The sequence below is a fragment of the Aeromicrobium sp. genome (assembly GCF_032084975.1).
Classification (GTDB): Bacteria; Actinomycetota; Actinomycetes; order Propionibacteriales; family Nocardioidaceae; genus Aeromicrobium.
On sequence record NZ_DAMDLR010000016.1, the window covers coordinates 1 to 56439 of the forward strand.

Sequence of the window (56439 nt, forward strand, 5' to 3'; positions counted from 1 at the left end):
GGTCCACGACCGTCTTGGGCGCCGCGTTCGGCAGGCCCGTCGCGAGCAGCTCCTCGCGGTGACCGGCCAGCGAGCGCTGCACCCGTGCGGCCTGCGCCACGGCGCGGCGCCAGTCCTCGGCCGTCGGGACGCGTTGGTCGCCGAGGGTCTGGCCGTGGTCACGGGTGAGCATCCAGCCCTCGTCGGGCTCGATCGCCAGCGGCGCCTGGACGGAGCCGGGCGCGAGACGGGCCAACGCCTCCTGCAGCGCGGCCTCGAACGCCATCGACGGGCAGGGCGCCTTGAACCACACGAGACCGTGGTCGGTCGGCACGGTGATCTGCGTCGACCAGGGCCGGATGCGCAGCTGGTCGGCCTTCCCCGTGACCGTGATGCCGTTTCCCGCCAGCGCCTCGCCGATCCAGGCCTCGGCCCGCGCGCGCCACTGCGACCCGGCCACGCGCGTGGAGAAGGGCTCTTGCGCCATGGGCACACAGTAGGGGCGCCGACCGGTCGGCGCGCGTTCCTGCTCGACGCGCGAGTTCGCCCGTGCTTCCTATGCTTGCGCCATGGGAATGAAGGACCGCATCGCCAGGGAGGCCGGGACGCGCGCCGTCCCCGCCGTCGCATCCGGGTACGTCCGCACGGTCCTCGACAAGGCGATCGACGGCGTCGGTCCGCTCAAGCCCGTCATCGAGACGGCCGGTGCGAAGCTGGCGGCGCACGGCGGTGACGTCGAGAAGGCCGTGGCCGCGCTGGTGCGCAGCCACACCAGCCTGGCCGGCCTGCAGGGCTTCGTCACCAACCTCGGCGGGATCGCGCTGGCACCGGCCACCGTGCCGGCCAACGTCGTGGGCGTCACGATCGTCCAGTGCCACCTGGTCGCGAGCATCGCGCACCTGCGCGGCTACGACCTCGAGGACCCGCGCGTGCGCAACGCGGTCCTGGCGGTGATGCTCGGCGAGGACACCGTGACCGAGATGGTCAGGAAGAAGCGCCTGCCGTCCTCGCCGATGGCACTCGCGACCTCGCCGGTCCACGACCCCGTGCTCGACGACACGATCGCGAAAGAGGTAACGGGCGAGCTCGTGGGCCGCACGATCGGTCGCCGGGCGCTCATGCTGGCCGGCAAGAAGATCCCGCTGCTGGGCGGTGCCGTCGGCGCCGGCGCCGACGGCTTCGGCACCTGGCAGGTCGGGCGCTACGCGCAGTCCGAGCTTCGCGACCGTCGCCTGCGGACTCGCTGAGTCGGCCCGCCCGCCTGTTCGACTCAGCCCAGCGCCCGGACGACGGCCGAGGGACTCTCGCGACCGAGGATTCCCGCCATCCAGCGGCTCGTGCTCACCAGCGCCTCCAGGTCGACGCCGTGCTCGATGCCGAGCCCGGTCAGCATCCAGACCAGGTCCTCGGTGGCCAGGTTCCCGGTCGCGCTCTCGGCGTAGGGGCAGCCTCCGAGTCCGCCCGCGGAGGCGTCGAAGGTCGTGATCCCGCACCGCAGCGCCGCCAGCGCGTTGGCGAGCGCCTGTCCGTACGTGTCGTGGAAGTGCATCGCCAGCCGGTCGACCGGGACTCCGGCGCCGGCGAACCCCTGGACGAGCCGGGCGACGTGGGCCGCGGTCCCGACGCCGATCGTGTCGCCGATCGACAGCTGGGTCGCCCCCATCTCGAGCAGGCGGCTTCCGACCCGGACGACCTGGGTGGGGTCGACCGCACCCTCCCACGGATCGCCGAAGCACATCGAGACGTACGCGCGCACGTCCATCCCCGCGGCGAGCGCCCGCTCGACGACGGGGGCGAACATCGTGAACTGGTCCTCGACCGTGCTGTTGAGGTTCTTGGCCGCGAACGTCTCGGTGGCGCTGGCGAAGATCGCGATGTGCCGCACCCCGGACTCGAGGGCCCGGTCGAGTCCGCGCTCGTTCGGCACCAGCACCGGCAGGGGCGTCGGACCGTCGATCGGCAGCCGGGCCACCACCTCGGCGGCGTCGGCCAGCTGGGGCACCCACTTCGGGTGGACGAAGCTGGTGGCCTCGACGATCGGCAGTCCCGCCGAGACGAGCCGGCCGATGAACTCGACCTTGGCGTCGACCGGGACGAGGCCGGCCTCGTTCTGCAGGCCGTCGCGGGGGCCGACCTCGAAGATCGTGACCCGCTCGGGCAGGCTCGGGTCGCGCTCGACCATCGGCAGCACGCTCATCAGTCCTCCGGGGCCTCGACGTGGAACAGCAGCTCACCCATCTTGACCTGCGCTCCCGCGCTGGCCGCGACCTGCGTGACGACACCGTCGTGCGGGGCCACCAGGGCGAGCTCCATCTTCATGGCCTCGACGGCGCCGAGCCGATCGCCCGCGACGACCTGCTGGCCCTCGGTGACCTCGACGGCGATGACGGTGCCCGGCATGGGGGCCGTGACCTCGGCGTCGCCCGCGTGCAGGACGCGCGGCCGCCTGGTGCCGTCGGGCCGCTCGAAGACCCACGGCTGACCCTCGACGGCGACCCATGCACGGACGCCGTCCGTCGTCCCGGGACCGGGTGGGAACGCGGTGGAGCCGGCCACCTCGTGCCTTTCGCCCGCCTCGTCGACGACGGGCAGGACCACGGGGGCCGCGTCGCCGGCGAGACGCCAGCCGTCGCCGGCTTCGGGCCACAGCATCGTGGCGGCGTACTCGACGGCGGCCCGCGGGACGGGCGGCGCGGCGAGCAGGTCGTCGGGGTGCGCGTCGAGGTAGCCGGTGTCGACCCGGCCCTCGCGGAAGTCGGCGGAGTCGACGAGCCGGCGCAGGAAGCCCGTGTTGGTCGTCAGGCCGAACAGCGCGGTCTCGTCGAGCGCCTCCGTCATGGCGGCGATCGCGGCGTCCCGGTCCTCACCCGTGGCGACGACCTTGGCCAGCATCGGGTCGAAGGAGGACGTGACCCGCGTGCCGTCCTCGACCACGGTCTCGACGCGGGCATCGGGCCACCAGGCCTCGCGCACGACGCCCGCCTGCGGGAGGAATCCCGCGTACGGGTCCTCGGCGTAGACCCGGACCTCGATTGCGTGGCCCGTGCACGTGACTTCGTCCTGGGCCAGCGGCAACGGCTCTCCGGCGGCGACGGCCAGCTGCCAGTGCACCAGGTCGGTCGCGGTGACCTCCTCGGTCACGGGGTGCTCGACCTGCAGGCGCGTGTTCATCTCGAGGAAGTACGCGTCGCGTCCCTTGACGAGGTACTCGACCGTCCCGGCGCCGACGTAGCCGACCTCGCGGCACAGGTCGACCGCGGCGGCCAGGATGCGGTCGCGCACCTCGGGATCGAGTCCCGGCGCCGGTGCTTCCTCGACGACCTTCTGGTGACGGCGCTGTGCCGAGCAGTCCCGCTCGAAGAGGTGGACGACGTGGCCGTGACGGTCGCCGAAGACCTGGACCTCGACGTGGCGACCGCCCTCGACGTAGCTCTCGACCAGCAGGGTGTCGTCGCCGAAGGACGAGCGCGCCTCGCGCGCCGCCGTGGCCAGCGCGGACTCGAGGTCCTCGGCGCGGCGCACGACGTGCATGCCCTTGCCGCCGCCACCGGCGGCGGCCTTGACCAGCATGGGGTAGGCATCGGCCGGCACGCTCTCGGGATCGAAGCGCGGGGTCACCGGGACGCCGGCGCGCTCGGCGACCTCGCGAGCCCGGTCCTTGCGCCCCATCAGCTCGATGACGTCGGCGTCGGGCCCGACGAACACGAGACCCGCGTCGGCCACCGCGCGGGCGAACGGCGCGTTCTCGGACAGGAAGCCGTAGCCGGGGTGGATCGCGGCCGCGCCCGTGGCCTGGGCGGCGGCGACGATCGCCGCGCCGTCGAGATGGGACGGGATCTCGATGACGTCGTCCGCATGGGACAGGTGGGCGGTGTCGCCGGCCACGTGGACGGCGATGCCGCGGATCCCGAGCTCGCGGCAGGCTCGCAGGACGCGGGCGGCGATCTCGCCACGGTTGGCGACGAGGACGGATTCGAGGGCCATGTCAGTCACATCCGGAAGATGCCGAAGCTCGGCGTGGGAACGGGGGCGTGGGAGGCGGCCGAGAGGCCGAGCGCCAGCACGCGGCGGGTGTCGACCGGATCGATGATCCCGTCGTCCCACAGGCGAGCGGTGGAGTAGTAGGCCGAGCCCTGGGTCTCGTACTGGTCGCGGATCGGGGCCTTGAAGTCCTCCTCGGCCTCGGGCGACTCGAAGTCGCCGCGGACGGTCGCCAGGACCGAGGCGGCCTGCTCGCCGCCCATCACCGAGATCTTGGCGTTGGGCCACATCCACAGGAAGCGCGGGTCGTACGCGCGGCCGCACATGCCGTAGTTCCCCGCACCGAACGAGCCGCCGATGACGACCGTGAACTTGGGCACGACGCTCGAGGCGACCGCGGTCACGAGCTTGGCGCCGTCCTTGGCGATGCCGCCGTTCTCGTACTCCTTGCCGACCATGAAGCCGGTGATGTTCTGCAGGAACACGAGGGGGATCCCGCGCTGGTTGGCCAGCTCGAGGAAGTGCGCGCCCTTGAGTGCGGACTCGCTGAACAGGATGCCGTTGTTCGCGATGATCGCGACGGGCCAGCCGTCGATGTGCGCGAACCCGCACACCAGCGTCTCGCCGTAGAGCGGCTTGAACTCGTGCAGCCGCGAGTCGTCGACGATCCGGCCGATCACCTCGCGGACGTCGTACGGCGTGCGCGAGTCGACGGGCACGACGTCGTACAGCTCGTCGGGATCCTCGCGCGGCGGCAGCGCCGGGCGGCGCGTGATCGAGGGCTGGGTGGGGCGGGCGAACGTGCCGACGATCGACCGCACCAACTGCAGCGCGTGGTCGTCGTCCTCGGCCAGGTGGTCGACGACGCCCGAGACCTTGGCGTGGACCTCGCCGCCGCCGAGCTCCTCGGCGGTGACGACCTCGCCGGTGGCGGCCTTCACCAGCGGGGGACCACCCAGGAAGATCGTGCCCTGGTCCCGCACGATGACCGTCTCGTCGCTCATCGCGGGGACGTACGCGCCACCCGCGGTGCACGAGCCCATGACGGCCGCGACCTGCGGGATGCCCCGCGCGGACATCTGCGCCTGGTGGAAGAAGATCCGGCCGAAGTGGTCGCGGTCGGGGAAGACCTCGTCCTGCATCGGCAGGAACGCGCCGCCGGAGTCGACCAGGTAGAGGCACGGCAGGTGGTTGTCCGCGGCGATCGTCTGGGCGCGCAGGTGCTTCTTGACCGTGAGCGGGTAGTAGGTGCCGCCCTTGACGGTGGCATCGTTGGCGACGATCACGCACTCGCGGCCCGACACCCGGCCGATGCCGGCGATCATGCCCGCGCTGGGAACGGCGTACGGGTCGGGGCCGTACATGTCGTACGCGGCGAGCGCGCCGATCTCCAGGAAGGGCGATCCCGGGTCCAGCAGGCGGTCGACCCGGTCGCGCGGCAGCAGCTTGCCGCGAGCGACGTGCCGGTCGCGGGCCTTCTGGGACCCACCCTGTCGCGCGGTCGCCGTACGCTCTCGCAGCTCGGCGACGAGCTCTCGCATGTTCACGGCTCGTAGGTTAACACTCATTAACCTACCCTGCTATGCTCTCGCCGTGAGCCGCCGTGACCAGATCCTCCAGACGGCCGCCGGTCTCTTCGCCGAGCGCGGCTTCCACGGGGTCTCGGTCAACGACATCGGCGAGGCCTGCGGCATCTCGGGTCCCGCGCTCTACAAGCACTTCGCCGGCAAGGACGACCTGCTGGCCCAGTCCCTGACCTCGATCAGCGAGCGACTCCTGTCCGAGGGACGACGGCGGCGCTCGGAGGCCGGCGACGACGACACGGCCCTCGACGCGCTGGTCGCGTGGCACGTCGAGTTCGCGCTGACCCACCCGGCGCTGATCGTGATCCAGGACCGCGAGTGGTCCAACCTGTCGGAGTCGGCGCAGCAGGCCGTCCGCGAGCTGCAGCTGGCCTACGTCGACGAGTGGGTGTCGGCCCTGCAGGCCCTGCGCCCGGGGCTCGACCGGGCCACCGCGCGGGCCGCCGCCCAGGCCGTCTTCGGCCTCATCAACTCGACGCCGCACTCGGCCCGCATCAGCGCGGACGCGATGGCGCACCTCCTCAGGGCGATGGCGCGATCGGCACTGGAGTCCGCCGGCGCGTGACGGTCGCGATCGCGACCCCGGCCATCATGACGATGCCGCCGACCCACTCCAACGGGGCCGGGACCTCGCCGAGGGCGAGCCACGAGGCCAGCACCCCCACCGGGGGCACGAGCAGGATGTAGGGGACGACACTGGCGGCCGGGTGGCGCGCCATCAGGCCGTTGAAGATCGTGTAGCCCACCAGTGAGGACAGCACGACCGTGTAGAGCGTGCTGACCCAGGCCTGCCAGCCGAAGGCGTCGAGTGCCGCGCCGATCTCGGCGGGACCCTCCACCGCGACCGACAGGGCCAGGCACGGCACCGGCACGACGACGGCGGACCAGACCACGAGGGAGAGCCCGGACGAGACCTTCGCCGCGCGGGCGACCACGTTGCCGATCCCCCACGAGAGCGCGGCGGCGACGGTCACCAGCAGCGGGACGATCGGCGCGTCGAGCCCGAAGCCCCACGCCACGATCGCGAGCCCGGCGGTCCCGATGCCGGCACCCCACCACTGTCGCGCGGACGCGTGCTCGCGCAGGACGAGCCGCGCGAGCACGATCGTGAAGATCACCTGCGCCTGGAGCACGAGAGCCGCCAGCCCGGCGGGCATCCCGATGTCCATCGCGAGGTAGAGGAACGCGAACTGGCCCAGGCTCATGAACGCGCCGACCGCGACGACCGCCTGCCAGGATGCCTGCGGCCGCGGCACGAAGAGCACGAGCGGGAACGCCACGAGGGTGAACCGAATCGCGAGGAACAGGAACGGCGGCACGTCCTGCAGGCCGGCGTGGATCGCCACGAAGTTGCAGCCCCAGAGCACGGCCACGAGGACGGCCAGCAGACTGTCGCGACGGGTCACCGCCTCATCCTGCCAGCGTCCGGGGACCCTCGGGTCCCAGCCGACCGCCAACCTTCGCCGAGATCCCGCCGGTGGTGCGGGAGGGCGGTGACTCAGCGTCCGTTTCGCGCCGGGAACGGACGCCTGCTCACCGCTCCCCGCCCGCCACCGGTCACAGCGGCAACGAGATGACGGGCGGGACGGTGGCGCCGGCCTGCAGGAGGCGCAGCAGGTCGAGCTCGTGCGGGACCACCGGGTCGGGCAGGGCGTCGAGGGCGAACCAGCGCATCGCCGTCGCCTTGTCGGCCTCGCGCAGCGACGGCTCGTCGGACCACTGCGTGGCCTCGAAGAAGAAGTCGACGCGCTGCTCGACGGCGGGCCCGCCGCGCTCGAACCGGTGCAGCGTCGTCAGTGGCCGCAGGGCGGCGGGGTCGATCGTGACGCCGGCCTCCTCGTGGGCCTCGCGGACCGCGGCCTCGTGCGCCGACTCGCCGGGGTCGACGTGGCCGGCCAGCACCGCCCAGTACCCGTCGCGGTAGCCCGTGCCGGCACGCTGCTGCAGCAGCACCTCGTCCCCTCGCCGCAGCACGACGTAGGCGGCGGCGATCAGCGAGGTGCGCTCGCCAAGGTGGTCCTCGGGTGAGTAGCGATCGGTCACGCGGCCAGTCTGGCAGCCGCCCTCAGAGCCGGCAGCGCTCGGCGTAGAAGTCCTCGAGGGAGGCGCGTACGTCCTCGTCCAGGTCGAGTGTGAAGTAGGCGTGCTCGATCCCGGCGGTGCGCACGCGCGCACCGAAGCGGGTGCCGACCTTGTCCTCGGCGACGACGTGCGGGTCGCACCGGCCCATCGTCACGTCGAGCAGGAGCCGCTGGGGGCGCGACAGGTCCAGCTCGACCTCCGTCGGGGTGCGCGACCCGAAGTCGAACCGCATCGTGGGCGCGAGGCCGAGCAGCACGACGTCCGACCGATCGCCCGTCGGAGTCAACCGGACCTCGGCCGTCCAGCGGTTCCGCGTGATCGTCGGCGGGCCGATCGACAGGTCCACGGCCTCGTCGAAGGCGCGTTGGCCGCAGTCGCCGTCGACCAGGTCGCGCAGCACCCCATGGGGGTCCGTCACGGGAACGGTCGAGCGCCGCTCCTCACCGTCGTACTCGTACGTGAAGTCGGCGTCGATCGTGAGGTCCGCCCCGTCGGGGCACCCGCCCGTGGGCGGGTCGACGTCGATCCCGGTGCCGAAGCCCGCCCCCACGTCCTCGGTCCCGGACCACCGGACGGGCTCGGACCAGCGGTTCGACATCAGGCGCATCCGCGTCAGCGACACCTCGCGATCGGTGCCGTTCGTGATCGCGACGGCGATGTCACGCGTGAGTCGCTTCCCGCGGTACTGCATGACGTTCGCGGTCAGGCCGTCCGGCGGCGGGGTCCGCTCGGGCGCACCCGAGCATCCCGCCACCACGAGCAGGAGGACCAGGAGCGCGATCCGGCCACGCATGGCCCGAGTCTAGGAGCCTCAGGCGTGGCGCAGGGCGCGTCGCGACACCCACGCGGCCGCGAGAGCGATGAAGATCGCCGCCCCCGCCGTGAACTGGACCCCGAGGTCGAAGGCCGACGTGGCGGAGGCATGGATCCAGCCCTCGACCGGGGCCGAGAACCGCTGGGCGAACTCCATCGTGCTGCCGAGGGTCTCGAACGCGTTCTCCTGCTCGCCGAACCGCGCCACGGACGGCACGGTCAGGTGCGACCGGAACGTCGCCGTGAGCACGCTGCCGAGCACGGCAGTGCCGAGGACGGCGCCGATCTCGTAGGCGGTCTCGGAGATGGCCGACGCCGCGCCCGCCTTCTGCGGCGGCACACTCGACAGGATGAGGTCGTTGGTGATGGTCTCGGCGAACCCGATGCCGATCCCCAGAATCGTGAAGGCCACCGCGACCGACACGACCGTCGGGTGCCCGGTGAACGCCGCGATGGCGTAGCCGCTGGCCGACAGCATGAAGCTCAGCGGCACGAGGGTGCGGGGCGGGACGCGGTCGACGATGCGGACCGCGGCGAAGCCGGCCACCATCGTGGCGACCGAGCCCGGCACCAGCACGAGCGCGGACTCCAGCGGCGAGAGGCCCAGCACGAGCTGCAGCAGCTGCGCGCCGAAGTAGAGGAAGCCGGCGAGCGCCATGAGGCTCAGGGCGTTCGCGACCAGGGCGCCACTGAAGACGGGGTTGCGGAACAGGGTCAGGTCGAGCATGGGCGAGGCGCTGCGCTGCTGGCGGCGGATGAACAGCCATCCCGCACCGACGCCCAGGCCGAGCGCCGCGAGGGTCGTCTCGTCCAGACCCGACGTGGCGCCGTGCTTGATCGCGAAGACCAGCGGCACCATCGCGAGCAGGGACAGCACGATCGACACCGGGTCGAACGGGCCCGGCTGGGGATCGCGCGACTCCGGCACCACGGCGAGGGCGGCCGGGACGAAGACGACGATGATCGGGACGTTGATGAGGAAGACCGAGCCCCACCAGAAGTGCTCGAGCAGGTAGCCGCCCATGACGGGACCCAGGACGGCACCGCCGGAGAACATCGCGGCCCACGCCGCGATCGCCGTCCGGCGGTCGCGGGCGTCCTCGAAGATGTTGCGGATCAGCGAGAGCGTCGACGGCATCAGGGCGGCGCCGAAGAAGCCGAGCAGCGCGCGACCTGCGATGAGCATCTCGGGAGTCGTGCTGAACGCGGCCAGCGCGGAGGCCACCCCGAAGCCGACCGATCCCCACACCAGCATCCGGCGACGGCCCACCCGATCGCCGAGGCTGCCCATCGCGATCAGCAGGCCCGCCAGCATGAGGGCGTACAGGTCGACGATCCACATGAGCTGGCTGCCCGTCGGCCTCAGCTCGCGGCTGATCTCGGGCAGCGCGAACGACAGGACGGTGTTGTCGACCGAGACCAGCAGCACGGGCAGCATGAGCACCGCGAGGGCGGTCCATTCGCGTCGGCCGGCGCGCTGGGTCGAGGGGGTGTAGATGGCCATTTCACCAACTGTACCGACCAGACGGTACAGTTCCAAAACGCGCTCGTATGACAGTGGTCACGGCGGGTCGCGGGTCCGGCCAGGGTGACATCCGCCGACCTGGCTCTCCATTCACTAGGCTGGCCACCATGTCCGAGGAGCGCAGCACCCGCGACCGGCTGCTCGACGCCTTCGAGCTCATCATCGTCGGGGCCGGCAGCCGCGCCGCGACCCTCGACGCCGTCGCCGCCGAAGCCGGCGTCTCCAAGGGCGGACTGCTGTACCACTTCCACAGCAAGGAGGCGCTCGTCGACGCGATGATCGAGCGCCTGCGCCGCCAGGCCGACGAGGACGTCGAGCGGATGCGCGAGGCGCCCGAGGGTCCCGTCGACTTCTACCTCGAGACCTCGGTCGACTCCGGCAGCGACTTCGACCGCGCCTTGATCGCCGGGGCCCGCATCGCCCAGGACCAGGACCCGGGCGCCCGGGCGGCGATGGCCGACATCCGCGCCGCGTGGTTCGGTGCGCTGAACGACCACCTCGGAGACGCCGCCCTCGCTCGCACGATCATGCTGATCGGCGAGGGCCTGTACTTCCACGACTCGGCGGGCATCGGCGACGCAGCCTCGATGGACCAGGTCCGCGAGGTCCTGTCCCGACTGCTGTGACTCAGCCGTCGCGCCAGATCGGCTCGAGGACCTCGAAGGACAGGCGGTCGAGGACGTCGACGTCGGTCACCGCCACGGTCCAGGTGACCCGATCCGCCTCGTACGCCACGTCGACGACGTCGGTGTCGCGACGCAGCCGTCCCTCCATCGAGCCGACCTCGGCGATCGGCGCGACGACCCGTGCGCGCTGCCACAGGACGCGCGGTCTCGTCCCTGCGGCGTCGAGCGCGGCGCCGGTCGCGTCGGCGTAGGCGCGCGCCAGGCCCCCGGTCCCGAGCAGGACGCCCCCGAACCAGCGCGTGACGACCACGACCACGTCGCTGAGATCGCGGCCGGTCAGCACCTCGAGCATGGGACGCCCGGCGGTGCCCGAGGGCTCGCCGTCGTCGTTGCTGCGGCGCAGGGACCCGTCGGGCCCGATCACGAACGCCGTGCAGTGGTGCCGCGCGTCATGGTCGGCCGATCGCACGTCCGCCACGAATGCTCGCGCCGCCGCCTCGTCCTCGACGCGGCAGGCCCGAGCGAGGAAGCGTGACCTCGACACGACGATCTCGGCCTCGGCGGTGCCGCCGAGCGGGCGATCGATCGTGCGGTAGGTCGCCACCTCAGTTCTTGCGCAGTTCCAAGAAGATCGAGGGACCGAAGTCGCTCTTGGCGAGCGGCTTCTGCAGGACGCGCTCGACACCCACCAGCAGGGGCGAGGGCACGAAGCGCTTGAGCGTCTGGCTGCGCAGGTTCGAGACCGAGAGCTTCTGCTTCAGGGTGAGTCCCGCAGCGGCGAGCTGGCCGACGACCGTGTCGATGTTGTGGTTCACGAAGGCGATGGCGTCGGGCTGGTCCGCCGCGACGGTGCGGATGCTGACGGGCTCCTTCGGGAGCGCCTTGCCGGCCTTCTTGAACGCGCGACGGTTCTTGAAGTGGCCGTAGTTGGCGACCTCGATGATGGCCGTGCCGCCCGGCGCCAGGACGCGGGCGATCTCGGCGAACTCGTCGGTGGGCTCGGGGATGTGGTGCATGACCCGCACCATCGTGATCAGGTCGAGCTCGCCGTCGGCGAACTGCAGCGCGTCGGCCTGCTGGCGCTGCTTGATGATGTCGGTGCCCGCCAGGAACGTCTCGGCGGCGTCGAGCTGGGTCTGGCTGGGCTCGGCGAGCGTCACGCGGTCGGCGTACTCGCGCAGCAGCAGCGCGAGCCGGCCGAAACCGCCGCCGACGTCGGCCGCCTTCGCGAACCGGCGGCCCTTCAGCAGACGACGGATCGCCACCTGCTCGGCGGCGTTCTCGTAGTCGCGGTTGTTCCAGTACTGGGTGTAGTCGTATCCCCGGTCGTACTGGTCGGCGACCTTCTTGCTGGGCTTGTCCTCGTTCACCGGGCAACCCTAACAATCACGCGGGAACGGAACGAACCTCCGCGCCGTGCTCAGCGTCCGAAGGTGCGCGGACCGAACTCGGGCTCGCTCCTGGACATGCCGGCCTCGCGTGCGATCGCCGTGTTGGGCGACTTGAACATCGCCTTCTGCAGCTTGCGCTCGAGGGCGAAGGCACGTCGCGGACGGGCGCCGCGCGTCTCGTTCAGCAGCCGCTTCGAGGCAGCCACGGAGTCGGGCGAGCGAGCGATGATCTGGTCGATCAGCTCCAGCGCCGGCTTCGTCGGGTCCTCGGCCACGCCGGAGGCGATCCCGTACTCGACGGCCCGCTCTCCGGAGAACATCTCACCGGTCATCGTGAGGCGCTTCGCGAGGTCGGCGCCGACCAGCTCGGCCAGGGCGACCGTGCCGCTCATGTCGGGCACGAGGCCCCACTTCGCCTCGAGGATCGACCACTGGCAGTCGGGCGACGTGAACCGGAAGTCGGCTGCGAGGGCGAGCTGGATGCCGCCGCCGAACACGTGGCCGCGGGTCACCGCGATGACGGGGACCGACAGCTCGCGCCACGCCCACAGCGGCTGCTGGAAGCGGTTGGTGCCCTTGCGCGGGTTGGGCATGAAATAGCGGGCGACGCGCTTCTTGTCCGTCATCACCGACGCGAAGTCCAGGCCGGCGCAGAACGACGGTCCGCGACCCTCGAGCAGGACGGCCCGCACGTTCGGGTCCGCCTCGATGCGGTCGGCCGCATCCAGGAGGCCGTCGAGCACGTCGAACGTGATGCCGTTCAACTTGTCGGGGCGGTTGAGCCAGACGTGGGCGACGGGCCCCTCGATCTCGGTGACGACATGCGGTTCGGACATGGGCATCAGGGTAGTTCGTCGCCGAGCGCCTCTCGCACCTGCTCCACGGCCTGACGCAACGAGTGGGAGGTGACGACCTCGGTGGGCCATCCGCTGCCGCCCAGCAGCAGCCGCGTCCGCTCGCCGAGCTGGCGCAGGCGCTCGAGCTGATCGGCCTCGGGAGAGATGACGGACGACCAGAGGAACACGACCGCCGGGTCGGTGCTCTCGACGAACGCCTCGAGCGAGTCCAGCGGCAGGCGCGAGCCGAGCTCGGTGACCGGGTGACCGTGGCTGGCCAGGGCGGCCCCGAGGGCCACGATGGGCAGCTTGTGCTGGTCGTCCTCGGCGCTGGCGAGCACCACGCGCGGCGAGCCGGTCACGGAGAAGTCGTGGGCGATCGAGCGCAGTGCCGAGAGCAGGCGCGAGCTGACCAGGTGCTCGGCGGCGACGCCGAGTCGCCCGTCCTCCCAGTGCAGGCCGACCTCGATCAGGGCGGGCGCGATCGTCGAGTCCCACGCGTCCTCGATGCCGAACTGGGCCAGGGCGTGCTCGGCCGCCTCCTGGACCGCGGGCCCGTCGAACTCGCGGGCGCCCGAGAGGATCCCGGTCATCGCGTAGTCGTGAGCCGATGCCCGCAGTCCCTCGATGCCGGCCCCCACGGCCGACGCGACCTCGTGGGGCGACATGCGCTTGACCCGCTCGGCGGCCTCGCTCGGGGCCACGCCGCTCTCGATCAGTCGGGCCATGAGCGCGACGCGGTCGGCGTCGACGATCGTGTACCGCCGGTGTCCTCCCGCCGTGCGGAACGTGGGGCCCACGCCGTAACGGCGCTCCCACGTGCGCAGCGTGGGCGCAGCTATCCCCAACATGGTGGAGAGGGCGCCCACCGTCCATCGGCGATGCATGAACAGAGCGTAAACTTATTCAGGGTGGTTGACCAATGAATAGTTTGACTAGTACGGTCGGACTACTTACCGGGTTGAGCACCCCAGCCCGTGTCAGTCCTCACCCTTGGGGAAGGGGCAGGAAAATGGTCAACATCAAGCGACTCCCGTCGCCGATCATCGAGTCATACGAATGGCAGTGGGACGGTGCATGCATGGGCGCCGACTCATCGGTTTTCTTCTCACCTGAAGCCGAACGCGGCATGAAGCGTCACCGCCGTGAAGAGGCAGCCAAGGCCGTCTGCGCCACATGCCCGGTCATCGATCGCTGCCGCGAACACGCGCTGGCGGTCCATGAGCCGTACGGCGTGTGGGGTGGATTGACCGAGTCCGAGCGAGCCGAGATCCTCACGCGGCGTCAGACCGCCGCTGCGGTCTGATGGCGCGCCAGAAGGCCGGCAGCAGCACGTCGGCCAAGATCCTCTACAAGCCCGTCGGGTTGCTCTCGTCGATCGTGGCAGGCCTCATCGCCACGGCCGTGTTCAAGCAGGTGTGGAAGCGCGCCAGCCCGAACAGCGAGGGTGACGTGCCCGGGCCGACCCAGTCGGAGTTCCCGTTCAAGGAGATCCTGCTCGCAGCGGTCATCCAGGGCGCGATCTTCTCCGGCATCCGAGCCATCGTCGAGCGCCAGGGGGCCAAGGCCTTCGCCAAGGCGACCGGTGAATGGCCGGGCGACTAGACACGGCCTCTCAGAACGGGCCGGTTCGTCACTTCGGTGATGGGCCGGCCCGTTCTGGCTTCAGTGGAGCTCGATCAGCTTCGTCGGTGCCCACCGCGGCCACGTTGCGGGACCGATCGGCGTCGCTCCTTCGAATTCCGCGATCGCCGCGAACGGGCGGTCGGCACGCGAGTTGTCGTAGAAGGTCGTCCGGGTGGAGAACGGCATGGCCTCCAGGACGAGGGACCACAGACGCCCATGGCGGTCCCGGATCTTCACCTCAGGGACATCGTGGCCACCATCGCCCACGCGTTCCGCGACACGTGCGACCGAGAGCTCGACCGGGACCACCACGACGTGGAGGTGGACCAGGTATCCGCGTCGCCGTGCCTCACGCACCAGATCGACCTTGCTGTCGTGACTGAAGACCGTCTCGGTGGCGAACGACGTGTGCGTGTCGAGCAACTCGGTGCGCCGCGCCGCTGCCATCGCGGAGGCCTCGTACGCGTGCTCGAGTTCGGCGCCGGGCCACTCGCGCCGCGCGATCACGTCCGCGTCCACGAACTCCAGATGCGTGACCGGCCCGATGACACGGTCGAACAGGGTCGACTTCCCTGCGCCGTTCGGTCCCGCCAACAGGTGCAGGACCGGGTCGGCGCCCTCGGAAGGTTCGCTCGCAGTCAGGACTCGCCCCGCACGACGAGGTTGCCGTCATCGTCGACCTCGGTCCACGTGCGGCCTGTCGCCGTGAACTCCGCAGCGAGGTCGAGGTCTGCACGGATTTCTGCCATGCGCTCGCCCCACCCGGCGCGGACCAGGGCTTGTGAACGGGCGTCCAGTTCGTCGTAGCGTCGAACACCGGCCAGGACGTCGGAGACACCGCGGTGGCTCATACTCGGCGACAGCTCGAGTTCGCGACCGATGCGCGCCCAGTGGTTGACCTGCTGCGCTGTGCTGCGGCTCATCTTCGGGGCCGCGACCTTGGCCGCCTCGACGACGTCGGGCTCCAGGCGCGTGGGTGACGTCTTCACCGAACCACCTCCGTCCTGCGAGCGTAGCACTCTGCTACACGATCAGCACGCGTTCGAACGGGCCCGGCTCTCGACTCATCCAACGAGAAAACTCCCGGATCCTGAGGATCCGGGAGCTTCTCGTCGTGTGCGCGAGGGGGGATTTGAACCCCCACGCCCTTGCGGACACTGGCACCTGAAGCCAGCGCGTCTACCATTCCGCCACTCGCGCATGATCCGGCGAACCGGACCGACGTCAGATTCTAACAGGACATCCTCGGGTCATGAACCGGGTGGGTCACCGGCCGCGAGCGGGAGCCTTCGCGGCGGCTCGCACCCGTGTGCGGCGCCGATGTGGTCGCGTGTCGATACGATCAACGGGACGACCCCGTCGACGATGCCCGCATGCCTGAGGAGGTGACCACCCGTGGCCGGAGTGCTGCAACGCTTCGAGAAGCGCCTCGAGGGTGCCGTCACCGGCGCCTTCGCGCGCGCCTTCCGCAGCGCCGTCCAGCCGGTCGAGATCGCCGCGGCGCTCCAGCGCGAGGTCGACAACAGCGCCACGATCCTCAGCCGCGAGCGGACGCTCGTCCCCAACGACTTCACCGTCGAGCTGTCGCCCGCCGACCACGACCGGCTCGCCCCGTACGGCGCGACCCTGTCCACCGAGCTGGCCACGCTGCTCAAGGAGCACATCGCCGAGCAGCACTACACCGCCGCCGGCCCGATCCACATCGAGTTCGCGCTCGACGAGGACCTGCACACCGGCCGGTTCACGATCGTCAGCCGCTCCAACGCGTCCGTCACCCCGGTGCGCGGTGAGCCCATCACGGACACGGCCGTCCGCCGGGCCAAGGTCGTCCTGGACATCGGCGGCCTGCGCCACCCGGTCAACCCGCCCGGCATCACGATCGGCCGCGGCTCGTCGGTCGACCTCAAGATCGACGACCCCGGCATCAGCCGCAACCACGCCGAGATCTCCTTCCTGGGCAATGGCGTCGAGGTCCGCGACCTCGGCTCGACCAACGGCGTCATCGTCGACGGCCGCCGTGTCGACGCTGCCTTCCTGCGCAACGGCTCGACCATCCGACTCGGGAACACCACGATCGCGGTGCACCTGAGCGAGGAGGCCGTATGAGCCGGACCGAGGCGGTGGCGCGATGAGCGAGCGCCAGCGAGTGAACGATTCAGATCGACGAATCGCGCCATCGACCTACGATCCTGCACTTGAGGCGGTGGCGCGATGAGCGAGCGCCAGCGAGTGAACGATTCAGATCGACGAATCGCGCCATCGACCTACGTTCCTGCTCTTGAGGCGGTGGCGCGATGAGCGAGCTGACCCTGACCCTGATCAAGCTGGGCTTCCTGGCGGTCCTGTGGCTGTTCGTGCTCTCGGCCGTCTCGGTCATCCGCACTGACATCTTCGGCACCAAGGTCTCCACGCCCAAGCCACCGAAGGGCCAGAAGCAGGCGAAGCCGCAGAAGGCCAAGCGCACCAAGCGGGTCCGCGGCGCGCCACGCACCCTGCAGATCGTCGACGGCCCCAACGCCGGCCAGAGCGTCCCGCTCGGGACCGAGCCGATCCTGCTCGGTCGCGGCACGGACGCGGCCATCCGCCTCGACGATGACTACGTCTCCACCCGCCACGCACGCTTCGCCACCAACGGCGAGCAGTGGTTCGTCGAGGACCTCGGCTCGACCAACGGGACCTACATCGGCAGTCAGCGCATCACCTCGCCCGAGCCCGTCGCGATCGGCACCTCGGTGCGACTGGGCAAGACGATCGTGGAGTTGCGCAAGTAGATGGCGCCGCTGACCTATCGCTACGTGGCGCTCACCGACGTCGGTCTGCGCCGCTCCAACAACCAGGATTCCGGTTACGCGAGCTCGCGCCTGCTCGTGATCGCCGACGGCATGGGTGGTGCCGCGGCCGGCGACCTGGCCTCATCGGCCACGATGGCCGAGATCCGTGAGCTCGATCGCGACCTCGATGCCGACGCCGATGGTGACGCGCTCGACGCGATGCGCGACGCGGTCGCCCGGGCCAACCACCGCCTGGCCGAGCTGATCGCCGACGACCCGGCCGTCGAGGGCATGGGCACCACGCTCGAGGCGATGCTGTGGGACGGCGAGAAGCTGGCCGTCGCCCACATCGGCGACTCCCGCGCCTACCGGCTGCGCGGAGGCCGCCTCAGCCAGCTCAGCACCGACCACACGTTCGTCCAGAGCCTCGTCGACGAGGGACGGATCACGCCCGAGGAGGCGCGCGTCCACCCGCACCGCTCGCTGCTGCTGAAGGCGATCCTCGGCCGGGACGACTTCGAGCCCGACTTCACGTGGCTCCAGCCCGCGCCCGGCGACCGCTACCTGCTGTGCAGCGACGGCCTCAGCGACATGGTCGACGACCAGACGATCGAGCGGGTGATGAAGTCCGAGACGATCGACGTCGCCGCCACCGAGCTGATCCGCCTAGCACTCGAGGCCGGCGGCTACGACAACGTCTCGGTCGTCATCGCCGAGTTCGTGTCCTCCGACGAGCCGCTCGACGAGGACCTCTCGTGCGCCGACGGCCGTCCCCAGATCACCGGTGCCGCCACGTCCCAGCCCCGTCCCCGCACGGGCAGCGGCTCGGCGGCCTCCGCCCGCGGGACGATCGGCGCCACGGGCATGAACGAGCCCGAGCCCGATCCCGAGGAGCTCCGCTACGCGCCGCGGCCCGTTCCCCGGCGACGGTGGGTGCGCTGGCTGCTGGCCAGCCTGGTGATCCTGGGCCTCGTGGGCGGCGCCTGCGCGTACGCCTACGACTGGTCCCAGCGCCAGTACTTCGTCGCCCCCTCGGGCGACCTGGTCGCGATCCATCGCGGGGTCGACGTCTCGGTCGGTGGGTTCTCGCTCTCCGAGGTGGACGAGGTCACCGGCGTGCGCATCGACAGCCTGCCCGCGTACCAGCGCGATCGCGTCGCCGCCGGCATCGCCGCGTCCGACCGCGACGAGGCGAAGCGCATCGTCACGAACCTCAGCATCCAGGTGACCGAGCCGACACCGACACCGACGCCCACGCCCACGCCCCGCCGCACTCGGCCCACCCCCGTGCCCACGGAGACGCCATGAGCGCTCGGTCCTCCAGCCCCACGTGGATCCCGCGCAAGCGCCGAACCGCGGAACTGGGCCTGCTGCTCGTGGCGATCGCGATCGGGATCGGCTCGTACGCCGCCGTCGGCCTGGGCCTCGACGGTCAGGTCCCGGCGGGCATCTACACCGTCGGAGCGGTCTACGCCGTGGTCGCTCTCGGCGCCCACGTCGCGGTACGACGCTTCGCCGGGTACGCCGATCCGGTCCTGCTGCCGCTCGTCGTCGCCCTCAACGGCATCGGCCTGGTCACGATCTACCGGATCGACCTGGGCCTGGAGCGCGTCGGCTCGCCCTACGGCCCGTTCGCGCAGGGCCAGCTGCGCTGGACGGTGCTGGGCATCATCATGTTCGTCGCCGTGCTGGCGCTGATCCGCGACCACCGCCGCCTCCAGCAGTACACGTACACGTTCGGCCTCGGCGCGATCGTGCTGCTGGTCCTGCCGATCCTGCCGGTCATCGGCAACGCCAAGCGCGGCGCCCAGATCTGGATCCAGCTCGGCCCCTTCAGCTTCCAGCCGGCCGAGGCCGCCAAGATCGCGCTGGCGATCTTCTTCGCGGGCTACCTCGTCGCCAAGCGCGACGCGCTGGCGCTCGCCGGGCGGCGCATCCTGGGCATCGACCTGCCGCGCGGTCGCGACCTCGGACCCATCCTGATCGGCTGGCTCATCAGCATCGGCATCCTGGTCTTCCAGCGCGACCTGGGCTCCTCGCTGCTGTTCTTCGGCCTGTTCGTGGTGATGCTGTTCGTCGCCACCGAGCGCCCCGGCTGGCTCGTCGTGGGCGGCGTCCTGTTCGCCGGCGGCGCGTACTTCGGCTACGTGGCGTTCGGTCACGTCCGTGACCGGTTCGACGCCTGGATCGACCCGTGGGCCGATCCGGACAAGAACTACCAGATCATCACGGCCCTCTACGGGCTCGGACACGGTGGCCTGCTCGGGCGGGGTTGGGGACAGGGCAGCCCCGAGCTGACCCCGTTCGGCTTCTCCGACTTCATCCTCAGCTCGATCGGCGAGGAGCTGGGCCTGGCCGGACTCATGGCCGTCCTGCTCATCTACGGCCTCTTCGTCGAGCGCGGCCTGCGCATCGCGCTGACCTGCCGTGACGCCTTCGGCAAGCTGCTCGCCGTGGGCCTGTCGGTCTCGTTCGCCCTGCAGGTCTTCGTCGTCGCCGGCGGCGTCATGCGCCTCATCCCGCTGACCGGACTCACCGCGCCGTTCCTGGCTGCGGGCGGCTCGTCGATCATCATGAACTGGATCATCGTGGCGCTGCTGCTGCGCATCAGCGACCAAACGCGCCGACCGGCGCCCGACTCCACCCCGCTCACCGGCGACGAGGACACCCAGGTGGTGAGGCTCTCGTGAACAAGCCGATCCGCGCCATGGCCGTCGCGTGCCTCGTGATGTTCCTGGCCCTCTTGCTCAACGCCAACGTCGTGCAGTTCGTGCAGGCCGACGACCTCAACGCCAAGGAGGGCAACCGCCGCGTCATCGACGAGGAGTTCAGCCGCGAGCGCGGTGCGATCATCGTCGACGGCGAGCCGATCGCCGAGTCCGTGCCGGTCGACGACAAGTGGCAGTTCCAGCGTCGGTACACCGACCCCAAGCTCTACGCCCCGGTCACCGGCTACTTCTCCTACGTCTACGGGCAGGCCGGCATCGAGAGGAGCTACAACAGCATCCTCTCCGGCAGTGACGACCGCCTGTTCGTCAACCGGGTCATCGACGTCATCTCCAACGACCAGCCGCAGGGGGGCAGCGTCGAGCTCACGCTCGATCCCGCCGCGCAGAAGGCCGCCTTCGACGGACTCGCCGACCTCGGCGAGGAGACGCGCGGAGCCGTCGTCGCGCTCGATCCCCAGACCGGCGACGTGCTGGCGATGGTCAGCCAGCCCACCTACAACCCGAACAGCCTCGCCAGCCACGACCTGAGCAAGGTCACCGCGGCCATGGAGCGCCTCAGCACCGACGACTCCGAGCCGATGACCAACCGAGGTGCCCAGACCACGCTGCCGCCCGGGTCGACCTTCAAGGTCGTCACGGCCGCGGCCGGCATCACCGAGCTGGGCCTCGACGCCGACAGCGACGTCCGCGGCGGCGCCACGCTCGGCTTCCCCGGCATCGACTACAAGCTGCCCAACCAGGGCGGCAGCACGTGCGGCGGCAACCCGATCAGCCTGCAACGCGCGCTCGAGGTCTCGTGCAACGTCTCGTTCGGCTGGCTGGCGGGCAAGGTCGGCCAGGACGACCTCGCCGCGCAGGCCGAGAGGTTCGGGTTCGGCGAGCGTCCCATCGACGACGTCGCCAGCAACGCCAGCCGGTTCACCTCCGACCCCGACGTCGAGCTCGAGGCACCCCAGCTGGCCCAGTCGGGCATCGGCCAGTACGAGGTCGCCGCCACCCCGCTGCAGATGGCGATGGTGGCCGGCGCGGTGGCCAACGACGGCGTGCTGATGAAGCCGCGACTCGTGCGCACCGTCCGCGCTCCCAACCTGTCGATCCTGGAGCAGCCCGAACCGGTCGAGCTCGAGCAGGCGATGCCCACGGGTGACGCCCGCGAGCTGCGCTCGATGATGGTCTCGGTCGTCGACAACGGCACGGGCTCCCCGGCCGCGATCCCCGGCGTCGACGTCGGCGGCAAGACCGGCACGGCGGAGTCCGCGCCCGACCGACCGCCCTACGCCTGGTTCATCGGCTTCGCCCCCGCGAGCGACCCCGAGGTCGCCGTGGCGGTGCTGGTCGAATCCGCACAGAACACCAACGACATCGCTGGTGGCCGACTCGGTGGGCCGATCGCCCGTGCCGTGATGGAGGCCGTCCTGCGATGAGGAACCCCACCCACCCTTTGGGAGACTGGACACCATGACCGAGAGTGACGCGAACATGAGGCCGCTGGGCGACCGCTACGAAGTCGGCGATCTCGTCGGCCGAGGCGGGATGGCCGACGTCCGTGCCGGGCGCGACACGCGGCTCGGCCGTCCGGTCGCCATCAAGATGCTGCGCTCGGACCTCGCCGCCGACGAGACGTTCCAGGAGCGGTTCCGCCGCGAGGCCCAGTCCGCGGCCTCGCTGAACCACCCCTCGATCGTCGCGGTCTACGACACGGGCGAGGCGCCCGACGACAAGGGCGACGTCGTCCCGTACATCGTCATGGAGCTCGTCGAGGGCCGGACGTTGCGCGACGTCCTGCGCGACGGCCGCAAGATCCTGCCCGAGCGTGCCCTGTCGATCACCGCCGACATCCTCGCGGCGCTCGACTACAGCCACCGCGCCGGCATCATCCACCGTGACATCAAGCCGGCCAACGTCATGCTGACGCCTGAGGGCAAGGTCAAGGTGATGGACTTCGGCATCGCCCGCGCCATCGCCGACACCTCCAGCGCCATGACCCAGACGGCCGCCGTCATCGGCACCGCGCAGTACCTCTCGCCCGAGCAGGCGCGTGGCGAGACCGTCGATGCGCGCAGCGACATCTACTCGACCGGCTGCGTCCTCTACGAGCTCCTCACCGGCCGGCCGCCGTTCGTCGGTGACAGCCCGGTCTCGGTCGCGTACCAGCACGTGCGCGAGGAGGCTCGTCCTCCGTCGCAGCTGAACCCCGACGTGTCGGTCGCGGTCGACCACGTCGTCGCCAAGGCGCTCGCGAAGCGGGTCGACGACCGGTACTCCAGCGCCGGCGACATGCGCAAGGACATCGAGCGCGTGCTGGCCGGCGGCTCGGTGGACGCCCCCACCCAGGCTGTCCCCGTCGTGGCGGGCGCCACCGCGGTCGCGCCGGCCGTCGCCGCACCCGTCCTGCCGCCGCCGGTGGCGGACGAGGAGGAGAAGAAGGGCTCCGGCAAGTGGTGGGCACTCGCTCTCGTGCTGCTGGCCATCGCGGCAGCCGTCGGCGTGGCCCTGATGCTCACCAACGGCGACGATGACGTCAAGACCCCCCAGGTCGACGTGCCTCGTGTCGCCGGTCTCGACGTCCCGACCGCCACGAACCGCCTCGAGTCCAAGAACCTGGTGGTGGGCGACACGTCCGAGCGCACGAGCGCCGACATCCCCGAGGGCCAGGTCATGGAGACCGACCCGCCGGCCGGCACCACCATCGACGAGGGCACCCCCGTCGACCTCGTGATCAGTGCCGGTCCCGAGCTCGTCGAGATCCCCGACCTGACCAGCTACTCGTTCGAGGAGGCCAAGAAGCTGCTCGAGGGCGACAGTTACGGTCTCAAGGTCGAGCGGCAGAACACCGACAGCGACCAGCCCAAGGGACGCGTGCTGAACAGCAACCCGCCGGTCAGGACCGAGGTCGAGCGCGGCAGCACGATCACCCTGATCGTGTCGCGTGGCCAGGTCGAGGTGCCGAACGTGGTCGACCAGAACATCAACGCGGCACGGTCGGCGCTCGAGGACCTCGGACTCAAGGTGACGGTGCAGAACGACACGTCCGGCACCGCTCCCGAGGGGACGGTCACGGCGCAGTCGCGCGAGGCCGGTTCGATGGTGCCGCCCGGAACGACGATCACGTTGACGGTCTCGCGTCCGGCGCCCACCACGGCGCCTCCCACGGACCTGCCGACCGACGACGTCCCGACGATCGACCCGCCGACCCCCTGATCGCGGGGAGTCAGTCCGCGAGCGGTGTGGCGTGCCGCAACGAGACGCTCCCGACATACGCGGGAGCCTCGACGTTGTCGACGTCGCGCTGATCGAGCCCCAGTCCGTAGCGATCGGCGTACTGGGCGTAGGTCGTCACCTCGGGTGAGGCCTCCAGAGCGGCGTGCAGCCTGCCTTGGTTGCCGATCGCCTCGATGACGTAGGGCGGTGCGTACGGCACGCCGTCGAGCACGACGGTGTTGCCGACGCACTTGATCCCGGTCGTCGAGATCAGTCGCTGGCCCTGCAGGGTGACCGCTTCGGCGCCACCGGCCCACAGGGCGTTCACGAACGCCTGGAGATCCTGTTGGTGGACGACCAGCAGGTTGGGATCGAGACCGGGCACCTCGACCGAGCGCGGTGCGTCCTCGAGGGAGATCCGCATCCCCGGTCCCTCGACCGCGGTCAGGCCGGCCGGCTCGCTGAGGCGCTCGACCCGGCGGACCAGCCGACGCAACGCTGCGCTGTCGACCGCACCGGTGAGGCTGTCCACCTCCTGCTGCAGGTCGACGAGCTGCTGACGGCGGGCCTCGGCCTCGCGCGCCCGGTCGCTGACGACGGAGTTCAGGTCGCCGCCGGCGGGCCTCAAATCCGAGCCGTTGGAGGTGACGGCGGCGGCCACGAAGACGAATCCGCACACGCACGCCACGACCAGGCCGAGCAGGCTCCACCTGCTGGCGGAGTGTTTCTTCCCCTCGTCGAGCGGCGTTTCCGGCACGGCGACTACGCTAGCGGAGTCCGACACACTGTGGCCGAGCCCGGCCGCCCAAGCGGGAGACGATCGTGTTCAACAGGTTCAAGCGCAAGTCCGTCGAGAACACCGGACCGAAGCCGGTCAGGATCGGCAACCGATGGGCGGCTCCCATGATGATCGCGTGTGCGGTCATCGGCCTGGCCTGGATCGTGGTGTTCTACACGATCAGCAACACCGACCACACGATCCCGTGGTACTCCGACCTCGGTGGCTGGAACCTGATGATCGGCATGGGCTTCATCCTGGCGGCCTTCGGGTTCGCCATGAAGTGGGAGTGAATCACACCGGTGTGATTACCCACATGTGTGCACACACCTGTGGAAAACTCTGTCGATTCCCGGCGGCGCGGACGGTCAGCCGGAAACGGCGAGCAGCGACTCGAGGTCGGCCGTCCGCCACACGACCGCGGCGATGAACAGCGCCCAGAGCAGCACGAATGCGCCCACGTGCGCGACCGTGCGTCGATCGCGGGGAGCGTAGGCGAACACGAGTCCCAGAAGGACTCCCGTGACGAACCCGCCCAGGTGGCCCTGCCAGCTGATGCCAGCACCCAGGCTGATGAATCCGTTGATCGCCAGCAACACGAGCATGCCCGTGATGTTCTGTCGCGTGCGGATGAGAAAGATCAGCGCCAGGCCGAACAGACCGAACACGGCACCGGACGCGCCCACGGTGGGGACTCGGTGGTCGGTCAGCAGATACACCCACACGGACGAGCCGAACGCGAGCGTGATGTAGGTGGCGATGTAGCGCCAGCGTCCCAACGTCTGCTCGACGAACGGGCCGAACAGGTAGAGCGCGTACATGTTGAACGCGAGGTGCAGCAGGCCGCCGTGGAGGAAGGCCGCGGTGATCAGCCGCCACCACTCTCCGTCGGCGACGCCGTGGAGCTCGCCTTCGTAGAACGCCAGGCCGAGCATCGCACCGTCGTCGAAGAACCGGCTGCCGCCCGTCCCGCCCGTGAGGATGACCAGCAGGTGGACTGCCACGTTGATGCCGATGATGACGAGGGTCACGATCCCGACGTTGGTCGAGATCGCGCCTCCCGCGATCGTGCGCGGCTGGCGAACAGCCGCCTGCCCGAGCGCCACGCAATCGGGGCACTGGAAGCCGACGCTGGCCTCGCGCATGTCCTCAGGACAGATGAAGCGCTCGCACCGCTGGCACTGGATGTAGGCCGGCCGCTGGGGATGCCGGTAACAGAACTGCTGGCCAGCGGCCGGGTGGGTCACTTCGCGATGGTGACCGACTCGATCACGACCGGCTCGGCCGGACGATCGAAGCGATCGGTCTGCGTCGCGCCGATGGCGTCGATGACACCGCGGCTCTTCGCGTCCTTGACCTCGCCGAAGATCGAGTGCTTGCGGTTCAACCAGTCCGTCGGCACGAGCGTGATGAAGAACTGCGAGCCGTTGGTGCCGGCGCCGTTGGGCTTGGTGCCCGCGTTGGCCATGGCGAGCAGGTACGGGCGGTCGAACTGGAGCTCGGGGTGGAACTCGTCGTCGAACTCGTAACCGGGTCCGCCGCGGCCGTCACCGAGCGGATCGCCGCCCTGGATCATGAAGTTGGAGATCACCCGGTGGAACGTCAGGCCGTCGTAGAACGGCTTCGTGGAGACCTGGCCGGTGGCCGGGTCGAGCCACTCCTTCGTGCCCTCGGCGAGGCCGACGAAGTTCGCCACCGTCTTGGGAGCCTGGTGGTCGAAGAGTTCGATGACGATGTCTCCGCGGTTGGTGTGGAGAGTCGCGGTGGTGGGCACTTCACGTCCTTTCAGGGGTTGTCTCCATCCTCGCACGTCCACCCCGAGAGCGACCGTTAGCGTGGGGGCATGTCGAGACCGGTGTTGCTCCTGATCGCGGCCGCGGCCGCCGTCGTCCTCATCCGCAAGGCCACTGCCGAGAGCAGCGGCTCCTACGATCCGAGCCTCGACCGGTGAGCGTCGACCTCGCAACGGAGGGCGGCGTCACGACGCTGACCTTCTCGGCCGGCCCCGTGAACCTGTACTCGCTCGAGCTGCACGACGAGTTCGACGCCGCGCTCGACCGGGTCGAGGCCGACCTGCCGCGCGTCCTGGTGGTACGCGCCGAGGGCAAGATCGTGTCCGGCGGTGTCGATGTCGCCCAGTTCCACGCGCGCAAGTCCAAGGCCGACACGCGCGCTCTGTACGACCGGATGCTCGAGCTGCCCGAGCGCTTCGCGGCACTGCCCGTGCCGACGGTGTTCGTCGCGCACGGGCTCACGCTCACGTGGGCCTTCGAGGTCGCCTTGGCGTGCGACGTCCTGCTGGCCTCGCAAAAGGCGAAGTTCGGCCTCGTCGAGCGCGTCATCGGCCTGACGCCGACGATGGGCGGCACCCAGCGCCTAGCCGCTCGTGCCGGTGTGGCGCGCGCGAAGGAGTTCGTCTTCACTGGCGGCACCTTCGACGCCGCGACGCTCGAGCGCTGGAACGTCGTCAACCGCGTGTTCTCGCCCGAGTCCCTCGACGACGAGGTCGCGGCGTTCGCCGCCGGACTGGCGTCGGGCCCGACCCAGGCGTTCGGTGCCGCCAAGGACATCCTGCGCGAGTACGAGGCCGGCGGCGTCCCCCGCGCGATCGCCCGCACCACCGAGATCGCCGCCGAGCTCTTCGACACCGAGGACCTCCAGCACGGCATGGAGTCCTTCCTGCGCGACGGGCCCGGCAACGCAACGTTCGTGGGGCGCTGACGGTTTCCCCGGTTAAGTAGGTTTCCTGTCACTTCACGAGGGTTGCGATCCTCGAGAGGTGACAGGGAACCTCGTTCAGTCAGACGAGGACCGTGCGCGGAACGTTTCCGTAGAGCCGACGGGACTGTTCCATCGCTGCCCGGATTCGCCGACACGTGGCCACGGGTGAGTGGAGATCGGCCCAGACCCAACGGCTCATCCCCAGCCCGAGCCGGCGCAGCCCGTCCTCGCGGCGCTTCTCGTCCACGACGACCTGACCAAGATCCGCGCCGCTGTAGGGGTTGAGTCGGCCGTACTTCGACAGACCGTCGAACTCGCCGAGGTGCCAGTAGTCCTCCCAGGCGAAGTCCACGCGCCCCAGCGAGCAACCGTCCGCGTCGAAGTACTCGACCTGAAACCGCGGCACCGGCAGCCCGCCCATCCGGAACATGTAGAGCGAGCGGGCCTCACCGACGCTCTCGCACTCGGGCGAAGCCCACAGGACCGACAGCCTCACCTTCGTCGCCCCGGGCCACCGCCCCATCCGGCCGAGTCGTTCGTGCAGCTCGTCGGCACTCACGCCGTTGCGCAGGACGAAGGACGTCTGGACCAGGCCCGCCTCGGTCCCCGCGACGGCGGCCGTCTCCAACGCCGCGCGCGCCGGCACGACCATGAGGTGGCCGTCGACCTCCACGATGTCCTCGTCAGGCAGCACTCCACCGTGATGGACCACCTTCGCCTCGTTGCGTGCGGTCATCCCACCGCGGCGAGTCACGTGGACGGTACCGAGATCCAGCCCGTGTGAGACGCCGGTGTGGATCACGGCTGCGGTCTGATGACTGAGGACGATGCCGGACGGCAGCTTGTCCTGGACCGCGAAGGCCAGCAGCCGGTGCTGGTCCTCGGGTTTCAGGTCGCGATGCCCGCGCGGGGCGTACGTGCCGGGGCGAAGACGCACGATGAGCTTCTGCCGGATGGCGTCGCGGATCTGGCGGTCGTCCACGCCGAGGTCGAGCAGGTCGGGCCGCAGGATGTAGCCGCCGCGATGCCCGGCGACGGTCTCGAAGAAGTCCTCCACCCACAGGAGGCTCGTCGATCGGCGGGGCCTTGAACAGGTGTCGTTGCGTCGTTGTGGATATCCCTCAATCGGCTGGGGACCGAGGGCGGGACTGAACGAGGTTCCCTGTCACTTCTCGAGGATCGCAACCCTCGTGAAGTGCGAGGAAACCTACTTAACCGGGGAAACCGTCAGACGGCCGAAGCGGCGGGGAGGGGGTCGGCGGCGACGCGGCGGGAGGTGCGGCGCTCGGACCAGAAAGAGACGACCGGGATGCAGGCCAGCACGATGATGCTGAGCATGAAGCCCCAGGACCACTTCTGGCGCAGGCCGAGCCGGGCGATGATGACGATCAGGACCATGAACAGGAAGCCGTGCAGCTGGTCGATGACCAGGAACGTGTCCTGGTTGCGCTGCCACCACGAGCCCGGGTCGTCGGTCGTCGCGAGCTTGCCGATGAAGCCCGCCATCACGATCAGGAGGTTCAGTCCCACGATCGTCGCCATCACTTGGTAGGCACGCAGCAATCCGTCGTTCACGGCTTCAAACCTAGCGCTTGTCGCCAAGCACGATCTCGCGGGCCATGCGCCACCACATGAACAGGGCGAAGGCCGCGAAGACCCACCATTGCAGGCCGTATCCGAGGTTGCGTCCACCGGCCGTCCACGACACGTCCGACTCGGGCACCTCGGCCAGCGCGAGGCCCTGGGCCACCGTCGCATCGGTCGAGATGGCGTACCCAGACCACAGGTTGTCGTAGCCGAGCTCGTTGAGCAGCGTCGGGATCCGCACCGATCCGATCGTGCGCGCCTGGGCGTCCCACCCGGCCGCCGCGGCGTCACCGGGCTGCAGGACCGCCTGGAAGGAGACCTCTCCGGCCGGCACGTCGATCGCGGCGGGCGGGGACACCTCGGGTGCCCATCCACGAACGACCAGCAGCTGGGCGTCGTCGACCGTCACCGGGGCGACGAGCCAGGCACCCGCGTCGCCGCCCTGGCTGCGGTCGGTGACCCAGAGCTGCTCGCTCGCGGGACGGAAGGTGCCCGTCACCGTGACGGGCAGTTGGTCCTGGTCCTTGGTGAAGACGTCGTCGGACGCCCACACCTGCGTGAGCGGGACCGCCGCCGCACCGGGCTCGGCCTCGCTCTCGTCAGCCTGCCGCTGGTCGTACACGCCCAGCTGCCACGTCCCCATGAAGAGGCAGAACCCGATCGCCACGATCGCGAACAGGTGCAGGCCGATGACACGAGGACCGAACCACGCCCCGAGCCCCGGCCTGTCGTTCACGACGTGAACGGCTTGATGCCGGGGTAGAGCGGGAAGCGCTCGGCGAGCACGGCCGTGCGCTTGCGCAGTCCGTCGATGTCGACGTCGCCGGGCTGCAGTGCCGCGGCGATGATGTCGGCGACCTCGCGGAACTCGTCGGCCCCGAAGCCACGCGTCGCGAGCGCCGGCGTGCCGATGCGCAGGCCGGACGTGACCATCGGGGGACGCGGGTCGTTGGGGACCGCGTTGCGGTTGACCGTGATGCCCACCTGGTCGAGGCGGTCCTCGGCCTGCTGGCCGTCGAGCTCGGAGTTGCGCAGGTCGACCAGCACGAGGTGCACGTCGGTGCCCCCGCTGAGGACCTGGACGCCCGCCGAGACCGCGTCTTCGGCGAGCAGGCGCTCGGCCAGGATGCGGGCGCCCTCGATCGTGCGCTGCTGACGCTCGGCGAACTCGGGCTGGAGCGCCATCTTGAACGCCACCGCCTTGGCAGCGATCACGTGCTCGAGCGGACCGCCCTGCTGGCCGGGGAACACGGCCGAGCGCATCTTCTTGGCGATCGCCTCGTCGTTGGTCAGGATCGCGCCGCCACGCGGGCCGCCGAGCGTCTTGTGCGTCGTGGTCGTGACGATGTGCGCGTGGGGCAACGGGCTGGGGTGCAGGCCCGCGGCGACGAGACCGGCGAAGTGCGCCATGTCGACCCACAAGATCGCGTCGACCTCGTCGGCGATCGCGCGGAACGCGGCGAAGTCGAGCTGGCGCGGGTACGCCGACCACCCGGCGATGATGACGCGGGGGCGGTGCTCGATCGCGAGCGCGCGCACCTCGTCCATGTCGACCAGTCCCGTCTCGGGCACGACGTGGTACGCGATCGGGTTGTACAGCCGGCCCGAGAAGTTGAGCTTCATGCCGTGGGTCAGGTGGCCGCCGTTGGCCAGGTCCAGGCCCAGGATCGTGTCGCCGGCCGTGGCGATCGCGTGCAGCGCGGCGGCGTTGGCCGAGGCGCCCGAGTGGGGCTGCACGTTGGCGTACTCGGCGTCGAAGAGCTGCTTGAGCCGGTCGATCGCGATCTGCTCGACCTGGTCGACGAACTCGCAGCCGCCGTAGTAGCGCTTGCCGGGGTAGCCCTCGGCGTACTTGTTGGTCAGCACGCTGCCCTGCGCCTCGAGCGCCGCGACGGGCGCGAAGTTCTCGGAGGCGATCATCTCGAGCGTCGTCTGCTGGCGACCCAGCTCGGCGTCGAGGAGCGCGGCGATGTCCGGATCGAAGTCGACGAGGTGCTGGTCGTGGCTCATGACCCCACGATATCGCCCGGCCACGACAGCCGGATCCGCGCTCCACGACCCGGGTTAACCGAAACGCAACCTGTCCGCCCATGGCACCGGCGGTCCAGCCGGAGTAGCGTGCGGGTCGACTGTCCAGATGGTGGACAAGGATGCGAGGAACAGATGAATTCGATGCGGCGACGCGGCACCGTCCTGGTGACCGCCGCTCTGGCCGGCTCGGTCCTGGCCGCGTGCGGCGCGGGACAGAGTGACGACAGCGACGACGCGGCCCTGATCGTGGGCACCACCGACAAGGTGGTCTCGATCGACCCGGCCGGCTCCTACGACAACGGCTCGATGGCCGTCCAGACGCAGGTGTACCAGTACCTGCTCAACTTCCCGGCCGGCAGCACGGAGCTCACGCCCGACGCGGCACAGGAGTGCGAGTTCGACGCGAAGGACCAGACGCTCTACGTCTGCACGATGAAGGACGGCCTGAAATTCGCCAACGGCAACGAGCTGACCGCGTCCGACGTGGCCTTCTCGTTCAACCGCATCCTCACGATCAACAACCCCAACGGCCCGTCGGCGCTGCTCGGCGCGATGAAGAAGGTCGAGGCGCGTGACGACTCGACCGTCGTCTTCACCCTCGCGGCGCCCGGCGACCAGACGTTCGCCCAGGTCCTGGTGACGTCCGCTGGCCCGATCGTCGACGAGGAGACGTACCCCGCCGACTCGCTGCTCGACGACACCGCCGCCGTCGAGGCCAACGGCTTCTCCGGTCCGTACACGATCGGCGAGTACAAGAAGAACGAGCTGGCCGAGTTCACGGTCAACGAGGACTATGACGGCACCTACGGGGAGCCGAAGTCGGACGTCACGATGCGCTACTACGCCGACTCGAACAACCTCAAGCTGGACGTCGAGAAGGGCGACATCGACGTCGCGTACCGCTCGCTGACGCCGACCGACATCGACAGCCTCGAGAAGTCCGACGACGTCACGGTCCACACGGGCCCCGGCGGCGAGCTGCGCTACATCGTCTTCAACCTCAAGACCATGCCGGGCGAGGACGAGGCGCAGAAGCAGGCGGTCCGCCAGGCGGCCGCGTACCTGGTGAACCGCGACGAGATCTCGTCCGAGGTCTACAAGGGCACCTACACGCCCGCCTACTCGGCCGTGCCGGACGGACAGGTCGGCGCCACCGAGGCGTTCAAGGACAAGTACGGCGACAAGCCCGACAAGGCCGCCGCGACGAAGGTCCTCGAGGACGCGGGCGTCTCGACGCCGGTCACCCTCAACCTGCAGTGGAACCCCGACCACTACGGCAGCAGCTCCGACCAGGAGTACCAGGCGGTCAAGCGCCAGCTCGAGGACAGCGGCCTGTTCACGGTCAACCTGCAGTCGACCGAGTGGAACACGTACTCCGAGGAGCGCGTGAAGGACGCCTACCCGGCGTTCCAGCTGGGCTGGTTCCCGGACTTCCCGGACGCCGACAACTACCTGACGCCGTTCTTCGCGCCGGGCAACTTCCTCGAGTCGCACTACGAGGACCCCGCCATGACGAAGCTGCTCGATGCGCAGCGCGTCGATGCTGACCAGGCATCGCGTGAGGCCACGCTGGGCCAGGCGCAGGAGATGGTGGCCGAGCAGGTCCCGATCCTGCCGCTGCTGACCGGTGCGCAGGTCGCCGTGGCCGGCAAGGACGTCAAGGGCGTGAGCGACACGCTCGACCCGTCGTTCAAGTTCCGGTTCGCGTCGCTGTCGAAGTAACCCACACCCGGGGTCGGGGTCCCGGCGCACTCAGGTGCGCCGGGGCCCCGCTTCCACGCTGGTAGGAGTCTCCCGTGACCACTGATGTCCTCGTCGCCGCCGACGCCCCGTCGGCCGAACCACCCTCACGTCGCGGAGGGCTGAGTCCGTTGACGCGCTACCTGCTCGTCCGGCTGGCGCTCGTCGTGCCCATGCTGTGGGTGCTGGTCACTCTCGTCTTCTTCCTCATGCGAGTGATCGGCGACCCGATCACCGCGGCCCAGGGCGGACGGCTCAGCTCGGCGCAGATCGACGAGCTCAAGGCCGAGGCCGGCCTGGACGCCCCACTGATCAACCAGTACCTCGAGTACCTGGGCAACATCGTCCGCGGCGACTTCGGCACGACCCTCACCGACAACCGCGAGGTCACCGACATCCTGCTGGTCAACGGCGCCGCCACGCTCGAGCTGTCGTTCTGGGCCCTCATCGTGGCCTTCTCCGTCGGCATCCCCCTCGGCCGGATCGCGGCGCGCCACCGCGACCGGTGGCAGGACGTGCTGCTGCGCCTGTTCGCGATCGTCGCCTATGCCGCGCCCGTCTTCTTCGTCGGCCTGCTGCTCAAGCTCGCGGTCGCGCCCTTCGGGTGGCCGACCTCGGGCCGCGCCTCGACCGCCACCGAGCTGACGCTCGCCAAGGTCGAGCCGCAGACCAACATCATGATCATCGACGCGATCCTGTGGGGGGAGCCCGAGTACATCTGGGACGTCCTGCAGCACGCCGTCCTGCCCGCCGTCGCCCTGGGCCTGCTGACCGGCGGCATCTTCCTGCGACTCGTGCGGGTCAACCTGCTCCAGACGATGCGTGCCGACTACGTGACGGCCGCACGAGCCCGGGGCGTCTCCGAGCGCCAGGTCGAGCGCAAGCACGCGTTCCGCAACGCGCTGGTCCCCGTCGTGACGGTCATGGGCATGCAGATCGCGATCCTGCTGGCCGGTGCCGTGCTCACCGAGACGACGTTCGAGTGGAAGGGGATCGGCTACGAGCTGGCCCAGTACCTGATCCGCCGCGACTTCCTCGCCGTGCAGGGCATCGTCACCGCGATCGCGTTCGTCGTGTGCATCGCCAGCTTCCTGATCGACGCCATCGTGGCGCTCGTCGACCCCCGAGTGAGGTTCTGATGCGTATCCCGGGACGCGGCGTCATCGCCCAGTCGCACGGCCTCCAGCGGTTCATGCTGCTGCTCGGCGTGTGCCTGATCGCCTTCTTCCTGCTGCTCGCGATCCTCGCCCCGTGGATCGCCCCGTACGACTTCAACCAGGTGCGGGGGGACGACGGCGTCCTGTTCGGCACCCAGCAGCCGCCCAGCGCCGACCACTGGTTCGGCACGACCGTGGGTGGCACCGACGTGCTGTCGCGTGTCGTCTATGGCGCGCGCACGGCCGTCGAGGTCATCATCTTGGCCGTCGTGGTCTCGGGCGTCGTCGGTGTTCCGCTCGGTCTCGTGTCCGGCTACCTCGGCGGCTGGCTCGACCGGGTGCTCGTGCTCGTGATGGACGCGCTCTATTCGTTCCCGTCGCTGCTGCTGGCGATCGTGGTGTCGATCGTCGTGTCCGGCGGCTCCAGTGGAGCCCTGGGCGGCATCGCGTCGGCCGCGATCTCGATCACCGTCATCTTCATCCCGCAGTACTTCCGCGTGATCCGCAACGCCACGCTCTCGGTCAAGAGCGAGCCCTACGTGGACTCGGCGAAGGTCGTCGGCGTGCGCACGCCGCGCATCCTGTTCCGTCACATCCTGGCGAACGTGGCGCAGACCCTCCCGGTCATCGCGACGCTCAACGCGTCCGAGGCGATCCTGACCCTGGCCGCTTTGGGCTTCCTGGGCTTCGGCATCGAGCCCTCGGCGGCCGCCGAGTGGGGCTACGACCTCAACAAGGCCATGCCCGACGCCACGAACGACATCTGGTGGACGGGCCTGTTCCCGGGCCTGGCGATCGTGCTGGTCGTGCTCGGGGTGACGCTGCTCGGCGAGAGCCTCAACGACATCACCAACCCGCTCCTGCGCACGCGTGCCGGCGACCAGGGCCCGAGCGAGCTCGAGATCGAGCTGGCCGAGGACCTGACGCCCGCCGACGAGCTCACGGGCACCGCCACGACCCCCTCATCGGACGCCTCCGATGGGACGAGGGAGAGGACGACCGTGCTGTCACTGTCCGACCTACGGGTGAGCTTCGGGACGGACGCCGGCCGGGTCGTGGCGGTGGACGGCGTGGGCTTCGACGTCGCACCCGGCGAGGTCGTCGCGGTGGTCGGCGAGTCCGGCTCGGGCAAGTCGGTCACGTCGCGTGCCGTCATGGGCCTGCTGCCGAACACGGCCCGGGTCAGCGGCTCCGCCATGCTGCACACCGAGGACGAGCGGGAGCGCGAGCTGATCGGCATGAGCCCGGCTCAGCTGCGGCCCATCCGCGGTGACGAGATCTCGATGATCTTCCAGGAGCCCGGCACGGCGCTCGACCCCGTCCGCACGGTCGGCTGGCAGCTGGTCGAGGCGATCCGCGCCCACCGCGACGTCGGCAAGTCCGAGGCCCGTCAGCGCGCGATCGAGCTGCTCGAGTCCGTCGGCCTGCCCGACCCCGAGCAGCGCGTCGACTACTACCCGCACCAGCTCTCGGGCGGGCAGAAGCAGCGCGTCGTCATCGCGATCGCGATCGCGTGCGAGCCCGACGTCATCGTCGCGGACGAGCCGACGACGGCCCTCGACGTGACCGTGCAGGCGGCGATCCTCGAGCTGCTGCTGGACCTGCGTGACCGGCTGGGCACGGCGATCGTCCTGATCACCCACAACATGGGGGTCGTCGCCGACATCGCCGACCGCGTCGTGGTCATGTACCGCGGCAACATCGTGGAGCAGGCCCCGGTCGACCAGCTCTTCGCGGCACCGGCGCACCCATACACGCGGGCGCTGCTCGGCGCGGTGCCCCACCTGGGCCGCGCATCGGACCGGAGCGAGGGTCCCGCGCCGCTCGAGGACGCACCCGTCGTGCTCGACCTGGACGACATCGTGGTCGAGTTCCCGGGTGGCTGGGGCGAACCGTCGTTCCGCGCCGTCGACCACGTCAGCCTGCAGGTCCATCGCGGCGAGGTGCTCGGCCTGGTCGGCGAGTCGGGATCGGGCAAGTCGACGCTCGGCCGCACGGCCGTCGGGCTGCAGCAGCCCACCTCGGGCGCGGTCCGCGTCGGTGGTGAGCTCGTCTCGGGCCTGAACGACGCCGACCTGCGTCCGTTCCGGCGCCACTTCGGCTTCGTCTTCCAGGACCCGGCCTCGTCGCTCAACCCGCGCCTGTCGATCCTCGACTGCATCGCGGAGCCGTTGCGCGTCCACACCGACCTGGAGGACGCGCAGGTGGGCGAGAAGGTCCGATCCCTGCTGGACTCGGTCGAGCTGCCGCGTGACTTCGCCGAGCGCTACCCGCACGAGCTGTCCGGTGGACAGCGCCAGCGGATCAGCCTGGCGCGCGCACTGGCGCTCGACCCCGACCTGCTGATCGCCGACGAGCCGACCTCCGCGCTCGACGTGTCGGTCCAGGACCGCGTGCTCGACCTCTTCCTCGAGCTGCAGCAGCGCCTGCAGTTCGCCTGCCTGTTCATCACGCACGACCTGGCGGTGGTCGACACGCTCGCGAACCGCGTCGCCGTGATGCAACGCGGCAGGCTGGTCGAGCTGGGACCGCGCGAGCAGGTGCTGCGCCAGCCGTCGCAGGACTACACGCGCAGCCTCATCGCCGCGGTTCCGGTGCCGGATCCGGCCGAGCAGCGGCGGCGCCGCGCGGCCCGCGGGGACCTGCTGACGGGGGCGTGAGCCTCAGTCACGACCCCAGGCGGGGACCTGGGCGCGACGTTCGAGTCCGAGCTTCGCGAGGACCGTCGAGACGTAGTTCTTGACGGTCTTCTCGGAGAGGAAGAGCGTGTCGGCTATCTCGCGGTTCGACCTGCCCAGTCGCAGCTCCTCGAAGACCTTGCGCTCCTGGGCGGTGAGGTCGGCCAAGGGGTCCGGCTGCGCCTGGCGACGCAGCCGCTGCAGCACCGAGTGGGTGACGGCAGGGTCGAGCAGTGACTGGCCGGCCGCCACGCGCTGGACCGCGTCGACGAGGTCGTTGCCGCGCACCTGCTTGAGCAGGAACCCGGAGGCGCCGGACATGATCGCCTCGAAGAGCGCCTCGTCGTCCTCGTACGAGGTCAGGATCAGCACGGCCGTGCGCTCGGTCTGCAGGCGGATGCTGCGGCACAGGTCGATGCCCGATCCGTCGGGCAGCCGCGCGTCCAGGACCGCCACGTCGGGCTTGGTCCGGGCGATGCCGGCGGCGGCCTCGTGGACCGTGCCGGCCTGACCGACGACCTCGATCGTCCCGGAGTCCTCGAGCAGGTCGGCGACGCCGCGCCGCACGACCTCGTGGTCGTCGAGCAGGAACACGCGGATCGTCTCGGTCACGGGGCCACCCTACGGACCGTCGGTGCCGTTGTGGCCGGATCGCGCAGCGGCGCCGTCCAGACCAGGCGGGTTCCCCGGCCTTCAGGTCCGGACCGGATCGTCAGCTCGCCGCCGAGCCGAGCCGCGCGATCGTGCAGGTTGGCCAGCCCGCTGGTCGGCACCTTGTCGCCCATCCCGACGCCGTCGTCGAGGATCTCGACCACGACGCGATCGCCGCCGACGTCCACCCTGAGCCGCACCTGCGTGGCGCGGGCGTGGCGCACGACGTTGGCCAGCGCCTCGTTCATGACGGCGTGCAGGTCGCTGCGCACACCGACGTCCATCCGGCTGAGGTCGCCCGAGATCTCGATCTCGGGCGGGAAGCCCAACGGCGCGGCGGCCGCCTTGAGCAGGCGGGTGAGCCGAGCGGCGTCGGTCGTGGCATCGGAGCCCAGCGCGAAGATCGCGCCACGCAGGTCGGCGATCGCGCGGTCGACGTGGTCGACGGCCTCGGCGGCGCGGCCCGCCCACGGCTCGTCGACCTTCTGCGCGATGCGATCGACCGACAGGCCGACCGCGAACAGGCGGCCGATCACGAGGTCGTGGAGGTCGCGCGCGATCCGGTTGCGGTCCTCGACCACCGCCATCCGCGCGAGCTCGGCCCGCGTCTGCTCGAGCTCGTCGAACAGGCGCGCGTTCGCGATGGCGGACCCGGCGACGGCGGCCAGGCCGGTGACGATCTGCTCGTCGTCGTCGGTGAACCCGCCCTCCTTCTCGGTCAGGTAGAGGTCACCGAAGACGCGTCCGTTGACCCGCAGCGGCACGCCGAGGAACGCGCCCATCGGGGGATGGTTCGGCGGGAAGCCGACCGACGCCGGGTGGGACGCGACGTCGTCGAGCCGTACGGGCGCCGACCCCTCGCCGAGGACGACGCCCAGCACTCCACGACCCCGCGGGAGCTCGCCGATCATCGCCGCCGTGTGCTCGTCGATGCCCTCGGTGAGGAACTCGACGAGCCCGTCCTCGGGCCGGGATCCCAGGACCCCGAGAGCGGCGTACCGGGCACCGGTGAGCTCGCGGGCCTGGCTCGTGATCCGCCGCAGGAGGCTCTCGAGATCGAGTTCCGACGTCACGGCCACCGCGGCCTCGACGACCTTCGCCCAGCGTCCGTCCTGGTTGTCCACGGCCCCACCGTATCGCCGGGGGCCGTGCCCTGTGTCCCTGCGAAGTCGGGACGTTCGGCCCTGCTCCGGTGACGCCTCACCGACGACAATGGAGGTGTCGGAAAGGACAAGCTGATGAGCACCAACACCATCGTCGTCGGAGTCGACGAGACTCCCGCCGGAGCCGCCGCCCTGTCGTGGGCCGCGCGCGAGGCCGAGCTCCGAGGAGCCGCCCTGAAGATCGTCCACGTGTGGCAGATCGACGCGGCCGTCGCCATGGCCGGAGCCGAGGTGCCGTGGATGGCCTATGAGACCGACGCCCGGACGAACGCCGGACGGTGGGTCGCCGAGACGATCGGCGCCGAGGACGCCTCCGGCGCGCCCCGCCGCATCGACGTCATCCAGGGCGCACCCGGACCGACCCTCGTCGAGGCGTCCCGCGATGCCGCGATGCTCGTGGTCGGCACCCGCGTGCACACCGGCATCAGTCGCGTCCTGTTCGGGTCGGTGAGCCACTACTGCCTGACCCATGCGCAGTGCGTCGTCGTCGCGGTCCCCTCCGTGGCCGCCGACGACTCCGCCGATCGGGACGGGGCGGACGCGCTGGCCGACGCCTGATCCCGGCCGTGGCTCGCGCGATCCCCACGTGCCGAGCCACCCGCAGCGGGACCTCGTTCCCCCCGTTCCCCCCGAGGTTTCCGCTCCCTTGGTCCCGATGGCACTCATGCCATCGGGACTAGGTTGGTTCGCATGATCGAACGAGTCCGCGAGCGTGCCTCGGAGGCGATCTTCGCGCGGGTCGCCGGACCCGAAGGTGCCGGGCGGCGCGACCGCATCCACGGCACCGCCGGCGTCCGCCGGTTCTCACCGTCCGACCCGATCTGGCGCGTCCACGCCGATCCGTCGATGTTCGTGGGCGGGATCCGCGCGCTGCTGCTGCAGTCACTGCACCCGCTCGCCATGGCGGGAGTCGACCAGCACTCCGGCTTTCGCGGCGATCCGTGGGGACGCCTCCAGCGCACGAGCGGCTTCATCGCCGAGACGACGTTCGCGACGACCACGCATGCCGACCGCGCGATCTCGGCGGTCCGCCGCATCCACGAGCGCGTCGCGGGGGAGGCGCCCGACGGACGCGCGTACGCGGCGTCGGACCCGCACCTGCTGCGCTGGGTCCACCTGGCCGAGATCGACTCCTTCCTGCGGGCCCACGACCGCTACGGATCCTCGCCGCTGTCGCCGGCCGAGCGTGACCTCTACGTCGCCCAGACCGCGGTGACCGCCCGGCTGCTCGGCGCCGAGGAAGTACCCGAGACCGTGTCCGAGCTGGACGCCGCCCTCGAGGCGCACCGGGCCGAGTTGCGGAGCACTCCGGCCGCGCGCGCCGCCGCGCGGTTCATGCTGCTCAACCCACCGGTGCCGCTCGCGATCCGCGCTCCGTACGGGATGCTCGCGGCCGCGGCCGTCGGCCTGTTGCCGCGGTGGGCACGAAGGCCGCTGCGCCTGCCGTGGCTGCCGCTGACCGAGGCCACGGCGGTGCGCGCAGGCGGCGTGGTCGTGACCCGCGCGATCGGCTGGGCCATGGCCCCGCCGGCTCGCTCGGCATGAGGAACCGGCCGAACCGCGCCACAATGAAGAACGACCCACCACACCCCTAGGAGTGACCTGTCGTGAACAAGCTCACCTTGTTGGCCGCCGTCGGCGTCGGATACGTCCTCGGAACCCGCGCAGGACGCGGCCGGTACGAGCAGATCAAGCAGCAGGCCGAGAAGGTCTGGAGCAACGACGCCGTGCAGTCCACCGTGGACAAGGCCCAGGACAGTGCCAAGCACACGGCGTCCGATGTCGGCCACCGGGTCGCCGAGACGGCCAAGGACGTGTCCGGCGTCGTGACCGAGAAGGTCAAGACCGCCGCCGACCACACGAAGGACAAGGTCTCGCACCGCTCCGACAGCGGCACGGACACCGACACCCACATCGGCGCGCCCGACTCCAGCGCGACGCCGATGAACCCCACGGACCCGCCCGGTGCCGAGGCTCCCGGGTACAGCAGTCCCGAGGGCCTGCGCGCCGGAGCTGCCGCGGCCGACGCCGGCAGCTCGTTCGACATCGACGAGGCCGGCTCGGACGACTTGGCCAGCGCTCCCAACCCGATCGCGGACGACCGTCCCGGGGACGCGCGCTCCTGATGCGCCTGCGGATCTTCACCGAGCCGCAGCAGGGCGCGTCGTACGACGACCTGCTCGCCGTCGCCACCGTGGCCGAGCAGGCGGGATTCGACGCGTTCTTCCGGTCGGACCACTACCTGGCGATGGGCGGGGACGGCCTTCCGGGGCCGAGTGATGCCTGGATCACCCTGGCCGGACTCGCCCGCGACACCTCGACGATCCGTCTCGGCACGCTGGTCACGAGCGCGACGTTCCGGCACCCCGGACCGCTCGCGATCAGCGTGGCGGGGGTCGACCAGATGAGCGGCGGGCGGGTCGAGCTGGGCCTGGGCGCCGGCTGGTTCGATGCCGAGCACCGCGCGTACGGCATCCCGTTCGTCGACACGCCCGAGCGGTTCGACCGCCTCGAGGAGCAGCTCGAGATCGTGACCGGGCTGTGGAGCGACGCCAGCGGATCCTTCTCGTTCCACGGCAAGCACTACGAGCTGCAGGACTCCCCGGCACTCCCCAAGCCGGCACAGGAGCGGCTGCCGGTGATCATCGGTGGCAAGGGCAAGCGCCGTACCCCGGCCCTGGCCGCCCGGTTCGCCGACGAGTTCAACATCCCGTTCGAGTCGGTCGACTTCACCCGGACGCAGTTCGGACGGGTCCGCACAGCGTGCGAGGCGGCCGACCGCGATCCCGACTCGCTGACCTACTCGAACGCCCTCGTGCTGTGCGCGGGTGCGGACGAGGCCGAGGTCGCCAGGCGTGCCGCGGCGATCGGTCGCGAGGTCGACGAGCTGCGCGAGAACGGCTTGGCCGGCACTCCTGCCGAGATCGTCGACAAGATCGGCACGTACGCGGAGACGGGCGCCGAACGGCTCTACCTGCAGGTGCTGGACCTGTCCGACCTGGACCACCTGCGCCTGGTGGCCGAGGAGGTCATGCCGCACGTCTGAGGGCCGAATGACAACGATGTCATTTACCCACAGGCTTGCCCACAGCTGGGGAGAACCGGCGAGAATTCGTCCACACGTTCGGATCTCAGGGCCGGCCCAGGTCGAGCGTGCCCCGCTCCATCTCCTGGGTGAGCGACCGGAGGAACTCGACGAGTGCGGGTCGCGCCTCGTCGGGGACCGCCGCGGCGATCTCCTTCATCCGCTGGTGCATGTCGGCGAGGTGCTCGGCCATCTCGCGCCGGGCCCGCTCGGTCGGGACGAGCAGGACCGAACGGCGGTCACGCGGATGGGGCCGGCGCTCGAGGTGGTCACTGGCGACCAGCCGGTCGACCAGGACCGTGACGGCCGCCGTGCTGATCCCCAGGTGGTCGGCCAGCCGGCGCGGGGTGACCCCCGGTGAGTCCGAGGGCGACTCACCCCGCTCGACCTCCTCGACGACGCGGATGACGTGCCGCAGGGAGCGCAGGTCGGTGGGGTTGACCCTCATCGCCCCGCTGAGGCGGGTGCGCATGTCGCGGTCGGCGCGGACCAGGTGGCGAACGGCGCGCAGCAGGTCGCGCTCGTCCGGGGTGTAGTCGGGCGCCACCGGGGTACGTGGATCTCGAGGCGACGGCACTCCAGCAGTATAGACACTGTCTAGACGAGTTGATTACTAGATCGTTTAGCAATACTGTTCGAGGGTCACCAGGAGGATCCATGGAGCACGCGCTCGATCACTCCCGCGCCCCCGACGGCGCGGGATCCTCGCGCGCCCGCACGCCGGACCTGCCGGATCGCCTCCCGCACGGTCACCCCGACGACCTCGTGGTGCTGCTCGACGAGGAGCGCCGCCCGGTGGGCTCGGCCCCCCGCGAATCGGTGCACGACCAGGACACGCCCCTGCACCTGGCGTTCTCGTGCTACCTCGTCGATGAGCAGGACAGGATCCTGCTGACCCGTCGCGGACTGGGGAAGCGATCCTGGCCCGGTGTGTGGACCAACTCCTTCTGCGGCCATCCTCGTCCCGGCGAGGACCCGGTCGACGCCGTCCGGCGCCACGGGCGGGGCGAGCTCGGAGTCCACACCCACTCCGTCGAGCCCGTCCTGCCGGACTTCGCCTACCGCGCGGTCGACGCGTCCGGAGTCGTCGAGAACGAGGTGTGCCCCGTCTTCGTCGCCCGCACCGACGACCCCGTGCGCCCCCACCCCGACGAGGTCGCCGAGACACGGTGGGTCCCGCTCAGCGAGCTGCGCGCGACGATTCGCCTCGCGCCGTGGGCCCTGAGCCCGTGGCTCGTCGAGCAGGCGGCGGCACTCGACGCCGCCGATGCGTGGCATCTGCTGCGTCAGGACGAGGAGATGGCCTCATGAGCCTGCAGACCGAGCTCGACTCGTTGCTCCACTCCGGCAGCGTGCCCGGCCTGGACCGCGACCACCGCGCCCTGTTGTCCGCGCTCGAGCTGGGGAGCTCGGGTGGCAAGCGATTCCGCCCGTGGCTCGTCACGACCGTTCACGCGGCCCTTGGCGGCGCCCAGCCCGACGAGGTCGTGGACGCGGTCGCCGCCGCCACCGAGCTGCTTCACACCGCCTTCGTGATCCACGACGACGTCATCGACCACGACGACACCCGGCGCGGCCGCCCGAGCGTGCCTGGCTGGTTCCGCGCCGACGCCGTCGAGCTGGGCGTCGATCCGGCTGGTCACGACACGTACTCCCGCGCCGGCGCGATCCTCGCGGGTGACCTCGCCCTGACGGCGGCCGTGCGCGCCGTCGCCACCTGCGGAGTCGATCAACGAACGACGAACCGGCTGCTCAACCTGCTCGACGCCACCTTGCATGCCTCGGCCGCCGGCGAGCTGGCCGACGTGCGCCTGGCCCTCGCGGCCGACATGCCCGCGGCTGAGGAGGCGCTGGCGGTGTCGGAACAGAAGACCGCCGTCTACTCCTTCGTGCTTCCCCTGCAGGCGGGCGCCGTGCTGGCCGGTGCCGACGATGCCCTGGTGCACGCGCTGGGCCAGGTCGGTCGCGCCCTCGGCATCGCCTTCCAGCTGTGTGACGACCTGAACGGCGTCTTCGGCGACCCCGCCACGACCGGCAAGGACCACCTCGGCGACCTCCGCGAGGGCAAGCGCACTCCGCTCATGGTGCATGCCGCCGGCACGTCCGCGTGGTCCCGGATCGCCCCGCACCTGGGCGACCCGGACCTGACCGACGACCACGCCGCCTCGGTGCGCGAGGCGCTCGAGTCCTGCGGCTCCCGCGGCTTCGTCGAGGACCTCGCCGCCCGCCACCTGACGGCGGCGGGCGATCAGGCAGCGGCGCTCGGCCTGCGCCGGAGCCTGTTGGATCCGCTGCTGGAGTTCGCGTGGGGAATCGACCCCGCCACACGGGCCGGTGCCGCATGACCACCGAGCCGCACGAGCTGTACGACTCCGTGGCGGAGGGTGCGGCCGCGCTGGTGATCAAGCGGTACTCCACCTCGTTCTCGCTGGCGTCGCGACTGCTGGCCGAGCCCGTCCGCACCCGTGTCTGCAACATCTACGCGCTGGTGCGCGTGGCCGACGAGATCGTCGACGCACCGCGTCCGCACGGCGACCACGACCAGCAGGTCAGCCTGCTCGACTCCCTGCAGGCCGAGGTGCACGCTTCACTCGAGACGGGTCACAGCGCGAACCTCGTCGTGCACGCCTTCGCGCGCACGGCTCGCGCGTGCGGCATCGGCCGCGATCTGATCGACCCGTTCTTCGCCTCGATGCGCACCGACCTGTTCCGCACCGAGCACGACCGCGCCAGCTTCGACGAGTACGTCCACGGCTCGGCCGAGGTCGTCGGATTGATGTGCCTGCGGGCGTTCCTGGTCGACGAGCCAATGCCGGACCGTCGCTACGAGCAGCTGTCCGAGGGTGCCAGCCGCCTCGGCGCCGCGTTCCAGAAGGTCAACTTCCTGCGCGACCTCGGCGACGACAACGGCGACCTCGGCCGCAGCTACCTGCCGGGGCTGCACCCCGACCGCTTCGACGAGTCGGTCCGCGACGAGCTGCTCGACGACATCGAGGCCGACCTGGCCGCCGCGGCGGCCGTGATCCCGCGGCTGCCCGCCAGCAGCCGACGTGCGGTGGCCGCGGCGCACGCGCTGTTCGCCGAGCTGGCACGCCGCCTGCGGTCGACGCCCGCCGCTCGCATCCGCACGGAACGGGTCCGCGTCCCCGGCCCGACGAAGGCGCGCGTCATCGCCCGCGCCGTGGCGGTGGGCGTCTCGTGAAGCGCGTGACGGTGATCGGCGGGGGCATCTCGGGACTCGCCACCGCGGCCCTGTTGGCCGAGGACGGGTGGTCGGTCGACCTGCTCGAGCAGCGCGACGACCTGGGCGGCCGCGCCGGCAGTTGGAGCAGCGACGGGTTCCGGTTCGACACCGGGCCCTCCTGGTACCTCATGCCCGAGGTCTTCGAGCACTTCTTCCGCCTGCTCGGCACCACCGCGCAGGAGCAGCTGGACCTCGTGCGCCTCGATCCGGGCTACCGCGTCTTCTTCGAGGGCGTGGCGCAGCCCGTCGACGTCCAGGCCGGTCGGGCCCAGAACGTCGCCCTGTTCGAGTCCATCGAAGCGGGCGCCGGGCAGCGCCTGGAGCAGTACCTCGACTCCGCGGCCGACACCGCGACGATGGCCATCGACCACTTCCTCTACACGAGCTTCGACCGGCCGGCCAACCTGCTCGCCACCGACATCCTGCGGCGGGCGCCTCGGCTCGCCGGCCTGCTGGGACGGTCGCTGGAGGCGCACGTCGCGGCCCGGTTCAGCGATCCGCGCCTGCGCCAGATCCTCGGGTACCCCGCGGTCTTCCTGGGCTCGTCGCCGTCGAGGACGCCCAGCATGTACCACCTGATGAGCTCCATGGACCTCGAGGACGGCGTGCTGTACCCGCAGGGCGGGTTCTCGACGCTCATCGACGCCATCGCCGACCTGGCCCGGGCCCGGGGCGTCCGCATCCGGACGGGCGCGACCGCGATCGGGATCGACACGGCCCGTCTCGACGGTGGTCGTCCCTCGTCGCGGCGCGCGCGGGTCACGGGCGTGACCTTCCGGACCGACGCGGGTGTCGAGCAGGTCGCCGCTGACGTGGTGGTCGGCGCCTCCGACCTGCACCACCTCGAGACGCGGCTCCTGCCGTCGCACCTGCAAACCTATCCCGCCTCGTGGTGGAAGCGACGCGATCCCGGCCCCGGTGCCGTGCTCGCGTACCTGGGCGTCCGCGGACGGCTGCCCGAGCTGGCGCACCACACGATGTTCTTCACGAACGACTGGGAGCGGAACTTCGACGACGTCCTCGGCCGTCCCGGACGGATCCCGGACCCGGCGTCGTCCTACGTCTGCCGCCCGTCCGCCACCGATCCATCGGTCGCACCCGAGGGGGACGAGAACCTCTTCGTCCTCGTGCCCGTGCCGGCCGACGTCGGCCTGGGACGAGGGGGGATCGACGGTGCCGGCGATCCCGTGATCGAGCAGGCCGCCGATGCCGCGATCGCCCAGGTCTCGCAGTGGGCCGGCGTGCCCGACCTGGCCGAGCGGATCACGGTGCGGCGCACGGTCGGGCCCGGTGACTTCGCTGCCGACCTCAACGCGTGGTCGGGCGGAGCGCTGGGTCCCGCGCACGTCCTGCGCCAGAGCGCGTTCCTGCGCGGTCGGAACGCGTCGAAGCGGGTCGAGGGCCTGCTGTACGCCGGGTCCAGCACCCTTCCCGGGATCGGGCTGCCGATGTGCCTGATCAGCGCCGAGCTCGTGCTGAAGCGCCTGCGTGGCGATCGGTCGGCCGGTCCGACCGTGGAACCCGCGACCACTACGGTGATCGCGTGAGCTGGGTGTACCTGCTGAGCGTCCTCGTCTCGGGGTTCTGCATGGGGCTGGTCGACCGTCGTTGGCGGCTGTTCCTCTTCCGCAGGCCCGCGCACGCCGTCGTCGCCCTCTCGGTCGGCTTCGTGTTCTTCCTGGCCTGGGACTTCGTGGCGATCGCGCTCGAGGTCTACGTGCGCGGCGACTCACCGGCGATGACCGGGATCGAGGTCGCACCCGAGCTGCCGCTCGAGGAGCTGTTCTTCATCGCCTTCCTCTGTTACGTGACCGGTGTGCTCTACGGCCTGTTCACCCACCTGCTGCATCCCCGGGAGGGCCTGCGATGAGCTACCTCGCACTGGCGCTGGTCTTCGTCGCGGTGACGATCCCGGTGATGGCCATCGCGATCGTCACGCGCCGGCCCAGCGGGCGCTGGTGGCTCGCCGTGGGCCTCACCGCCCTGTCGCTCATCGTCCTGACGGCGATCTTCGACAGCATCATGATCGCGGCCGACCTCTTCCGGTTCGACGAGTCGTCCCTGGTGGGTGCGCACGTCGGGCTGGCGCCCGTCGAGGACTTCGCCTGGCCCCTCGCGGCCACCATCTTGATCCCCTCGACGCTGTTGCTGCTGACGAACCGCCGCCGTGTCCACGGTGCCGAGCCCGCCCAGGACCGCGAGTGAGCACAGCGGGTCAGGTCCTGGCCTCGTCGCGCCCTCTCTCGTGGATCAACACCGCCTTTCCGTTCGGCGCCGCGTACTTGTTGGCCGGAGGCGGCCCGGACCTCGCGTTCTGGGTCGGCTGCCTGTGGTTCCTGATCCCGTACAACCTGCTGATGTACGGGATCAACGACGTCTTCGACTACGAGTCCGACCTGCGCAACCCGCGCAAGGGCGGCGTCGAGGGGATCGTGCTCGACCGTCGGGTCCACCGGGTCACGATCGTGGCGGCGGTGGCCTCGAACGTCCCCTTCGTCGTGGTGCTGGCCGCGATGGGCTCGGCGGCCTCGAACCTCGTGCTGGCGATCAGCGTCTTCGCGGTCGCGGCGTACTCGGTCCCCGTGCTGCGCTTCAAGGAGCGTCCCTTCCTGGACTCGATCACGTCCAGCACGCACTTCGTCAGCCCGGCCGTGTTCGGTCTGGCGCTGGCCGACGCACGCGGTGCCGGTGTCGAGGTCGACCTCACCGTGGTGGCCGCCCTGGCCGGGTTCTTCGCCTGGGGCATCGGGTCGCACGCCTTCGGGGCTGTCCAGGACGTCACGGCGGACCGGGCGGCCGGCATCGGCTCGATCGGCACGGCACTGGGCGCGCGCAACACGACGTGGTTCGCCCTGACCGCCTACCTGGTCGGTGGCGTGTTCCTGCTGGCGCTTCCGTGGCCGGCCATGCTGTCGGCGCTGCTGGTGCTGCCCTACGTGGTGAACATCGCGCCGTACCTGTCGATCACCGACGAGACGTGTGAGGCCGCGAACGTCGCGTGGCGCCGGTTCCTGTGGTTGAACTTCGCGTCAGGGTTCCTCGTGACGCAGCTGCTGATCTGGATCGCGTTGCGCTGATCAGCGGCGTAGGCGGACCTGCCAGCGCTCCCACGGAGGGCTCACGGCCCAGTTCAGCCGCAACGTCAGGATGGCGCGCTGCATCCGGCGCCTCAACTGCGTGGCGCCCTGCACGGACCGGCCCGAGACGCCCACCCGCAGGCGGTTGTCGTAGCGGATCACCGACTGCGGCCCCAGGGCGAACGCCAGGTCCATGTCGTCGTGCACGTCCTCGTGGCGGTGGACCCGGTGGCGGACCAGCTCCCAGCTGGTGCGGCGCATCGCCATGCTCGATCCCCACAGCGGCGTGTGGCCCAGGGCCAGGTGCGTGAGCACGTAGTACGCACCGAGGTAGGCCAGCAGCGCCAGTTGGCGCAGGACCGGCGGGAGGTCGTGGAAGTGCCCCGGCCCTGTCACCGCGTCGACACGCGGGTCCGCCATGGCCCGCGCGACCTGAGCGATCCAGTCCGGTCCCGGGCGCGAGTCGGCGTCGAGCCGGGCGATGACGTCGCCGCGTGCCGCGTCGTAGCCGGTGGCCGCCGCGGGTGGGATGCCCAGCACGGGCTCGGCCACCACCCGGGCGCCGTGCTTCTCGGCCACGGCCGCCGAGTCGTCCGAGCAGGCGTTGTCGACCACGACCACCTCGTACGGCGCGAGCGTCTGCACCGCCAGCAGCTCGAGGCACGCCCGCAGCTGGTCCGCGTCGTCGTGCACGGGGATCACGACCGAGATCGTCGGGGTGCTCACGGGCGCGGCTCCGCGGCGGAGGTGCGGCTGACGAGCATCGCCGCGACCACGGCACCGACCGCACCCGCCGCCAGATCACCGAGGGTGTCGTCATAGCCGACCTGGATGCGGTCGTCGATCCACGTGTGGCCGATCCACTCGAGGAACTCCCACACGACGGCGAGCGAGACCGCCGCGCCACTGGTGACGACGAACGTGCCCAGCCGCGGACGCTGGAGACGGACGTCGTCGTGGTGCGGCAGGGCCCCCACCCGCACGAGCACCTGCCACGTGACGGCACCGATCAGCCCGGTCGCCGCACCGTGGACCACGAGGTCAAGTCCCGGGACGGCCAGGTACCAGTCGAGCTGGGCCGCCCAACCCGCCACCAACAAGGTCGCGCAGTAGGTGGCGTCGAGCCACAGCGACGTGCCGAGCGCACGCGGGATGAACAGGGCGCCCAGGACGAGGAAGAACAGCGCGAACCCGACCCAGCCGCCGATGATCGTGGCGGCGACGACGCTGAGGATGCCGGCTCCGCGCAACGCGTCGGCGGGCAGCAGCGGCATTCGGTCATCCTACTGAGCGGCCTCTGGGGTGGACGTGGTCCTCGAGCTCGGCCTCGTCGTCCGCCATCGTGAACGGCACGAGCGCGCGGCTCACCACGCCGGTCGCCAGGACGACCGCGAACGACACCGTGAAGGCGATTCCGCACAGGAATCCCAGCGCGAGCGCGATCATGACCGACCCTGGTCACTGGTCATCGTGATCACCTCCGGCGTGGCCGCCTCGTCCGTGATCCTGGAGAGCAGCAGCCCTCCGGATCCGGACGTCGGCGCACGACGGACACCGGAATCACATCGGTGTCATTTGTCCCCAGGTCTACCCACAGCTGGGGATGAACGACCCCAGCTGTGGGTGGGACAGGGTCAGATGCGACGCGATCCCGGCTCGTCCTCCGGCGGGACCGGCCGGCCCTCGTCACCGACGTCACCGTGGACGTCACGATCCGAGACGGGCCCGCCGTGCTTGTACGCCGTCCGGTCCTGCGAGGTCGCCTCCTGCGTGCGGGACGCCACGTCGTCGCGATGGCCGTCCCGGACGTCGGGGTCGATCTCGTCGGCCTTGGCCAAGCGGTGGTCGGCGTGCTGCTTGACCTCGCTGGCCTCATTCTTCAGTTCCTCGGCCCGGCGCTCGAGGCGCTCGGCCTCGAGGCGGGCCTGCTCGGCGTCTGCGCCGGCGGCGGCGGCGGTGGCCTCGGTCTGACGGGCGCTCACGGTGGCCTGGCGGCCCTCGTCGCGCAGGCGCGTGGCCTCCTCGCGGTGCTTGCGCTCCTGCTCGAGGCGGCGCCTCTCCTTGTCCTTCTTGCCCTTGGTGAGCGCGTAGGCGAGTGCGGCCAGCAGCAACAGCGCCACGACGGCGATCAGGATCCAGACCCAGGGGTCGACGTTGTCCATGACTCAGCTCTCCTCGCAGGCCGCGGCTGCGTCGGTCGACGCTGGAGCGCCGGGCCCTCGTCCTCCTTGGTACCGCGATTCGCAGGTGGCCGCAGGTCGAGGACGCAGGAAAGCGAGAAGCCGCAGGGCGAACCTGCGGCGATCTGGTGGAGCCTAGGGGACTCGAACCCCTAACCCCCTGCTTGCAAAGCAGGTGCGCTACCAATTGCGCCAAGGCCCCGTGAGGGAGGTGTCAGACGGAGTCGCTGTGCGCGGCCCACGGATCGGACTGGGCGGCGTTGCGGCGACGGGAGAACCAGATCGCACCGGCGATCGTGGCCGCGAGGGCGAGGATCTTCTTCATCGTCGATTCCTCCTTCGGTGGGCCTAGATGGACTTGAACCATCGACCTCTTCCTTATCAGGGAAGCGCTCTAACCGAGCTGAGCTATAGGCCCGTGCAGCAATAGACGAGATTACCGTAAGCCCCCGCAGAACTCACAATCGGGTCCCCGCAGGCGGCACGAGAACGCCCGCCATCCCATGGATGACGGGCGAAACTCGTACTTGCGGAGCGTGGCGCCTACTTGCGCTCGCCGAAGGTCAGCTCGACGCCGCCGAGGATGCCGGCGGCCAGGTTGTACAGGTGCGCGGCGATCGTGGCCAGGGCCGTCATGAAGATCACGTTGAGGCTGGAGATCAGCAACGTCACGCCGACGACCCGGCCGAAGCCGAGGTAGTCGGTGATGTCGAACGCGGCGGCGTCATCGGCCAGCACGTTCGAGACGCTGTCGTTCAGCGCACCCCACACGCCGGTGATCTGCAGGACGACCCAGAACACAGTCACGGCGACGACGCTCACGACCATGAGGGCGACCGCGACGACGAATGCCATCTTCGTGACGCTCCACGGCTCGATGTGGCTCAGCTTGAGCCGGGCCGAGCGACTCGAGGCGGACTCGGCCGCGGGCGCCGTCTTCGTCTCCTGGGCCGGCGCCTTCGCCGTGGCGGTCTTGGGCTCGGGCCGCTTGAGCAGCGGCTTCTTCTGCTCGGGCTTCGGCTCCGCCTTCTTCTGCTCAGGCGCGGGCGTGGCCGGCGCCGGAGCAGCAGGTGCCGGCGCCGAGGGCGTGGCGGCCGCAGCAGCAGCACCGGCGACGCCACCGGCCGCAGCGACTCCGGCCACCGGAGCGGCGGGATCCTGCTGGGCCGTCGGGGCCTTCTTCGCCGCCTGCTTGGCCGGCTTCTTGGGCTCCGGCTTCTTCTGCTCGGGCTTCTTCTGCTCGGGCTGCGGAGCCTTGGGAGCGGTCGGCGGCGCGTCCGTCACGGCCTGGAACGTCTGCGTGGGACGGTCGTCGACCTCGGGCCGCGGTTTCTTCGGCGCCGGAGCCGGTTGGTCGTCTCGGACGGCCGGGATCACCGAGGTGGCGTCCGGTGAGGACTTCGTGGTGCGGGCGTACTCGTCCTTGCTGATCGGACGGCGCGCCGTGACCGTGGGTGTGGTGCCGTTCGCCTTGGCGTTGGCAGCCGGCGTGCCGGACTGCTGGCCGGACTCGTTCGGCTTGTTGTCACTCACTGGTGTCCCCATCTGCACTCGACGTGTCGGTCGTCTCGTCCGTGGAGTCCTCGACGGTCAGATCGGTGTTGCGCGCGATGGTCACGACCCGGTCATTGCCCTTGAACTTCACGAAACTCACTCCCATGGTGCCACGGCCCTTGACAGGAACCCCGGACACGAGGCTGCGAGTGATCTGTCCTGACTCCGTCACGCTGATGACATCGTCGTCGTCTCGCAGCACCATGCCCCCCACCAGCTCGCCTCGCGACTCGGTGATCTGCATGGCCTTGATGCCCAGGCCGCCACGCCCCTGGAGGCGGTACTCGCCGATACGCGTCTTCTTCGCGAAGCCACCGTCGGTGACCGTGAAGACGTACAGCTTGCGGCTGTCGGACTCGTCGCCCTCGCCCTCCTCGTCGGCGCCGGCAAGGATGACCGACATCGACAGCAGCGAGTCGTCGTCGCGGAACTTCATGCCCGTGACGCCCGAGGTGGCGCGGCCCATGGGACGCAGCTGCTCGTCGTCCGCCCGGAAGCGGATCGACTGCGCCTTGCGGCTGATCAGCAGGATGTCGTCCTCGGGCGAGACCAGCTCGGCGCCGACCAGCTCGTCGTCGTCGTCGCGGAAGTTGATCGCGATGACGCCGGCCTGGCGGGGGCTGTTGTAGTCCGTGAGGCGCGTCTTCTTGACCAGTCCCCTCCTCGTGGCCAGCACGAGGTAGGGCGCCTGCTCGTAGTCGCGGATCGCCAGGACCTGCGCGATCTCCTCGTCCGGCTGGAAGGCCAGCAGGCCGGCGACGTGGCCGCCGCGAGCGTCGCGGCCGCCCTCGGGCAGGTGGTACGCCTTGGCGCGGTACACCCGGCCGGCGGTCGTGAAGAACAGGATCCAGTGGTGCGCCGTCGTGGAGAAGACGTGCTCGACGACGTCCTCGCCGCGCAGCGATGCGCCACGGACGCCCTTGCCGCCGCGGTTCTGCACGCGGTAGAGGTCGGACTTGGTGCGCTTGGCGTAGCCGCCCTTGGTGATCGTGACGACGAGCTCCTCGTCGGGGATCAGGTCCTCGTCGGACAGGTCGCCGTCCGCCGCGATGATCTTGGTGCGGCGGTCGTCGCCGTACTTGGCGACGATCTCGGCCAGCTCCTCGCCGACGATCTCGCGCTGACGCGCCTCGCTGGCCAGGATCAGCTTGTACGCGGCGATCTCGGCCTCGATCTGGGCGAGGTCGTCGATGATCTTCTGGCGCTCGAGCGCGGCCAGGCGGCGCAGCTGCATGTCGAGGATCGCCGTGGCCTGGAGCTCGTCGATGTCGAGCAGGTCCATCAGGCCGTGGCGGGCCTCGTCGACCGTGGGGCTGCGGCGGATCAGCGCGATCACGTCGTCGAGCAGGTCGAGCGCCTTGACCAGGCCGCGCAGGATGTGGGCGCGCTCCTCGGCCTTGCGCAGGCGGTACTCGGTGCGACGACGGATGACGCTGACCTGGTGGTGGATCCAGTGCGAGATGAACCCGTCGAGCGTCAGCGTGCGGGGGACCTCGTCGACGATCGCCAGCATGTTGGCACTGAAGTTCGTCTGCAGGTCGGTGTGCTTGTACAGGTTGTTCAGCACGACGCGGGCCACGGCGTCACGACGGATCTCGATGACGATGCGGCGTCCGGCACGATCGCTGGACTCGTCGCGCAGGTCGCTGATGCCCTGGACGCGGCCGGTCTGGGCCAGGTCCGCGATCTTGCGCATCAGGCCGTCGGGGTTCACCTGGTACGGCAGCTCGGTGACGACGAGCTGCATGCGTCCCTTGGTGTCCTCCTCGATGTTCACCACGGCGCGCATCGGGACCGAGCCGCGACCCGTGCGGTACATGTCCTCGATGCCGCTGCTGCCGACGATGAGGCCGTCGGTGGGGAAGTCAGGGCCCTTGATGCGCGCCAGGAGCGCCTCGAGGAGCTCCTCACGCGAGGCGTCGGGGTGCTCGAGCGCCCACTGGACGCCCTCGGCGACCTCGCGCAGGTTGTGCGGCGGGATGTTGGTGGCCATGCCCACCGCGATGCCGGCGGAGCCGTTGACCAGCAGGTTCGGGATGCGCGCCGGGAGGACGGACGGCTCCTGCGAGCGACCGTCGTAGTTGGGCTTGAAGTCGACGGTCTCCTCGTCGATGTCACGCACCATCTCCATGGCGATGGGCGCGAGCTTGCACTCGGTGTACCGCATCGCGGCCGCGGGGTCGTCGCCCGGCGATCCGAAGTTGCCCTGGCCGCTGATCATCGGCGCGCGCATCACCCACGGCTGCGCGAGGCGCACGAGGGTGTCGTAGATCGCCGAGTCGCCGTGCGGGTGGTACTGACCCATGACGTCACCGACGATGCGGCTGCACTTGTTGAAGCCGCGGTCGGGACGGTACCCGCCGTCGTACATCGCATACAGCACCCGGCGGTGCACCGGCTTGAGCCCGTCGCGCACATCGGGCAGCGCACGAGCGACGATGACGCTCATGGCGTAGTCGATGTACGAGCGCTGCATCTCGTCCTGCAGCTCGACCGGCTCGGTGCGGTCGCCTTCGATCGGGGTGTCGGTCACTTCTGTGTCCTTCGTTCCGTGGTCTGGCCTCGCCGGCTCGCTTCGCTCACCGTGCTGCTCGACCACCGGTGGATCATGGGGTGGGGGTCAGGTCAGATGTCGAGGAAGCGGACGTCTTTGGCGTTCCGCTGGATGAACGAGCGTCGCTGGTCGACGTCCTCGCCCATGAGGATCGTGAAGATCTCGTCGGCCACGGCCGCATCGGCCAGGGTCACCTGGCGCAGCAGTCGGCCGTCGGGATCCATCGTGGTCTCCCACAGCTCGCTGGCGTTCATCTCGCCCAGACCCTTGTAGCGCTGGACCGGGGCCTCCTTCGGCAGGCGGTAGCCCGACTCGAGGCCGGCGGCCATGATGGCGTCCCGCTCGGCGTCGGAGTAGGCCAGCTCGTGCCCGTGGTTGGTCCACTTGATCTTGTACAGCGGCGGCTGGGCCAGGTACACGTGGCCCGCGTCGATGAGCGGCTTCATGAACCGGAACAGCAGCGTCAGCAGCAGCGTGGTGATGTGCTGGCCGTCGACGTCGGCATCGGCCATCAGCACGATCTTGTGATAGCGCAGCTTGGCGATGTCGAAGTCCTCGTGGACGCCGGTGCCCAGGGCGCTGATGATCGCCTGGACCTCGGTGTTCTGCATGATCTTGTCGATCCGCGCCTTCTCGACGTTGAGGATCTTGCCGCGCAGCGGGAGGATCGCCTGGGTCGCGGGGTTGCGGCCGTTGCGGGCGGAGCCGCCGGCCGAGTTGCCCTCGACCACGAAGATCTCGCACTCCTCGGGGTTACGGCTGGAGCAGTCGATCAGCTTGCCCGGCAGGCCGCCACCGGAGCCGAAGCCCTTGCGGTTGCGGGCCAGGTCGCGCGCCTTGCGGGCCGCGACGCGAGCCGCGGCGGCGTCGATCGACTTGCGGATGATCGTCTTGCCCTCGGACGGGTTGCGCTCGAGCCAGGCGCCCAGCTCGTCGTTGAGCACCTGCTGGACGAAACCCTTCGCCTCGGTGTTGCCGAGCTTCGTCTTGGTCTGGCCCTCGAACTGCGGCTCCTCGAGCTTGATCGAGATGATCGCCGTGAGGCCCTCGCGGATGTCGTCGCCCGTGAGGCGGTCTTCCTTCTTCTTGATGAGGTTGTTGGCCTCGGCGAAGCGGTTGACCGTGGTGGTCAGCGCCGCGCGGAAGCCCTCCTCGTGGGTGCCGCCCTCGTGCGTGTTGATCGTGTTGGCGAACGTGTGCACCGACTCGCTGAAGCTGTCGTTCCACTGCATCGCGAGCTCGAGGGACAGGCCGTTCTCGGCGTCCTCGCGCTCGAGGCTGATGATCTCGCGGTGGATGGGCGCCTTGCTGCCGACGTTGATGTGGTTGACGTAGTCGACCAGGCCGTTGTCGTAGCGGAAGGTGACCTCGCGCTCGACGTCGTCGACGACGCCCTCGCTGGGGTCGGTGTCGTCGGCGTGGCGCTCGTCGCGCAGCGTGAGCTCGAGTCCCTTGTTGAGGAACGCCATCTCGCGGAAGCGCGTCTTGAGCGTCTCGTAGTCGTAGGTCGTCGTCTCGAAGATCGTGTCCGAGGCGTAGAACGTGGTGGTCGTGCCGGTCTCGTCGGTCTCCTCCTCGCGCACGAGGGGGGCGTCCGGGACGCCGTACGTGAACGACTGGGTCCAGCGGTAGCCGTCGCGCTTGACCTCGACGTACAGCTTGGTCGACAGCGCGTTCACGACCGAGACGCCGACGCCGTGCAGGCCACCCGAGACCTTGTAGCCGCCGCCGCCGAACTTGCCGCCGGCGTGCAGGGACGTGAGCACCAGCGTGACGGCGGGGATCTTCTCCTCGGGGTGCTCGTCGACCGGGATGCCGCGACCGTCGTCGATGACCCTCACGCCGCCGTCGGCCTGCAGCACCACCTGGATGTTGGTGGCGTAGCCGGCGAGGGCCTCGTCGACGGAGTTGTCGACGACCTCGTAGACGAGGTGGTGCAGACCACGCTCGCCCGTCGAGCCGATGTACATGCCGGGACGCTTGCGAACCGCCTCGAGGCCCTCCAGGACCTGGATGTTGCTCGCGTCGTACGTCGTGGGAGTCTCGGGCGCTTGGGTCACCCCTCCAGTATACGGGCCCATTCTGTGCGTCCCAGCGCACGACACCTCCTGTGGACCGCTGGATCTTTGTCCACAGTTGCCGCTGAACGGCTCCAGAAGGCGGCTGGGAGTCCCGCTCAGGGGGCCGACCAAGGTTCCCATCGTCCGCGGGGCCCTGCGACGGTCTCGTCGGCCGCTGCGCCTCGCGGCCCCCGCTCAGACCGGCACGTTGAACCCGAGCAGCGCCGCCGACCGGCCGTCGTCGGACAGCTCCAGCGTCGTGACCGCGACGTTGCGGACCTTCGGCATGACGTGGCGGTACCGGTTGGGATCGATGCCCACGAGCGTGCACAGGACGAGGCGCAGCAGGGTCGAGTGCATCACCACGAGCGCCGGGACGGGGGACTGCGTCGCGAGGGCGCGCAGCTCCGGCAGGGCTCGCTCGACGGCGGCGTGACCGGCCTCGCCGCCCGGCAGCGGTGACTCGGCGGGACGGTCCAGGAACCGCGCGAGGTCCTCGGGGAAGCGCTCGGCCATCTCGGCCCGGGTGAGTCCCTCTCCCCGGCCGAAGTCGACCTCGCGCAGCAGCGGGTGCACGTCCAGCTCGAGTCCCAGGGCCCGCGCCGCCGGGGTCGCCGTCACGATCGCGCGCGTCAGGTCCGAGCTGTGCACCGTGAGCGGTCCGTGGGCCGCCGCCCAGTCGCCGAGAGCGCGGGCCTGCTCCAGCCCGCGCTCCGTCAGTCCGACGTCGGAGGACCCGGCGTACCGGTTCTCCGCGTGCCACACGGTCTCGCCGTGCCGGGCCAGGTGGATCACCGAGGTCATGCGAGCCATCCTCGGGCACGCCACGCATCGGCCAGCCGGCCGTGCACCTCGAGCAGCCGTTGCGACGACTCCGCGCGCGGCTCGACGACGGACGCGACGCCCGACATCGCCCGCACGAGCGCGGTCCAGTCCGCCTCGGTCCGGGCGTCGACGATCGCGGACGCGCCGAGGATCGCGGCGCCGACGGCGGGCTCGGCCGACCGGGGGATCGTCACGGGACGCTCGAGCATGT

The 56439-nt window shown here is 70.3% G+C and carries 59 protein-coding genes, 3 tRNA genes and 1 pseudogene; 27 read left to right on the top strand and 36 right to left on the bottom strand.

Features of this window, described 5'->3' with window-relative positions; all coding sequences use genetic code 11:
• Positions 1-466 (bottom strand): hypothetical protein (locus RT323_RS05985; protein ID WP_313405870.1); only part of this gene is annotated, 466 nt, incomplete at its 3' end.
• A gap of 82 nt (positions 467-548) precedes the next feature.
• On the opposite strand from RT323_RS05985, the gene RT323_RS05990 reads away from it, so the two are divergent.
• Positions 549-1226 (top strand): EcsC family protein, encoded by a 678-nt coding sequence (locus RT323_RS05990; protein WP_313405872.1) that lies wholly within the window; start codon positions 549-551, stop codon positions 1224-1226.
• A 23-nt stretch (positions 1227-1249) separates the two neighbouring features.
• On the opposite strand, the gene RT323_RS05995 is transcribed toward RT323_RS05990, so the two are convergent.
• From RT323_RS05995 to RT323_RS06005, 3 genes are read right to left on the bottom strand one after another with little or no spacing between them, the layout of a single operon-like run.
• Positions 1250-2176 carry a hydroxymethylglutaryl-CoA lyase gene (locus RT323_RS05995; RefSeq protein ID WP_313405875.1) on the bottom strand — a complete coding sequence of 309 codons (927 nt, stop codon included), beginning with the start codon at positions 2174-2176 and terminating at the stop codon, positions 1250-1252.
• Positions 2176-3963, bottom strand: coding sequence for a biotin carboxylase N-terminal domain-containing protein (locus RT323_RS06000; protein ID WP_313405876.1), 1788 nt, complete (start codon positions 3961-3963; stop codon positions 2176-2178). The genes RT323_RS05995 and RT323_RS06000 overlap by 1 nt, the downstream gene beginning before the upstream one ends.
• Before the next feature lie 5 nt (positions 3964-3968).
• Positions 3969-5501 carry a carboxyl transferase domain-containing protein gene (locus RT323_RS06005; RefSeq protein WP_313405995.1) on the bottom strand — a complete coding sequence of 511 codons (1533 nt, stop codon included), beginning with the start codon at positions 5499-5501 and terminating at the stop codon, positions 3969-3971.
• Between the two features lie 52 nt (positions 5502-5553).
• On the opposite strand from RT323_RS06005, the gene RT323_RS06010 reads away from it, so the two are divergent.
• Positions 5554-6108 (top strand): TetR/AcrR family transcriptional regulator, encoded by a 555-nt coding sequence (locus RT323_RS06010; protein ID WP_313405878.1) that lies wholly within the window; start codon positions 5554-5556, stop codon positions 6106-6108.
• Here the strand turns inward: RT323_RS06010 and RT323_RS06015 are convergent.
• From RT323_RS06015 to RT323_RS06030, 4 genes are all read right to left on the bottom strand, one after another.
• The gene (locus RT323_RS06015) at positions 6065-6949 is read right to left on the bottom strand and encodes an EamA family transporter (protein ID WP_313405880.1); all 885 of its coding nucleotides are present in this window, start codon (positions 6947-6949) and stop codon (positions 6065-6067) included. The two genes, RT323_RS06010 and RT323_RS06015, sit on opposite strands and share 44 nt — an antisense overlap.
• 151 nt (positions 6950-7100) lie before the next feature.
• Complete coding sequence (locus RT323_RS06020; protein ID WP_313405882.1) at positions 7101-7586, bottom strand: NUDIX domain-containing protein; 486 nt, start codon at positions 7584-7586, stop codon at positions 7101-7103.
• A 22-nt stretch (positions 7587-7608) separates the two neighbouring features.
• Positions 7609-8418 (bottom strand): hypothetical protein, encoded by an 810-nt coding sequence (locus RT323_RS06025; RefSeq protein WP_313405884.1) that lies wholly within the window; start codon positions 8416-8418, stop codon positions 7609-7611.
• A gap of 18 nt (positions 8419-8436) precedes the next feature.
• Positions 8437-9942 carry an MFS transporter gene (locus tag RT323_RS06030; RefSeq protein WP_313405887.1) on the bottom strand — a complete coding sequence of 502 codons (1506 nt, stop codon included), beginning with the start codon at positions 9940-9942 and terminating at the stop codon, positions 8437-8439.
• A gap of 128 nt (positions 9943-10070) precedes the next feature.
• Between RT323_RS06030 and RT323_RS06035 the strand changes: the two genes are divergently transcribed.
• Positions 10071-10589, top strand: coding sequence for a TetR/AcrR family transcriptional regulator (locus tag RT323_RS06035; RefSeq protein ID WP_313405889.1), 519 nt, complete (start codon positions 10071-10073; stop codon positions 10587-10589).
• Position 10590: 1 nt separating this feature from the next.
• Here the strand turns inward: RT323_RS06035 and RT323_RS06040 are convergent, their stop codons facing one another.
• From RT323_RS06040 to RT323_RS06055, 4 genes are read right to left on the bottom strand one after another with little or no spacing between them, the layout of a single operon-like run.
• Positions 10591-11193 (bottom strand): YigZ family protein, encoded by a 603-nt coding sequence (locus tag RT323_RS06040; protein ID WP_313405892.1) that lies wholly within the window; start codon positions 11191-11193, stop codon positions 10591-10593.
• Position 11194: 1 nt separating this feature from the next.
• Complete coding sequence (locus RT323_RS06045) at positions 11195-11959, bottom strand: class I SAM-dependent methyltransferase (RefSeq protein WP_313405894.1); 765 nt, start codon at positions 11957-11959, stop codon at positions 11195-11197.
• 50 nt (positions 11960-12009) lie between these two features.
• Positions 12010-12816: a crotonase/enoyl-CoA hydratase family protein gene (locus tag RT323_RS06050; RefSeq protein WP_313405896.1), complete on the bottom strand. Its 807-nt coding sequence runs from the start codon at positions 12814-12816 to the stop codon at positions 12010-12012.
• Between the two features lie 5 nt (positions 12817-12821).
• Positions 12822-13703, bottom strand: a complete 882-nt coding sequence (locus RT323_RS06055; RefSeq protein ID WP_313405899.1) for a MerR family transcriptional regulator — start codon at positions 13701-13703, stop codon at positions 12822-12824.
• A gap of 125 nt (positions 13704-13828) precedes the next feature.
• Between RT323_RS06055 and RT323_RS06060 the strand changes: the two genes are divergently transcribed.
• Positions 13829-14122 carry a WhiB family transcriptional regulator gene (locus RT323_RS06060; RefSeq protein ID WP_313405900.1) on the top strand — a complete coding sequence of 98 codons (294 nt, stop codon included), beginning with the start codon at positions 13829-13831 and terminating at the stop codon, positions 14120-14122.
• Positions 14122-14421, top strand: a complete 300-nt coding sequence (locus tag RT323_RS06065; protein ID WP_313405902.1) for a DUF4235 domain-containing protein — start codon at positions 14122-14124, stop codon at positions 14419-14421. The genes RT323_RS06060 and RT323_RS06065 overlap by 1 nt, the downstream gene beginning before the upstream one ends.
• A 60-nt stretch (positions 14422-14481) precedes the next feature.
• On the opposite strand, the gene RT323_RS06070 is transcribed toward RT323_RS06065, so the two are convergent.
• From RT323_RS06070 to RT323_RS06080, 3 genes are all read right to left on the bottom strand, one after another.
• Positions 14482-15084: a zeta toxin family protein gene (locus RT323_RS06070; RefSeq protein WP_313405997.1), complete on the bottom strand. Its 603-nt coding sequence runs from the start codon at positions 15082-15084 to the stop codon at positions 14482-14484.
• Positions 15081-15431 (bottom strand): TA system antitoxin ParD family protein, encoded by a 351-nt coding sequence (locus RT323_RS06075; protein WP_313405905.1) that lies wholly within the window; start codon positions 15429-15431, stop codon positions 15081-15083. The genes RT323_RS06070 and RT323_RS06075 overlap by 4 nt, the downstream gene beginning before the upstream one ends.
• A 128-nt stretch (positions 15432-15559) precedes the next feature.
• Positions 15560-15642: transfer RNA gene (locus tag RT323_RS06080), tRNA-Leu, on the bottom strand.
• Positions 15643-15837: 195 nt separating this feature from the next.
• Here RT323_RS06080 and RT323_RS06085 point away from each other — a divergent pair.
• The 6 genes from RT323_RS06085 (at position 15838) to pknB (ending at position 23143) form a co-directional block, all read left to right on the top strand.
• The gene (locus tag RT323_RS06085) at positions 15838-16548 is read left to right on the top strand and encodes a DUF3662 and FHA domain-containing protein (protein WP_313405907.1); all 711 of its coding nucleotides are present in this window, start codon (positions 15838-15840) and stop codon (positions 16546-16548) included.
• 188 nt (positions 16549-16736) lie between these two features.
• Positions 16737-17213 carry an FHA domain-containing protein gene (locus RT323_RS06090; protein ID WP_313405910.1) on the top strand — a complete coding sequence of 159 codons (477 nt, stop codon included), beginning with the start codon at positions 16737-16739 and terminating at the stop codon, positions 17211-17213.
• Positions 17214-18521: a protein phosphatase 2C domain-containing protein gene (locus tag RT323_RS06095; RefSeq protein WP_313405911.1), complete on the top strand. Its 1308-nt coding sequence runs from the start codon at positions 17214-17216 to the stop codon at positions 18519-18521.
• Positions 18518-19903, top strand: a complete 1386-nt coding sequence (locus RT323_RS06100) for an FtsW/RodA/SpoVE family cell cycle protein (protein WP_313405913.1) — start codon at positions 18518-18520, stop codon at positions 19901-19903. The genes RT323_RS06095 and RT323_RS06100 overlap by 4 nt, the downstream gene beginning before the upstream one ends.
• Positions 19900-21366, top strand: coding sequence for a penicillin-binding protein 2 (locus RT323_RS06105; RefSeq protein WP_313405916.1), 1467 nt, complete (start codon positions 19900-19902; stop codon positions 21364-21366). Before RT323_RS06100 ends, RT323_RS06105 begins: the two co-directional genes overlap by 4 nt.
• 34 nt (positions 21367-21400) lie before the next feature.
• Positions 21401-23143, top strand: a complete 1743-nt coding sequence (gene pknB, locus RT323_RS06110) for a Stk1 family PASTA domain-containing Ser/Thr kinase (protein ID WP_313405918.1) — start codon at positions 21401-21403, stop codon at positions 23141-23143.
• A gap of 10 nt (positions 23144-23153) precedes the next feature.
• On the opposite strand, the gene RT323_RS06115 is transcribed toward pknB, so the two are convergent.
• Positions 23154-23900 carry a DUF881 domain-containing protein gene (locus RT323_RS06115; RefSeq protein WP_313405921.1) on the bottom strand — a complete coding sequence of 249 codons (747 nt, stop codon included), beginning with the start codon at positions 23898-23900 and terminating at the stop codon, positions 23154-23156.
• A 65-nt stretch (positions 23901-23965) separates the two neighbouring features.
• Between RT323_RS06115 and RT323_RS06120 the strand changes: the two genes are divergently transcribed.
• Positions 23966-24214, top strand: coding sequence for a cell division protein CrgA (locus RT323_RS06120; protein ID WP_313405923.1), 249 nt, complete (start codon positions 23966-23968; stop codon positions 24212-24214).
• 75 nt (positions 24215-24289) lie between these two features.
• Here RT323_RS06120 and RT323_RS06125 read toward each other — a convergent pair whose 3' ends face one another.
• Both RT323_RS06125 and RT323_RS06130 read right to left on the bottom strand, forming a co-directional pair.
• Positions 24290-25168 carry a rhomboid family intramembrane serine protease gene (locus RT323_RS06125; RefSeq protein ID WP_313405925.1) on the bottom strand — a complete coding sequence of 293 codons (879 nt, stop codon included), beginning with the start codon at positions 25166-25168 and terminating at the stop codon, positions 24290-24292.
• Complete coding sequence (locus tag RT323_RS06130; protein WP_313405927.1) at positions 25165-25695, bottom strand: peptidylprolyl isomerase; 531 nt, start codon at positions 25693-25695, stop codon at positions 25165-25167. Before RT323_RS06130 ends, RT323_RS06125 begins: the two co-directional genes overlap by 4 nt.
• Positions 25696-25868: 173 nt before the next feature.
• On the opposite strand from RT323_RS06130, the gene RT323_RS06135 reads away from it, so the two are divergent.
• Positions 25869-26642: an enoyl-CoA hydratase/isomerase family protein gene (locus tag RT323_RS06135; protein WP_313405929.1), complete on the top strand. Its 774-nt coding sequence runs from the start codon at positions 25869-25871 to the stop codon at positions 26640-26642.
• Between the two features lie 79 nt (positions 26643-26721).
• On the opposite strand, the gene RT323_RS06140 is transcribed toward RT323_RS06135, so the two are convergent.
• The 4 genes from RT323_RS06140 to glyA all read right to left on the bottom strand — a co-directional run bounded on the left by RT323_RS06140 (position 26722) and on the right by glyA (position 30239).
• Positions 26722-27699, bottom strand: a complete 978-nt coding sequence (locus tag RT323_RS06140) for a type IV toxin-antitoxin system AbiEi family antitoxin domain-containing protein (protein ID WP_313405931.1) — start codon at positions 27697-27699, stop codon at positions 26722-26724.
• 170 nt (positions 27700-27869) lie between these two features.
• Positions 27870-28217 carry a DUF3817 domain-containing protein gene (locus RT323_RS06145; RefSeq protein WP_313405933.1) on the bottom strand — a complete coding sequence of 116 codons (348 nt, stop codon included), beginning with the start codon at positions 28215-28217 and terminating at the stop codon, positions 27870-27872.
• 10 nt (positions 28218-28227) lie between these two features.
• Complete coding sequence (locus RT323_RS06150) at positions 28228-28965, bottom strand: SURF1 family protein (protein WP_313405936.1); 738 nt, start codon at positions 28963-28965, stop codon at positions 28228-28230.
• Complete coding sequence (glyA, locus tag RT323_RS06155; RefSeq protein ID WP_313405938.1) at positions 28962-30239, bottom strand: serine hydroxymethyltransferase; 1278 nt, start codon at positions 30237-30239, stop codon at positions 28962-28964. Before glyA ends, RT323_RS06150 begins: the two co-directional genes overlap by 4 nt.
• 153 nt (positions 30240-30392) lie before the next feature.
• On the opposite strand from glyA, the gene RT323_RS06160 reads away from it, so the two are divergent.
• The 3 genes from RT323_RS06160 (at position 30393) to RT323_RS06170 (ending at position 35817) form a co-directional block, all read left to right on the top strand.
• Entirely contained in the window at positions 30393-31982 is a 1590-nt protein-coding gene (locus RT323_RS06160) for an ABC transporter substrate-binding protein (protein WP_313405941.1), read from the top strand.
• A gap of 74 nt (positions 31983-32056) precedes the next feature.
• On the top strand, positions 32057-33139 hold the full coding sequence (locus RT323_RS06165; RefSeq protein WP_313405943.1) for an ABC transporter permease: 1083 nt from the start codon (positions 32057-32059) through the stop codon (positions 33137-33139).
• Entirely contained in the window at positions 33139-35817 is a 2679-nt protein-coding gene (locus RT323_RS06170) for a dipeptide ABC transporter ATP-binding protein (protein WP_313405946.1), read from the top strand. The genes RT323_RS06165 and RT323_RS06170 overlap by 1 nt, the downstream gene beginning before the upstream one ends.
• A gap of 3 nt (positions 35818-35820) precedes the next feature.
• Here the strand turns inward: RT323_RS06170 and RT323_RS06175 are convergent, their stop codons facing one another.
• Positions 35821-36447 (bottom strand): response regulator transcription factor, encoded by a 627-nt coding sequence (locus RT323_RS06175; RefSeq protein ID WP_313405948.1) that lies wholly within the window; start codon positions 36445-36447, stop codon positions 35821-35823.
• A complete protein-coding gene (locus tag RT323_RS06180) occupies positions 36444-37610 on the bottom strand; it encodes a GAF domain-containing protein (RefSeq protein ID WP_313405950.1) in 1167 nt (388 codons plus the stop codon). Before RT323_RS06180 ends, RT323_RS06175 begins: the two co-directional genes overlap by 4 nt.
• 114 nt (positions 37611-37724) lie before the next feature.
• On the opposite strand from RT323_RS06180, the gene RT323_RS06185 reads away from it, so the two are divergent.
• The 4 genes from RT323_RS06185 to RT323_RS06200 all read left to right on the top strand — a co-directional run bounded on the left by RT323_RS06185 (position 37725) and on the right by RT323_RS06200 (position 40695).
• Positions 37725-38207, top strand: coding sequence for a universal stress protein (locus RT323_RS06185; protein WP_313405953.1), 483 nt, complete (start codon positions 37725-37727; stop codon positions 38205-38207).
• Positions 38208-38339: 132 nt separating this feature from the next.
• Positions 38340-39194: an oxygenase MpaB family protein gene (locus RT323_RS06190; protein WP_313405955.1), complete on the top strand. Its 855-nt coding sequence runs from the start codon at positions 38340-38342 to the stop codon at positions 39192-39194.
• Between the two features lie 62 nt (positions 39195-39256).
• The gene (locus tag RT323_RS06195; protein ID WP_313405957.1) at positions 39257-39775 is read left to right on the top strand and encodes a hypothetical protein; all 519 of its coding nucleotides are present in this window, start codon (positions 39257-39259) and stop codon (positions 39773-39775) included.
• Positions 39775-40695, top strand: coding sequence for an LLM class F420-dependent oxidoreductase (locus tag RT323_RS06200; RefSeq protein WP_313405960.1), 921 nt, complete (start codon positions 39775-39777; stop codon positions 40693-40695). The genes RT323_RS06195 and RT323_RS06200 overlap by 1 nt, the downstream gene beginning before the upstream one ends.
• Positions 40696-40780: 85 nt before the next feature.
• On the opposite strand, the gene RT323_RS06205 is transcribed toward RT323_RS06200, so the two are convergent.
• Positions 40781-41311: a MarR family transcriptional regulator gene (locus RT323_RS06205; RefSeq protein WP_313405963.1), complete on the bottom strand. Its 531-nt coding sequence runs from the start codon at positions 41309-41311 to the stop codon at positions 40781-40783.
• Between the two features lie 80 nt (positions 41312-41391).
• Here RT323_RS06205 and idi point away from each other — a divergent pair, with 80 nt between their 5' ends.
• Genes idi through RT323_RS06240 form a run of 7 tightly spaced genes read left to right on the top strand, consistent with a single transcriptional unit; the run spans position 41392 to position 47055 of the window.
• Complete coding sequence (gene idi, locus RT323_RS06210) at positions 41392-42045, top strand: isopentenyl-diphosphate Delta-isomerase (protein WP_313405965.1); 654 nt, start codon at positions 41392-41394, stop codon at positions 42043-42045.
• On the top strand, positions 42042-43079 hold the full coding sequence (locus RT323_RS06215) for a polyprenyl synthetase family protein (RefSeq protein ID WP_313405967.1): 1038 nt from the start codon (positions 42042-42044) through the stop codon (positions 43077-43079). The genes idi and RT323_RS06215 overlap by 4 nt, the downstream gene beginning before the upstream one ends.
• Positions 43076-43936 carry a squalene/phytoene synthase family protein gene (locus RT323_RS06220; protein ID WP_313405970.1) on the top strand — a complete coding sequence of 287 codons (861 nt, stop codon included), beginning with the start codon at positions 43076-43078 and terminating at the stop codon, positions 43934-43936. Before RT323_RS06215 ends, RT323_RS06220 begins: the two co-directional genes overlap by 4 nt.
• Positions 43933-45525 (top strand): phytoene desaturase family protein, encoded by a 1593-nt coding sequence (crtI, locus tag RT323_RS06225; RefSeq protein ID WP_313405972.1) that lies wholly within the window; start codon positions 43933-43935, stop codon positions 45523-45525. The genes RT323_RS06220 and crtI overlap by 4 nt, the downstream gene beginning before the upstream one ends.
• Entirely contained in the window at positions 45522-45848 is a 327-nt protein-coding gene (locus tag RT323_RS06230) for a lycopene cyclase domain-containing protein (protein ID WP_313405974.1), read from the top strand. The genes crtI and RT323_RS06230 overlap by 4 nt, the downstream gene beginning before the upstream one ends.
• Positions 45845-46183, top strand: coding sequence for a lycopene cyclase domain-containing protein (locus RT323_RS06235; protein ID WP_313405975.1), 339 nt, complete (start codon positions 45845-45847; stop codon positions 46181-46183). Before RT323_RS06230 ends, RT323_RS06235 begins: the two co-directional genes overlap by 4 nt.
• Positions 46180-47055 (top strand): prenyltransferase, encoded by an 876-nt coding sequence (locus RT323_RS06240; RefSeq protein ID WP_313405977.1) that lies wholly within the window; start codon positions 46180-46182, stop codon positions 47053-47055. The genes RT323_RS06235 and RT323_RS06240 overlap by 4 nt, the downstream gene beginning before the upstream one ends.
• Here RT323_RS06240 and RT323_RS06245 read toward each other — a convergent pair whose 3' ends face one another.
• The 11 genes and pseudogenes from RT323_RS06245 to RT323_RS06295 all read right to left on the bottom strand — a co-directional run.
• Positions 47056-47781: a glycosyltransferase gene (locus RT323_RS06245; RefSeq protein ID WP_313405979.1), complete on the bottom strand. Its 726-nt coding sequence runs from the start codon at positions 47779-47781 to the stop codon at positions 47056-47058.
• Positions 47778-48329, bottom strand: a complete 552-nt coding sequence (locus RT323_RS06250) for a hypothetical protein (protein ID WP_313405981.1) — start codon at positions 48327-48329, stop codon at positions 47778-47780. The genes RT323_RS06245 and RT323_RS06250 overlap by 4 nt, the downstream gene beginning before the upstream one ends.
• Positions 48330-48333: 4 nt before the next feature.
• Positions 48334-48501, bottom strand: a complete 168-nt coding sequence (locus RT323_RS06255) for a hypothetical protein (RefSeq protein ID WP_313405984.1) — start codon at positions 48499-48501, stop codon at positions 48334-48336.
• A 188-nt stretch (positions 48502-48689) separates the two neighbouring features.
• Positions 48690-49217: a hypothetical protein gene (locus RT323_RS06260; RefSeq protein WP_313405986.1), complete on the bottom strand. Its 528-nt coding sequence runs from the start codon at positions 49215-49217 to the stop codon at positions 48690-48692.
• 144 nt (positions 49218-49361) lie between these two features.
• Positions 49362-49437: transfer RNA gene (locus RT323_RS06265), tRNA-Ala, on the bottom strand.
• A gap of 141 nt (positions 49438-49578) precedes the next feature.
• Positions 49579-49653: transfer RNA gene (locus tag RT323_RS06270), tRNA-Ile, on the bottom strand.
• A gap of 125 nt (positions 49654-49778) precedes the next feature.
• On the bottom strand, positions 49779-50768 hold the full coding sequence (locus tag RT323_RS06275; protein ID WP_313405988.1) for a DUF3566 domain-containing protein: 990 nt from the start codon (positions 50766-50768) through the stop codon (positions 49779-49781).
• Positions 50761-53322 (bottom strand): DNA gyrase subunit A, encoded by a 2562-nt coding sequence (gyrA, locus tag RT323_RS06280; protein ID WP_313405989.1) that lies wholly within the window; start codon positions 53320-53322, stop codon positions 50761-50763. Before gyrA ends, RT323_RS06275 begins: the two co-directional genes overlap by 8 nt.
• 92 nt (positions 53323-53414) lie before the next feature.
• Complete coding sequence (gene gyrB, locus RT323_RS06285; protein WP_396172099.1) at positions 53415-55424, bottom strand: DNA topoisomerase (ATP-hydrolyzing) subunit B; 2010 nt, start codon at positions 55422-55424, stop codon at positions 53415-53417.
• A gap of 174 nt (positions 55425-55598) precedes the next feature.
• Positions 55599-56207: a histidine phosphatase family protein gene (locus RT323_RS06290; RefSeq protein WP_313405992.1), complete on the bottom strand. Its 609-nt coding sequence runs from the start codon at positions 56205-56207 to the stop codon at positions 55599-55601.
• Positions 56204-56439 (bottom strand): annotated as a pseudogene (locus RT323_RS06295) (hypothetical protein); the annotation flags it as partial. The pseudogene RT323_RS06295 and the gene RT323_RS06290, both read right to left, overlap by 4 nt.

What these genes read in the sequence shown, in the direction of transcription:
- RT323_RS06055 (WP_313405899.1), bottom strand. Translation starts at nt 13,703, where the DNA reads ATGCATCGCCGATGGACGGTGGGCGCCCTCTCCACCATGTTGGGGATA.
- glyA (WP_313405938.1), bottom strand. Translation starts at nt 30,239, where the DNA reads ATGAGCCACGACCAGCACCTCGTCGACTTCGATCCGGACATCGCCGCG.
- RT323_RS06090 (WP_313405910.1), top strand. Translation starts at nt 16,737, where the DNA reads ATGAGCGAGCTGACCCTGACCCTGATCAAGCTGGGCTTCCTGGCGGTC.
- pknB (WP_313405918.1), top strand. Translation starts at nt 21,401, where the DNA reads ATGACCGAGAGTGACGCGAACATGAGGCCGCTGGGCGACCGCTACGAA.
- RT323_RS06030 (WP_313405887.1), bottom strand. Translation starts at nt 9,942, where the DNA reads ATGGCCATCTACACCCCCTCGACCCAGCGCGCCGGCCGACGCGAATGG.
- RT323_RS06290 (WP_313405992.1), bottom strand. Translation starts at nt 56,207, where the DNA reads ATGACCTCGGTGATCCACCTGGCCCGGCACGGCGAGACCGTGTGGCAC.
- RT323_RS06185 (WP_313405953.1), top strand. Translation starts at nt 37,725, where the DNA reads ATGAGCACCAACACCATCGTCGTCGGAGTCGACGAGACTCCCGCCGGA.
- RT323_RS06160 (WP_313405941.1), top strand. Translation starts at nt 30,393, where the DNA reads ATGAATTCGATGCGGCGACGCGGCACCGTCCTGGTGACCGCCGCTCTG.
- RT323_RS06255 (WP_313405984.1), bottom strand. Translation starts at nt 48,501, where the DNA reads ATGATCGCGCTCGCGCTGGGATTCCTGTGCGGAATCGCCTTCACGGTG.
- RT323_RS05995 (WP_313405875.1), bottom strand. Translation starts at nt 2,176, where the DNA reads ATGAGCGTGCTGCCGATGGTCGAGCGCGACCCGAGCCTGCCCGAGCGG.
- RT323_RS06250 (WP_313405981.1), bottom strand. Translation starts at nt 48,329, where the DNA reads ATGCCGCTGCTGCCCGCCGACGCGTTGCGCGGAGCCGGCATCCTCAGC.
- RT323_RS06060 (WP_313405900.1), top strand. Translation starts at nt 13,829, where the DNA reads ATGGTCAACATCAAGCGACTCCCGTCGCCGATCATCGAGTCATACGAA.
- RT323_RS06190 (WP_313405955.1), top strand. Translation starts at nt 38,340, where the DNA reads ATGATCGAACGAGTCCGCGAGCGTGCCTCGGAGGCGATCTTCGCGCGG.
- RT323_RS06035 (WP_313405889.1), top strand. Translation starts at nt 10,071, where the DNA reads ATGTCCGAGGAGCGCAGCACCCGCGACCGGCTGCTCGACGCCTTCGAG.
- RT323_RS06260 (WP_313405986.1), bottom strand. Translation starts at nt 49,217, where the DNA reads ATGGACAACGTCGACCCCTGGGTCTGGATCCTGATCGCCGTCGTGGCG.
- RT323_RS05990 (WP_313405872.1), top strand. Translation starts at nt 549, where the DNA reads ATGGGAATGAAGGACCGCATCGCCAGGGAGGCCGGGACGCGCGCCGTC.
- RT323_RS06025 (WP_313405884.1), bottom strand. Translation starts at nt 8,418, where the DNA reads ATGCGTGGCCGGATCGCGCTCCTGGTCCTCCTGCTCGTGGTGGCGGGA.
- RT323_RS06200 (WP_313405960.1), top strand. Translation starts at nt 39,775, where the DNA reads ATGCGCCTGCGGATCTTCACCGAGCCGCAGCAGGGCGCGTCGTACGAC.
- RT323_RS06100 (WP_313405913.1), top strand. Translation starts at nt 18,518, where the DNA reads ATGAGCGCTCGGTCCTCCAGCCCCACGTGGATCCCGCGCAAGCGCCGA.
- RT323_RS06220 (WP_313405970.1), top strand. Translation starts at nt 43,076, where the DNA reads ATGACCACCGAGCCGCACGAGCTGTACGACTCCGTGGCGGAGGGTGCG.
- RT323_RS06235 (WP_313405975.1), top strand. Translation starts at nt 45,845, where the DNA reads ATGAGCTACCTCGCACTGGCGCTGGTCTTCGTCGCGGTGACGATCCCG.
- RT323_RS06000 (WP_313405876.1), bottom strand. Translation starts at nt 3,963, where the DNA reads ATGGCCCTCGAATCCGTCCTCGTCGCCAACCGTGGCGAGATCGCCGCC.
- RT323_RS06095 (WP_313405911.1), top strand. Translation starts at nt 17,214, where the DNA reads ATGGCGCCGCTGACCTATCGCTACGTGGCGCTCACCGACGTCGGTCTG.
- RT323_RS06050 (WP_313405896.1), bottom strand. Translation starts at nt 12,816, where the DNA reads ATGTCCGAACCGCATGTCGTCACCGAGATCGAGGGGCCCGTCGCCCAC.
- RT323_RS06065 (WP_313405902.1), top strand. Translation starts at nt 14,122, where the DNA reads ATGGCGCGCCAGAAGGCCGGCAGCAGCACGTCGGCCAAGATCCTCTAC.
- gyrB (WP_396172099.1), bottom strand. Translation starts at nt 55,424, where the DNA reads ATGGGCCCGTATACTGGAGGGGTGACCCAAGCGCCCGAGACTCCCACG.
- RT323_RS06170 (WP_313405946.1), top strand. Translation starts at nt 33,139, where the DNA reads ATGCGTATCCCGGGACGCGGCGTCATCGCCCAGTCGCACGGCCTCCAG.
- RT323_RS06005 (WP_313405995.1), bottom strand. Translation starts at nt 5,501, where the DNA reads ATGCGAGAGCTCGTCGCCGAGCTGCGAGAGCGTACGGCGACCGCGCGA.
- RT323_RS06215 (WP_313405967.1), top strand. Translation starts at nt 42,042, where the DNA reads ATGAGCCTGCAGACCGAGCTCGACTCGTTGCTCCACTCCGGCAGCGTG.
- idi (WP_313405965.1), top strand. Translation starts at nt 41,392, where the DNA reads ATGGAGCACGCGCTCGATCACTCCCGCGCCCCCGACGGCGCGGGATCC.